The sequence below is a fragment of the Pseudophaeobacter sp. TrK17 genome (assembly GCF_042192375.1).
GTDB lineage: Bacteria > Pseudomonadota > Alphaproteobacteria > Rhodobacterales > Rhodobacteraceae > Pseudophaeobacter.
This window is the reverse complement of sequence record NZ_CP071705.1, coordinates 1-57,671: the sequence shown is the minus strand read 5'-3', so window position 1 is coordinate 57,671 and position 57,671 is coordinate 1. Positions and strand designations below refer to the sequence as shown.

Here is a 57,671-nt window from a genome sequence, read left to right as displayed (position 1 = left end):
GTCTGGTACTGAAGTTTGATCTGGCTAGAGATATTCAAAAGGCGGGCCTCTTGACGGCCCGCCTTTTGCTGTCTTCGGTCGGCGTCAGTGGATCGCACAGCCTTTTGCAGACGGTGACCCCAAAGCACCGCCACCTGGGCTGGCACGCCTGCAGGATCTTGCCTGTCTGGCGCAGATACCAGGCGCTTCTCTGGCGCTGCCCGGCACCTGCTTTATGCTACAGGCAAAGGCTTAGGACCTGGTGACAGTGACACAGGCTGCGGTAACACCAGCCACAATAATGCTGGCCACAATACCGCTGGCCAATGCGAGCAAACATTTATGGGACATATTTAAATGCGCAAATTATTTGGCACGGACGGAGTCCGGGGCACCGCCAACATCCATCCAATGACCGCCGATATGGCGCTGCGCATCGGTGCCGCCGTGGGGCGGTATTTTCGCCGCGAGGCGGGGGGCGTCCACCGGGTGGTGATCGGCAAGGATACCCGCCTGTCAGGCTATATGTTTGAAAACGCGCTGACAGCCGGGCTGACCTCAACAGGGATGAACGTGCTTTTGCTGGGACCGGTGCCAACCCCCGCCGTGGGTCTAATGACCCGCTCCATGCGCGCCGACCTGGGCGTGATGATCTCTGCCAGCCACAACCCAGCCGAAGACAATGGCATCAAGTTCTTCGGCCCTGACGGCTTCAAGCTGTCGGATCAGGCGGAGATGGAAATCGAAGCCCTGCTCGCGGCCGGTGTGGAGCCTGCACAGGCGCAGCACATCGGCCATGCCAAACGCATCGATGATGCCCGGTTCCGCTATGGCGAGCGGGTGAAATCCTCGCTGCCGCGGGACATTCGCCTGGATGGGCTCAAGGTGGTGCTGGACTGTGCCAACGGCGCCGCCCACCGCACCGCGCCCGAGGTACTTTGGGAGCTGGGCGCCGAGGTGGTGCCTCTGGGCGTCTCCCCCAATGGACGAAATATCAATCTCGGCTGCGGCTCGACCCAGCCACAAACCGCCGCCGAAGCGGTGGTGGCCCATGGCGCCGATGTGGGTATCTGTCTAGATGGCGACGCCGACCGGGTGATCATGATCGACGAGACCGGCAGCGTCGCCGATGGGGATCAGCTGATGGCCCTGCTGGCTGGCCGCTGGGCCAAGGCCGGAACCCTGACGGGCAATGCCCTGGTTGCCACGGTGATGTCCAACCTCGGTCTCGAACGTCACCTTGCAGACCAGGGGCTGCGGCTGGAACGCACCGCTGTGGGCGACCGCTATGTGGTGGAACGGATGCGGGCCGGCGGTTTCAACCTGGGTGGTGAACAGTCCGGCCATATCGTGATGAGCGATCACGCCACCACCGGCGACGGGTTGATGGCCGGGCTGCATATGCTCGCCGCCATGGTCGAAACCGGCAAACCCGCCTCAGATCTGCTCACCCAGTTCACCCCGGTGCCACAGCTGCTGCAAAACGTGCGCTTTGCGGCCGGCCAGACCCCGCTGGACAGCCCACCAGTGCAGGCCGCAATCCGCGACGCCGAAGCCGCACTCGAGGGCAAGGGCCGCCTGTTGATCCGCAAATCCGGCACCGAGCCACTGATCAGGGTGATGGCCGAATGCGAAAACGAGCCCCTCCTCAATGCCACCGTAACCGAGGTGGCCGCCGCCGTTGAGGCCGCAACCAGCTGACCCCAGGGCCGCATCAGGGCCGAAGCTGCCAGATTTCATCTTACCCAAAATACCTCGGGGGAGGCCCAAAAGGGCCGGGGGCAGCGCCCCATTTTTACGAAGATCCAAAACGGAAAAACGCCGCTAAGGAGAGCTCCTCAGCGGCGTTTTCTATTTACAAACAGACCATTGCCCTTACGCTTTGGGGCGCCGGGGTTTGGCGCCGCCGCCCTTGGCGGCTTTGGCTTCTGCCGTGCGGGCGCGGTTCTTTTTGCTGCTGGCCTTGCCTTTGGGCGGCGGTGGGCCTTTGGGGCCGCTGCGTTTTGCGCCGGGTTTGCCGCCCTCTTTGCGCCAGCTCTTGCCGGGATCGCCCGCGCCCGCGCGATAGCTCGGCTTGCTCTCTGCCTTTGCCGCTGGTTTGGCTGCCTGTTTGGTCGCCGGTTTTGCAGCGGGCTTGCTGCGTGGGCTGACTTCGCTCACCACCGCATTGGGTTCACGCGGGGCTGCCGCCTTGTGCCGCGGCCGTTCCGACCGTTCTTTACGTTCGGGACGCTCAAACCGATCGCCCCCAGAACGCTCACCGCGCGGCTTGTCGCCGCCCTTGTCACCGCCATAGGGTTTCTTGTCCTTGTAGCCGCCCTCGCGGGGGCCGCCCTCGCGCTTACCTTGGTAGCCACCAGATTTACCGGGACCAGATTTACCGGGGCCAGAGGGACGCCCCCCAGGACGGCCGGCAGGCAAATTGGGCGGACTGGCCAGCTGGGTCACCTTGGTGCCGTCATCCAGCACCATCTCGGACCCCATGGATTTCAGAAAGCCCGCGACCTGGGCCTCACGAATCTCGGCAAAGCTTTCGTCCTGCTGGATCCGAATCGCACCGATATCGCTTTTGGTGATATCCCCAGCGCGGCACAGCATCGGCAGCAGACGGCGCGGATCGGCGCCCTTGTCGCGGCCGGTGTCCAGCGAGAACCAGGTACTGGGGCCAAAGGGCGCCCGCGGTTCGGGCTTGGCATTGGCCGCCGACAGCTCTTCTGGTGCCGAGCGACCGGCATTCCACAGCCGCAGATAGGCCGCGGCCAACTGCTGCGGTGAAAACTCTTCGGCCAGCTTGGCCACCATGGGTTCTTCACTCGCCGCCGGTGCCTCGCTCCAGGCGGGATCTGCCAGCATGCGCTCGCCGTCCCGTTCCTTGATCATCTCCGCCGAGGGCGCAGTGTCCCAGGTGGCGCTGAGCTTGGCCATCTTCAGCAGGCGCTCGGCCTTGCGGGTCGATTTAGGTGGCACCACCAGGGCGCTGACGCCCTTGCGTCCCGCCCGGCCGGTCCGGCCCGAGCGGTGCAACAGGGTTTCGTGGCTGTTGGGCAGCTCGGCGTGTACCACCAGATCCAGGTTCGGCAGGTCAATACCGCGCGCCGCCACATCCGTCGCCACGCAGACCCGGGCACGGCCATCGCGCATCGCCTGCAGCGCATGGCTCCGCTCGGCCTGGGACAGCTCACCGGACAGGGCCACCACCGAAAAGCCACGGTTGGACAGGCGGCTCAGCAGCCGGTTAACCATGGCGCGGGTGTTGCAGAACACAATGGCATTGGGCGATTCAAAATAGCGCAACACATTGATAATGGCGTTTTCATCATCGCGCGCAGCGACAGACATCGCCTGATATTCGATATCGCTGTGCTGGCTTTTCTCTGCCACGGTCGAGATCCGCTGGGCATCGCGCTGATAGCTTTTGGCCAGGCCTGCAATGGCCGGCGGCACGGTGGCCGAGAACAGCAATGTCTGACGCTCATCGGGGCTTTCGCCCAGAATGAATTCCAGATCTTCGCGAAAGCCCAGATCCAGCATCTCATCGGCTTCGTCCAGCACCACGGCGCGCAGATCAGACAGGTCAATGGAGCCGCGCATGATATGGTCGCGCAGACGCCCGGGCGTCGCCACCACGATATGGGCACCGCGGTCCAGCGCACGACGCTCATCGCGCATATCCATGCCGCCCACACAGGAGGCCATCACCGCGCCGGCCTCACCATACAGCCAGGCCAGTTCCCGCTTGACCTGCATCGCCAGCTCGCGGGTTGGGGCAATCACCAGCGCCAGTGGCGTCGCGGCGGGAGAAAATTTATCCTCTGCGCCCAGAATTGTATCGGCAATGGCCAGGCCAAACCCGACGGTCTTACCCGACCCGGTCTGCGCCGAAACCAGAAGGTCGACCCCGGCAAGGGCAGGATCAGAGACCGCCTCCTGTACAGGGGTCAAAGAGGAATATCCACGGCGCTCAAGCGCCAGAGCTAATGTCTGTTTCAAGATGATCTGCTTTTCTATTGGGGCGGGAGGCCAAACCAGGTCTGCCGCTCGAAAGGCCAGGGCCCCGGCAGCAATTGGCCGCGTATAGGCCATTCATGCGCCCATGTATAGTCATCTCTGGGGATCTCTGGCTGCAGCCAATGACCCAGGCCCAGCTTTGCCCGGCAGAGGCCGCAGACTGGGCCGCAAACTGGCGCACAGACTGGAGCGCTGCTGCCAGCTCCGGGGCTGCACTGTAGAGCCCAGAGCGGCGGTTTATGCCTGATCCTTTATGTCAATTTTTACATTTTCAAACGCAAAACCATCCCCCCAAGAGGCGCGTTTCTCCCCCCTTCCATACGCTCATTTAACGATCTGTTGTCACACTCCGCCTGCAGATTATCACACCAAAGCCCCCTTCCATGTGGGGTATTCGCTTTCTGACTGCTGCCCTCACTGGTTCGCCGACGGGGGGAAGTAGTGCCACGCACAAAGGCCAGGCCACCCACAGGGACCAGGTCAAACCAGGGACAGGGCTCCGCAAAGAAATGAATTTTTTTGCCAATACATCTTTCCGCACCCGCCTGTTGCTCAGCATGCTGCTTCCGGTTTTCCTGATTCAATGTTTCAGCATTGTGCATGAGGTGCTGGATCACAAAGAGCTCTTTATGGCCACCCTGGAGCACGAGAGCGATCTGGTGCTGCGGTTTACCGCTGCAGCCCTGGCACAGCCAATGCACTATGACGACCCCGCCCAGATCCAAAATCTGGTCCAGGATATCCTGCGCCAAGGACGGGTGGCGCAGATGCAGGTTTTTGACACCAGCGGCACCCAGATTTTTGCCCAGGCAAACCCCGACTATAGTCCCGCAGCCAATGACCTGCGCGCCAGTCAGAAGATTGTCTATACCGGCTTCGGCAAACCGCAGGATCTGGGACACCTGGAAGTCACCCTCCCCGCGTCTTCCATCGCCGAGCCCCTGCGCAACGCCATTCTCAGCCACCTGGCGCTTTCCAGCTTCGTGCTGGTGATCATTACCATTGTCATCTTCCTGGCCCTGTCGCGCCTGTCGCGGCCGGTGGCGGCGATCATCAAGACGCTGTCAGCCATGCGCACTGATACTTTTGATGGCACCGTCCCCGGATTGGAGCGCCGCGATGAAATCGGCCTGATGGCCCAGGCGCTGCACCAGCTGCACGAAAAAACACATGAGATCGCCGAGCTGCGCGCCCAGGATGGGGTCTGATGCCGGAGAGTGCAGAATCCTACGCTCTCATGAGCGTTTTCAGGTCTCCTGACACTATTAAACTACCCCGCTGACACGGGTTCGTCAAAGATATAGCCTGTGCAAGCGCTGGAGACGGTGGCCGAACCGATGATTGTCATGCTCTCATCCGCGGATTGGTTACCGCCTGACCAAATTCGATACGGGTTACCTCTCTCTAAGAACGGATATGTTTCCCAACGTAGTCCGAGGATTTCCCTATCAATGGCCACCGTCTCCAGCGTACTGCACAGGCAGTATGAGCCGCCGCATTACGCGGGCAACGGCGTCTTGCGTGCGATGTCCCACATAAAGCCCGCGAGTTCGCGCGCGATGGCTGCGAGCACGCGCGGCTGAGGTTTGCCAGTGTTCGACAGATGGCGGAACCGCTTGCAAAGCCGCGTCTGCGCCTTCCAGCCGATGTCCTTGATCTCCTGTGGCAGATGCGCTGAACGCTTCAGGAACGGCTGCCCCTCCTTGGGTGGGTGGCGATAGGACCATCCCGCTTCGACAAGCATCGTACGGGCTAAGGCGTTCCCAGTCTTTGTCAGGCGCCCGCGCCGCGTCGTGTTGCCGCTGGAATGCTCGCTTGGGACCAACCCGAGCCAGGCCATAAGCTGGCGTGGATTTTCAAAGCGGGTGATGTCGCCAATCTCTGCAACCACGGTCGCTGCGATGATCGTGTTCACGCCGCGCAATGCGCGAAGGCCATCGACGACAGGGGCGAAGCGCCACGTCTGAACCGCTTCATCGATCGCTTGATCCAGCGTCGCAACGCGGGTCTCCGCTTGGTCGACAGCCCGCTTCAACTCCTCGAAGGCCAGCTGCTGGTGCGAGAAGCGGAAGCGGCGGAGTTCGGCCAGCCAACGGCGGTGGCGCTTCGTCCAGTAACTGCCATTCTCGTATCGCAACCCATGCCGAAGCAGGAAGCTGAGCAGTTGCTGCTTAGCCACCTTCACGGCATCCATCGCCTGCTTGCGGGTGCGGATCAGGTCGCGCATGGCTTCCTGCTCCTCATCCGGCGTCCAGATCGCCGTCAGCTCACCGGCGCGCCACAGCCGTGCCAGCATTTCAGCGTCCCGACGATCAGTCTTCACCCGATCCCCGGCCTTGCGAGGGATCATCGCAGGCGCGACAACCGCGCATTCAAACCCGAGCTTGGTGAGATGACGATGCAGACCGTAGCCGCAGGGGCCCGCCTCGTAACAAAAGCTCGGCGTACTTCCCGCAGCCGCCAGCTGCTTGGTTAGCCGCAAAACAGAATCTGAAGTATGCGCGATCGTTCCGAAAAACCGGATCTCACCACCGCGACCATCCTCCGCAACCGCAACCACAATCGTGTCTTTGTGGACGTCCAGCCCAACGTAAGTGGTTTTGTTCATTTGCATTCTCCTTTCGAACTACTTCGTGTTCGTCAGGAAACCACACTTGCGGCCCGCGCGCCGCAAAACGCTCATCTGGTCTAAGGCGGTTTGATCATTTTTTTGACCACCTGTATTCACCGGTGAGAAGGATGTGGGCCCATCCGAGTGGCGAGATGTGCGCTAGCAGATCTGGTGAACAACCCAGACGGTCGCGTTGGCGCGCCGTGACAGCTTGGCCAAGGTGCTTGGTGTTCCAGTAAATGATGATAGCGGCGAGCAGGTTCAGCCCGGCCATTCGGAAGTGCTGTCCCTCGGTTGTTCTATCGCGAATTTCACCTTGGCGACCAATGCGCAGGGCGTTTTTCAGCGCATGATGCGCTTCGCCCTTATTCAGGCCGATTTGGGCGCGGCGTTGCATGTCGGCATCCAGCAGCCAATCGATGATGAACAGCGTCCGTTCGATCCGGCCGATTTCGCGCAATGCTACCGCAAGTTCATGCTGTCGGGGATATGCCGCGAATTTTCGCAAGAGTTGGCTTGGCGGCATCGCGCCCGCAACCATGGTGGCCGCTGCGCGTAGGAGGTCGGGCCAGTTCGAGCTGATGACAGGTTCCCTGACCTTGCCGCCTATCAAGCCCGTCAGCTCTTTCGGGCAGGATTTCGGATCGAAGAGGTAAAGGCGCTTGGATGGCAGATCCCGGATGCGCGGGATGAACTGAAAGCCCAGAAGGGCGGTGACGGCGAAGACGTGGTCGGTGAAGCCGCCCGTGTCGGCATACTGTTCGCGGATTTTCTGACCTGCGTCTGTCATCAACAGGCCGTCCAGGATGTAAGGGGCCTCGTTCACCGTGGCCGGGATGGTCTGGGTGGCGAAAGGGCCGAACTGGTCGGAGACATGGGTATAGGCTTTCAGACCGGGTTCATGGCCGTATTTGGCGTTGATCAGGTTCATCGCCTCGCCCTGGCGCGTGGTCGGGAAGAATTGCCCGTCACTCGAAGCGGTCTGCCCTGCGCCCCAGAACCGGGCCATCGGCAAGGCAGATTGACCTTCGATCACCATGGCCAGGGCGCGTGCCATCGCCTCGCTTTCCACATGCCAGCGCGACAGGCGCGAGAGCTGGAAATAATCATGGGTGTTCGTGGCCCCAGCCATTTTGCTGAGGCCAAGGTTCAGCCCTTCAGCCAGCAGCACGTTCAACATGCCGACCCTGTCTTTGCATGGAACGCCGGTGCGCAGATGGGTGAAGGCCTCGGTAAAGCCGATCTCGTCATCCACTTCGAGCAGGAGGTCTGTGATCCTGATCTCCGGCAGGCGGTTGTAAAGATCGAGCACCATGGCATCGGCCTCTTCGGGGACAGCCGCCGTCAGACGGTCGATCTTGAGCACGCCACCTTCGATAGAACCTCCCGGAATGGCACCCGCCCTGGCGGCGCGGGCCAGTCGTTCCAAGCCATCTGCCAGGCGAGATTTTCGATCCGCGAGCCAGAGCTCCGGTTCAAACGGCATGGCCAGTTTTGGCGTGGCCGTGGCAACTTCTGTCGGAAAAAGCGCGTCCTTGAGATCGCCATATCGGCGGGAATGTGTGAGCCAGATGTCGCCGGCACGGAATGCGTCGCGCAGGTGGCACAGGACCGCCACCTCCCAAAGCCGGTTCCCATCGTCGTGATTCAAGTGTCGATGCCATTTCGAAGCCCGGCGCAGAAAGGTCAGTGGCCGGGTAGTCGTCGTTTCCGTACCCGCGACGATGTCGGCGGCGGCAAGCAACGGTTCCGCCACCGGTGCCGCCTGAATATCGAGCGCCCGTAGCATGCGCGGCGCATAGCGTCGGAAGCGATGATACCCGTGAACAACATGTGCCAGTGGATCAGCCGCCAATGTGTCAGTCAGTTGGGCGGCGGTGGAAACAAGCCCCCTCAGCGATGACCAGCCTCCGGCGTTTTGAATGGCCTCGATCAGGGAGGCCTGATCTTCATGTGCTTCCAGCAGAGCTGATCCAAAATTTGAGAAGCCCTGCAAGGTGTCTTTCAAAGCAGCCTTGGCGTCATCTGCCCGAGCATCGCATACGCGTTTCGCCTCGCGCCACGTCTTCCCCACAATCCGGTCATGGCTTTCGACCACGGCATCGGCAATGGCACTGCGCCATTCCAGAGCGCAGACCGCGAGGATGGCAAGGCGGCGGTCGCCGGAGATATCCCGCAGATCTCCGGCGAAGTAACGTTCACCTTGCCGTCGGAGGCGCGCGATACGGTGGGGCGGCACACCCGACAGGACGGTTCGGTCCACGGCCATGGTCTGCAAGAATTCCAACCGGCCGAGCAGCCGGTTCATGTCGGCCGAGTTCTGGCCCACCTCAAACTGGCGCAGCCAGACAAAGCGGGTGACAGAACCGTCCGCCATTTCCGTCAGCAAGGCGTCAAGTCGACTGCACATCTCATCATCCAGCCGGTCGGCAATCCGAGCGTCGATCCGTCGCTCTGCAGCAACGAGTGCATCCGCGCAAAGGCGTTCGATAACCGTGATCCCTGGTAGAATGGTCTGGGTCGCCCGGCATTGTTCCACGAAACGCCGCGCCAAGTCCTCGTTCGACCGGGCAGTTTCGGCTGTTCTCTCCAGCCAGGCCTTCAGGTCGCGCGATCCTCGGCCAGTGAACATCTTGTAGCTATAGAGATCCCGCAGGGCCGCCAGATGTTCATGACGCGTTTCTTCGCGGCTTGCATATCCAGCCAGATCGTCTGATTTCAGCCCAAGCTGCGCAGCCAGGAAGCGCGTGATCTCCATTGGAATGACCTCGCCCGGGGTCAACAACCGACCGGGATAGCGCAATGCGCAAAGCTGGAGAGCAAACCCAAAACGATTGTGGGGGCGGCGGCGGGCGCGGATGATTTCCAGATCGTCGTCCGCAAGGGTGTAGTGGCGCAACATCGCCGTTTCATCGGTCGGAAGATCAAAAAGTACTGAGCGCTGACGCTCGGTGAGGATAGTACGATGCGCCATGTTCCTTTTGCTTTCTACATATGGTTTGCGTATTGATGATTAAGATACTGAATAGGGAATTGTTCGGATGGCTGAAAGCGCGTCGTTTTCCAGATCGTCTCAAACGAACGTTTGTGAAACATGCTGATCGGCTATGCACGGGTCTCGAAAGCCGACGGCAGCCAGTCCCTCGATTTACAGCGAGACGCCTTGATCGGAGCAGGGGTCGAAGAAGGCCAGATCTATTCGGACCTGGCATCTGGAAAGAAGGATGACCGATCCGGTCTTGAGGCCTGCCTCAAGGCATTGCGCAAGGGCGATGTTCTGGTCGTGTGGAAGCTCGACCGCATGGGTCGCAGCCTCCACCACCTTGTCAAAACCGTTAGCATGCTGTCCGAGCGTGGCGTCGGCCTCAAGGTTCTCACTGGGCAAGGCGCGCAGATTGACACAACGACTGCGGCAGGACGACTTTCATTCGGCATCTTTGCCGCTCTCGCCGAATTCGAAAGCGAGCTGATCCGCGAACGCACAATGGCGGGGCTCCAAGCGGCCCGCGCCCGCGGCCGAAAGGGTGGAAGGAAGTTCGCGCTGACGAAAGCGCAGGTCCGCATGGCCCAGGCCGCTATGGCTAGCCGCGACACGTCAGTTCCTGAACTCTGTAAGGAACTGGGGGTCAAACCGGTCACGCTCTACCGATATGTCGACCCAAATGGCAATCTGCGCGATTATGGGAAACGGGTTCTCAGCCCTTAGACCAGATGAGCGTTTTGCGGCGCGCGGGCCGCAAGTGTGGTTTCCTGACGAACACGAAGTAGTTCGAAAGGAGAATGCAAATGAACAAAACCACTTACGTTGGGCTGGACGTCCACAAAGACACGATTGTGGTTGCGGTTGCGGAGGATGGTCGCGGTGGTGAGATCCGGTTTTTCGGAACGATCGCGCATACTTCAGATTCTGTTTTGCGGCTAACCAAGCAGCTGGCGGCTGCGGGAAGTACGCCGAGCTTTTGTTACGAGGCGGGCCCCTGCGGCTACGGTCTGCATCGTCATCTCACCAAGCTCGGGTTTGAATGCGCGGTTGTCGCGCCTGCGATGATCCCTCGCAAGGCCGGGGATCGGGTGAAGACTGATCGTCGGGACGCTGAAATGCTGGCACGGCTGTGGCGCGCCGGTGAGCTGACGGCGATCTGGACGCCGGATGAGGAGCAGGAAGCCATGCGCGACCTGATCCGCACCCGCAAGCAGGCGATGGATGCCGTGAAGGTGGCTAAGCAGCAACTGCTCAGCTTCCTGCTTCGGCATGGGTTGCGATACGAGAATGGCAGTTACTGGACGAAGCGCCACCGCCGTTGGCTGGCCGAACTCCGCCGCTTCCGCTTCTCGCACCAGCAGCTGGCCTTCGAGGAGTTGAAGCGGGCTGTCGACCAAGCGGAGACCCGCGTTGCGACGCTGGATCAAGCGATCGATGAAGCGGTTCAGACGTGGCGCTTCGCCCCTGTCGTCGATGGCCTTCGCGCATTGCGCGGCGTGAACACGATCATCGCAGCGACCGTGGTTGCAGAGATTGGCGACATCACCCGCTTTGAAAATCCACGCCAGCTTATGGCCTGGCTCGGGTTGGTCCCAAGCGAGCATTCCAGCGGCAACACGACGCGGCGCGGGCGCCTGACAAAGACTGGGAACGCCTTAGCCCGTACGATGCTTGTCGAAGCGGGATGGTCCTATCGCCACCCACCCAAGGAGGGGCAGCCGTTCCTGAAGCGTTCAGCGCATCTGCCACAGGAGATCAAGGACATCGGCTGGAAGGCGCAGACGCGGCTTTGCAAGCGGTTCCGCCATCTGTCGAACACTGGCAAACCTCAGCCGCGCGTGCTCGCAGCCATCGCGCGCGAACTCGCGGGCTTTATGTGGGACATCGCACGCAAGACGCCGTTGCCCGCGTAATGCGGCGGCTCATACTGCCTGTGCAGTACGCTGGAGACGGTGGCCATTGATAGGGAAATCCTCGGACTACGTTGGGAAACATATCCGTTCTTAGAGAGAGGTAACCCGTATCGAATTTGGTCAGGCGGTAACCAATCCGCGGATGAGAGCATGACAATCATCGGTTCGGCCACCGTCTCCAGCGCTTGCACAGGCTATATCTTTGACGAACCCGTGTCAGCGGGGTAGTTTAATAGTGTCAGGAGACCTGAAAACGCTCATGAGAGCGTAGGATTCTGCACTCTCCGGCATCAGACCCCTCCCACAACGGAGTACATTACAAGCGCCCACAGAAGTGACGACCCAAGAAAGAGGCTGATCGCAGCAAAAATCATGCCGAGCACCATGCCTAGGATTACATGTCCAAGGACCACTTCATCTCTCCCCATCTTGCCTATCAAATGCCCTATAGGTGCCTTGTTTACGCCAGATTTATACAGCTTTCTAAGCCTCGAACAAGGAAAGCTGATTGCGCATGAAGCATGTAGAGAACTCCGCCGCTTGGACCAATGTTATCGCAAGCCTCATGGCAGCAGGAGTCGACAGAATACTCGCTGTCGGGATTATCGATATTTTGGTAGAGAACGCTCGCCAAAATCTTGATGAACATCATACGCCTCTCATCCTTTCGAAATGCCAAATGCTTGATGCGCCCAGGAAAGAGGCAAAGGTGATGGAAGGTGTCGATCAAATCATGCCCCGCTTATTTTCGATCACGCAGCAGCTTCTCACGGCCCCAAATCTAAAGCGCAAACATGAGGCCCACCAATATTGCAGGCACGCAGCTCTTATAGAAGGCGGTCAGCGCAGGGGTGATCTCAGGAAGACTTCCAAATGAGCCGGAGATGCAGGAAGCGCCAACTGTACATCGCAAAATCGACCATCCATTGTAGTGGCAACCGCAGACAATTTGAACTGCTCTGATGCCCACACAAGCCTGAGGGTGGAATCTGCACGTCTCAGAATACCGCCAACGTCGATAACATCACACTGCTGGCCATCAGACCTATCGCTCATGATGATTGTGGAATATTGCTCCAGCGGGAGTTGGTAGAGTTCCTGTAATTGCGTCAAGAAGCGGAATGACACAGAGGCGCCGAGCGAGGCTAGTTCTTTTGCCAGATCGTGAAGTCCAGTTTCCCGCCCCAGGATAAGAATATTTTCGTTCTCCCAAGAAAATTCCCGGAGGACGTTAGCCCGCAAAACAGGGCGAGCCACATAATTTCTATGAGAGGGGCCTTCAGTAGGACCGAGTTTCCTTCTCATCAACAGCTTTTCTATAAACCCTGAAACCCTGAAACCCATAACCTCCGAACTCTATCTGAAAGCCCGTCTTGATCTGGACAGGTGCGGATAGCAGCTTACTCAGCACCCCTGTTGCGCGCAATATCTCAGATGGCGAATCCTGTGAACGGCGGAGCAATACTGGGTCTATCCCAACAAAGGTACGTAACCCACCACAGGAATTTCTGCGTTGACCTGCATTCATGCGCTTTTCGTTGATTTTGGTCCTCCTGTTTTCACTTCATTTCTACGCTGCTTTTTTCGGGGGCAGGATACCGAGCGTGTCGCGGAGCTTTTCTTCTGAGAAGTCGTACTCGCCGAGCATGTTGATGTGAGCCCATGACATGGGGGAGTGGGCTGCAATCAGGCGCAGCAGATTTTCCCTGGCCCCGGCGTCCGGTGCCTTTTCGACCTGTCTGGTGAGGTAAAGATAATTCCAGCAGATGATGGAGTTCCGGATCAGCCGGTTACAGCCCTCTGCGATCTCCTGTTCTTCCTTTTCGGTCTGGGTGTATTCGCGTGGGTTTCCGACTGCCACAGCGCGGGTGAAACGGTTAGCGAGTTCGACCTTGTTGAGCTGTTTCTCGATGGCCTGTCGGAGCGCCAGCCCATCGACATAGCGCAGAATGAAGAGAGATTTGATGATCTGTCCAAAGGCTTTCAAGGTCTGGTATAAGGCATGCTGGCGCGAGTAGGAGTTCAGCCGCCGGAAAATATCGGAGGCGGTGTTTTCCTTGAGTTTGATGGTGGCCACGAGGCGCAGAAGATCATCCCAGTTGTCGCGAATGGCGTCCTCATTGATGGTCTTATCCGGTCGGATGACCCAGTCGGGATCGGCCTGGTTTTTTGGTTTGAAGATATAGAGGGTCTGTTTGCCGATGCCTTTGATACGTGGGGCAAATGAAAACCCCAGCAGATGGGTCAGCCCGAAGACAGCTTCCGTGTACCCATGGCTGTCGGTGGAATGAATATCGCTTTTCACGACGTCGTTGTGCATGAGCCCGTCGATCACATAGGCGCTTTCGCGATCTGCGGCGCTGATCATCAAGGAATGCCAGAGGAAGTTGCGCTCGTCGACAAAGGTATAGGCGCTGACCCCCTGACCTTGCCCGAAGTACTTGAATGATCGGCTGGCATGCAGGCTGTCGCCGCGCACCTCGAACTTTTGACCGTCACTTGCGGTATGGAGCTGATCCCGTGTTTGGCGATAAAGGTTCGGCAACTCCATTCCATCCATGGCCTTGAGCACGGCATCATTGGCCGCCCGGATGTTTTCCAGTGAGAAGCGCCAATTCACGGTGTGATCCAGTTCGCTTTCTGTGACGCTGGACGATATCCGTGCCATCTTGCGCACGCCGATCCCGCAGCCCAGTCCCATGATCCCAGCCAGCAACGCGGGATGCGATGTAGCCTGTCGTACATGGGTTTGCTGCCAGTGTTCGAATGACCGCAGCATGCTGCAGTGATTATTGACGGTCTCCAGCACCTGCGCGAGTGCCACGTCATGGCGCTGCGGAAAAAGATCGCCCAATGGATCAGTGTCGCGGGCATCAAGCGCCGGGGTGGCAATGTGGAATGTACCGTCTTTGCGCAGTTTGAGATGAGGATTACCCGCCGCGCGACCGTTGGTTGCTTTGTATTGTTCCGTGAGTGCCGCATTCAGCCTCGCCAGAATGGGTTCAGGATCAGCAAACTCCGTCAGACCGGCGCGTTCCAACAGCCGGGCCTTTTCCCGGTACCAGCGGTTCTTGTCGATCAGATAGGCGTCCATGGGCCGGTATTTGTAGGAGCGTTTGACATTCAGATCACCGGACTTGATCGCAGCGGTGACCGCCTGAAACAGAAACACCTTGTAGAGCGATACCCGGAAAGAGCCATCACCTCGCATAACCGCCGCCCGCTGTTCAGCGTCGAGAAAACCCATTGGCGCGTGGTTGGCGGACAAATCCCTATCGTTTCTGAAGTGATCAACCGCCTCCAGCAGCGCTGCCGCCCGACTGGATGGCATGAAGGTGAGTGCCCTCAGCAAGGGACTGAGGCGATTTTGCAGCTTCACGGATCGCGCTTCCAGAATGTCATGCCAACCGGATTCACTGGTAGTTGCGGCCAGATCATCCTTGAGCCGGTTGAAATCGTCTGTCTTGCCTTGATCGAGAAGGGCCTGCGTTGCAGTGATCTTTTCTGCGTCTGACAGGTTGGCAGCGGCCATGACGCTGCGGATATCCCGCAGAACACCGAAGACGGATATCTCCAGACCCTCAATGACAATGCCGATCTGCCGCTGCTGATCCTTGCGTTCTTGCACCAGGGCTTCCTGATAGTCCCGAGCCGCCGCTGACTTGAACGACGCCATCACGCTGAGCCAGAGATCGATCATGTTATCCTGACAGCGATAGAACTGATGGGCGACAAAGGCGGCTGCATGGAGGTGACGGTCGTTTCGCTCCCGGCGCTGCATCTGGAAGATTTCCGATCGCAGGACACTGCCTGCAAAATACCGGATACCGGCTGTGCCAAGGTCAAGTATTGAGAGAACGGCGTCCAGCCGATCATGCAACTCTGACAGGACCTCGAAATCGGCCACGGCCTCTTTGATTCTTGAGGGGCTGGTCGATTGCGACAGTTTCTTCAGAAGGGTCAGGCGATACCGGTTCTGATCGTCTGGAGCCGTGAACAGATCATCGAGCAGGTGCCGCGCTTCGGCGGGTAACTGACTGTCCATCAATGCAATCAGCTCTGCTTTGCGGTCATGCAGACCGGCGCGGATTAGATCATTCAGCCGATAGGCGGATGGCACCTGCACACGGTGCTGGATCAAGAAGTCCACGCAGCGATCAAAGATCAGACGCGGCTTGAGATGCATCCGTGCCATTGTCGCAACCTCGGTAGCGAGGGCATAGCTCGCACTTTGATCAAACGGCGGAAACCCATGGAAATCCAGAATTTGACGTTGGTGACGCAGGCGGGTTGTCTCCGTATATTGGGTCGGTTCAAATGCGCTTTCGGGCAATTTCAACTGGTGTATTGCTGCTGCAATGTCACGGTCGCGAAAATCCTGGGGCTGATAAAACCGCTTTGTGGCTTTGAAATACCCACACATCAGCAGGAAGCCGATCTGACTATCAGGCGTGCGCAGGCCCTTTGCGATATCCATCAGCCCTTTGGGGAGAGTCAGGAACTGCTTGCGTTCCTTGTGATCAAAGACGGGTGGTTGATCAAACGCGTCTTGTTCACTGGCGGTAAGAATCCGCATTCTGGCCATGGTCACTCCAAAAAATTGATGTTCTGAAAACCGTCGTTTTTGGAATGCCAACACGTCAGAATGCAAAACGGGATTAAAGCTAGTTAATCATACACAGTTTCCTTGTTCTGAAACGCGAGTTCCGATACAGTTGCGTAAATAGGTTTTAAGAACAAATATCATGCTCATCGGATACGCTCGTGTCTCAACCATGGATCAGAACCCTGCTTTGCAAATGGATGCATTGCAGGCTGCGGGTTGTGAAAAAATCTATATAGAGAAAGCATCCGGCTCTCACCGGGAACGTCCCCAACTCAAAGCAGCCCTCGAATATCTGCGGGAAGGCGACACTCTGGTTGTGTGGAAATTATCGCGTTTGGCGCGATCCCTGACGCAAGTCATCAAAACCGCCGCAGATATCGCGGAACGTGGCATCGCATTGAAAGTACTTACCCAGAATATCGACACCAGCACACCCGAAGGGCGGTTGTTCTTCCACATGACCGCTGCCTTTGATGAATTTCAACGGGAACTGATTGTCGAAAATACCCGTGCCGGTCTTAAGGCTGCTGCAAAACGTGGGCGACGGGGTGGACGGCCAAGGGCTATGAATGAGCAAACCATCAAACATGCCGAGGCAATGCTCAAAGACACTGAAAACTACCCGTTCATCGGAGATGTAATCGATCAGCTCAAGATCGGACGAACAGCGTTCTACCGATACTTCCCAACAGATCGCATCAAACAGCTACGCGCAGACCATGCCGAAGCCCACCAAACGTAGTTAAATCCTGTGGTGGGTTACGTACCTTTGTTGGGATGGACCCAAGTTTGCGCTGACAAAGACGCAGGTCCGCATGGCCCAAGCTGCCATGGCCAGCCGCGACACATCGGTTTCAGAGCTCTGCAAAGATCTCGGGGTGAAACCAGTCACGCTCTACAGATATGTCGATCCGAACGGCAATCTACGCGATTACGGGAAACGAGTTCTCAGCGCTTAGACCAGATGAGCGTTTTGCGGCGCGCGGGCCGCAAGTGTGGTTTCCTGACGAACACGAAGTAGTTCGAAAGGAGAATGCAAATGAACAAAACCACTTACGTTGGGCTGGACGTCCACAAAGACACGATTGTGGTTGCGGTTGCGGAGGATGGTCGCGGTGGTGAGATCCGGTTTTTCGGAACGATCGCGCATACTTCAGATTCTGTTTTGCGGCTAACCAAGCAGCTGGCGGCTGCGGGAAGTACGCCGAGCTTTTGTTACGAGGCGGGCCCCTGCGGCTACGGTCTGCATCGTCATCTCACCAAGCTCGGGTTTGAATGCGCGGTTGTCGCGCCTGCGATGATCCCTCGCAAGGCCGGGGATCGGGTGAAGACTGATCGTCGGGACGCTGAAATGCTGGCACGGCTGTGGCGCGCCGGTGAGCTGACGGCGATCTGGACGCCGGATGAGGAGCAGGAAGCCATGCGCGACCTGATCCGCACCCGCAAGCAGGCGATGGATGCCGTGAAGGTGGCTAAGCAGCAACTGCTCAGCTTCCTGCTTCGGCATGGGTTGCGATACGAGAATGGCAGTTACTGGACGAAGCGCCACCGCCGTTGGCTGGCCGAACTCCGCCGCTTCCGCTTCTCGCACCAGCAGCTGGCCTTCGAGGAGTTGAAGCGGGCTGTCGACCAAGCGGAGACCCGCGTTGCGACGCTGGATCAAGCGATCGATGAAGCGGTTCAGACGTGGCGCTTCGCCCCTGTCGTCGATGGCCTTCGCGCATTGCGCGGCGTGAACACGATCATCGCAGCGACCGTGGTTGCAGAGATTGGCGACATCACCCGCTTTGAAAATCCACGCCAGCTTATGGCCTGGCTCGGGTTGGTCCCAAGCGAGCATTCCAGCGGCAACACGACGCGGCGCGGGCGCCTGACAAAGACTGGGAACGCCTTAGCCCGTACGATGCTTGTCGAAGCGGGATGGTCCTATCGCCACCCACCCAAGGAGGGGCAGCCGTTCCTGAAGCGTTCAGCGCATCTGCCACAGGAGATCAAGGACATCGGCTGGAAGGCGCAGACGCGGCTTTGCAAGCGGTTCCGCCATCTGTCGAACACTGGCAAACCTCAGCCGCGCGTGCTCGCAGCCATCGCGCGCGAACTCGCGGGCTTTATGTGGGACATCGCACGCAAGACGCCGTTGCCCGCGTAATGCGGCGGCTCATACTGCCTGTGCAGTACGCTGGAGACGGTGGCCATTGATAGGGAAATCCTCGGACTACGTTGGGAAACATATCCGTTCTTAGAGAGAGGTAACCCGTATCGAATTTGGTCAGGCGGTAACCAATCCGCGGATGAGAGCATGACAATCATCGGTTCGGCCACCGTCTCCAGCGCTTGCACAGGCTATATCTTTGACGAACCCGTGTCAGCGGGGTAGTTTAATAGTGTCAGGAGACCTGAAAACGCTCATGAGAGCGTAGGATCCTGCACTCTCCGGCATCAGACCCCAGATCCCGCGCGAGCCGGTCTCCGATGGTCTCGGATTGCCCCCGCAGGACATCCGACTGGCGTTTGCGGCACTGCTCCTCCAGATCGGCGTTGAACGCGTCCCAGGACGCAAACCGCGGGATCGGCACCATGAAGTTGCGGCGGGAGTAGCCAACCAGGCCCTCCGCGTTACCTTTGTCATTACCCTTGCCGGGACGGCCGTAGCGATCACGGAACAGGTAATGTGACAGGAACCCGCTGAAGAGCGTCGCCCGCTTGCGCGTTCCGTCCGGCAGGATCTTCGCAACCAGGCACCTGTCGTTGTCGTAGAGAACCGAGACAGGTGCCTTGCCGAAAAAGGCAAAGGCGTGGACGTGGCCGTCGACCCAGGCCTCGGCGGTGGCCGCCGGATAGGCCCGCACGAAGCAGGCATCACTGTGCGGCAGATCAAAGCTTTCCAGGAGCCGAAGCACCTGAATGAACTCTCGGCGCCCTTGGCGGGCATGTCTCGCTTCCATTAGGCGACGCAGGGTTTGCAGCTCGTCGGGCATCTCCCAATCGACCAAAGGGGCGGCTTGGTCCAAGGCCCCGGGCTTCGTCTCCAGAAGGGCAAAGTAATGCACAGGGTCGAAGATCATTTGTTCGCGCTCGTAGCAGCGGGCGTGACGGGCGATGACCCCACCACCACAGCCGATTTCGACCACATCCACAAACGCACGGATCGTCACCTCCCGTAAGCCATAGGTGCTGGGAACCGAGTAATCATTGGATTTGTAGCGCACCAGAGATTGGGAGCTGACCCGGCCCGTTGCCTTGTGGCAGGCTTGGTAAGGCATTGCAGGGAGTGGCGACATGGCAGCCAGATCCCGCTTCAGCCGTTCCCCGATCGTCTCCCGGTGCCCATGCAAGACAGCCGACTGCCGTGTCAGACATTGTTCTTCGAGCCAGACATTGAAGCTGTCCAGATCAGGGAATTCCGGCAGCGGCACCATCAGGTTGCGCCGGGACCAGCCCACCAGACCTTCGACATTGCCTTTATCGTTCCCCTTGCCCGGGCGGCCGTAGCGATCATCAAAAAGGTAGTGTGACAACATCTCCGTGAACATCTGCGTCCGCCGACGCCGCCCTCCGGCTTCGATCTTCGCAACAAGGCAGCTGTCATTGTCATAGACCACCGAGAGCGGCACGCGCCCGAAGAACTCAAAGGCGTGAACATGCCCGTCCATCCAGGCTTCTGTTGTCGCCGCATGATAGGCCCGCACATAGCATGCATCGCTGTAGGGCAGGTCAAAGGCAAAAAAGTGGATCTTCTGTTCCACGCCCCCCAGGATGACAACGGCCTCACCGAAATCGGCCTGCCCGTGACCCGGAGGATGGGCGAGTGGAATGAACATCTCCCGCGCTTTTTGACGATGCCCCCGAACATAGTCCTTCACGGTCGTATGGTAATCCCCCCTAAAAATAGTGGTGTTCCAAAGTAGAATTTTCTCGGCAAGATATCTGAGGAGATTTATGATGAAGAATGGACGATTTAGCGACGCGCAAATCATGGCAGTGTTGAAGCAGGCGGAGGGCGGTGTGCCGGTCTCTGAGCTTTGCCGCGAGCACGGAATGAGCAGCGCGAGTTTTTACAAATGGCGGGCCAAGTTTGGCGGCATGGACGCGTCCTTGATTTCCGAGATGAAGGATATGGCGGAAGAGAACCGTCGTCTGAAGCGCATGTATGCCGAGATGAGCATGCAAAACGACCTGCTGAAAGAAGCGCTTGGAAAAAAGCGTTAAGGCCGTCTCATCGGCGAGAGATGGCCATGAATGCAGTTGCGCAATATGGGGTCAGCATAGCTCTGGCCTGCCGTGCGTTCGAGATCAGCGAGACCTGCTATAGATACAGCCCTGTGCTGAGCGATGACAACGAAGAGATCGCAGATTGGCTTGAACGCTTGACGGCTAACAAGCGGACCTGGGGCTTCGGCCTGTGCTTTTTGTATCTGCGCAACGTGCAGGGCTATGGCTGGAACCATAAACGTGTCTACCGGGTCTACTGTGAGCTGGCGTTGAACCTGCGTATCAAGCCGAAGAAACGCTTGAAGCGGGACAAGCCGGAACCACTGGCTGTGCCTGAAAGACCAAATGAAACTTGGTCCATGGACTTCATGGCGGATCAGCTGGCGGATGGCCGGTCGATCAGGGCATTAAACGTCTTGGATGACTTCAATCGCGAAGGACTGGCTATTGAGGTCGACTTCTCGCTGCCTGCTGAACGTGTCGTGCGTGCGCTGAACCAGATCATTGAGTGGCGCGGAAAGCCCCAAGCTATTCGTGTGGACAACGGCCCAGAATACGTCAGCGGGAAGCTCATGGAATGGGCTGAGAAACGCAATGTGCGGCTCGAATATATCCAGCCCGGTAAGCCCCAACAGAATGCCTATATCGAGCGCTACAACCGCACCGTTCGTGGCGAATGGCTGGGGCAATACATCTTCGAAACCATCGAGGAGGCACAGGACCAGGCAACACAATGGCTCTGGACTTACAACAACGAGCGACCCAACATGGGCATCGGCGGCATGACACCCGCCATGAAACTGAAAACGGCTGCGTGAATTCTACGGCTGGACCCAATTAAAAATGGGGGGATTACCGTATAACCGCCGGTAAAGCCTTCTTCCTCACGGAGCCGTTCAAAGATCCGCTTCGCCGTATGGCGTTGCTTCTTCGGACGGTTCTGATCCTCCAGAAGCCATTGGTCAATTGTATCGGTGAAGGCTTCCAACTTCGGGCGCCGAACTTTCTGGCTCCGGCGGTAACCAGGGGGAGACGAATACGCGCACATCTTGTCGACCGTTCCACGGGCAAGGCCAAAATCACGGGCGATCGAACGTTTGCTGCGCCCCTCATCGAAATGCGCGCGGCGCACGGCTAAATATACTTCCACGGTGAAAATCCTCCGGCCCTCCCTGCAAAGACAGTGAGAGCAAAAGTGGACGACTTTTGCGCCGCCCGCCCCGGCAAAATACCGGCGCTACCGTGGCCTAATTTGCAACCGCCCTATACAAGGACATCCTGATCGCCGTCGTGGATGGGCTGAAGGGCTTCCCGCAGGCCATCGAAGCGGCCTTTCCCCAGACCCAGGTCCAGACCTGCATCGTTCACCTGCTGCGCCATTCCATGAGCTTTGCCAGCTACAAGGACCGCAAGGCCGTCGCCACGGCGCTAAAGACGATCTACACGGCGGTGGATGCCGACGCGGCCGAGGCCGCTCTGGCAGAGTTCGAGGAGAGCGATCTGGCTAGGCGGTATCCGGCCATCGCACCGAGCTGGCGCCGGGCCTGGAACGAGGTGATCCCGTTCCTCGACTACCCGCCCGAGGTGCGCAGGCTGATCTACACCACGAATTCCATTGAGGCATTGAATTCGAAGATCCGGCGCGCCGTCCGAACCCGCGGTCACTTCCCAAGCGATGAGGCAGCAGCGAAATTGATCTATCTGGCGCTCAATGCTACATCCACCGAATGGAAGCGTTCGGTGCGCGAATGGCACGCTGTCAGAAGTCAGCTTGCCATCATGTTCGAAGACCGCTTCCCAATGGCGTAAAAAAACGCGTCAGGCACAAAATTCGGCACAGTCTCGGGGGTGGTTGGTTGGTTTGCGCCCGTTCGGCGCACGGACTGCCAGAATAAACCGTTCAAAGAACGCCCATTCCTCGTCTAACATCAGGTCTCGTGCCAAGCTGGTCTCCATCACAGATAACAGCTTGAATCACGGTCAGCACCCAATGGGAATCCCTTTTGTCAACACGGCCTAAGTCATTAAGGAATCCGATACGAAACCCAAAACTAGGCCTTTGAAAATATGACTCAGAAAAAGGCCGCATAGGGCCAACAAGAAAATTGTCCAAAAACAGGGTCAATGTCCATTTAAATTTCAGCAGAGATCAAAGGCTGATTAAGCCGCCCGCAAACTATGATTAGCATTTTAGTCGCCAGGAGATTTAGACACGGACAAGCTTTTTTGACTGTTCCAATTGTCCAAACTCTGCAGGTGCGCCATGATAACACCCATCAACCCACTGCGAACCCATGCAGCCAAAGTTACATCGTCAAGAGCCGCAAGTTTTTCGGCATCCACAACTTGAAGGTCTGTGACCGTACCAAGAAGTTTTCCACCTTCTTCAACTTTGTAGACTTTTGGAACCAAAATATCTGCGTCCTGTAATGGTTTAAGGAGCGCTTCTGTATTGATCAGTTCTTTTTGAAAATCTGTTAGGAAGGTGCGTGCTCGATCTACAGCACCACCTGTGGGAATTGACCCATCTTTAAAAAGAACCTCGCCATCCGCATTCGTGGAAATTCGGTCCTTCACAATCATGATAAGATATTCGCCCAATTCTTTCTTTTCACCCATGACAAATGGAAATCGGCGTATATGAGCGGGTATGTAGCGGGCCGACCACTGGTTTTCTTTGTCGAGATAAAGGTTACCATCTTTGCGATAGCCCATTTGAGCAACTGGCAAAAACCTACCTGATGTTGGAAAGAAGATTGGGTACTCACGACTAGCTTTAGTGATTTCACTCATAGCCAAGGGCGCGCCTAAAACATTTTTGGCAAACGCAAAGCTGTTAGAACGTTTCAATCGGTGGTCTGCATGCACTTTACTATCAAGCGCGACTACATTTTCAAACATGTGGATCTCCATTTACCAGCAGGTAGGATGAGTTATACATGTCATATAAGCACTATAAGTATCAATCATACAGCGTTGAGATAAACAGTACAGTTGCGCATTTTTCAAGCAAGAAACGGTGGGAGATTCAGAGCAAGTTTCCTCTTCATCCCCCAGCTATCGTTTAATCTATTGAGTGGCCTGCTTGGCCATCAAAAACAATGTTACCATGTCTGGCAGTCCATTAACCGTTATATCGGCTTCGCCTTGCCAAGCTTCAATGCTCAGTGCTGTCTGGGGCCCAAATTTACCATCATCAGAGCCTGTTGGTAACTTACCATCTGCAATCAATATTTTCTGAACGCGACGTACAGTTTCTTCGTTTACTGAAACAGCTTGTCCATTATGGGACAATTGCACGAGTGGGCTGTTTTCAGTCAACTCTAGCGCAGAAAAACTCTCAACCATTGCAAACACCACGTTTTCAAAAAGCTGATCAGGATTATTGGCGCAAATGTTTTGGGCGAGGCTCACCATTGGAGAGTGAGACTTGACAGGGGTAATATCGTACAAGCCTTCTGCCATCCTGTTTTGAGCCGAAATAAAGCCCGATATCCATTCTGCTAATTGGGCTTTGGCTTGAGCAGCTTGCTCACCATTCAGAAGGGTCATGATCGTGTTGCAATCACGTGCGCCCCATCCGTAAACGGCAAATTCACCATCAGATGTTGCGGCCAAAGCAGGAGTAGCAATGCTTAAAGTGAGAGCTGTCGTAAGGGTTGAAAAGATGTTTCGCATGATCCCTGAGACGTCCTTATGTTTGTGTGATTTGGTTCTGCAGAACAAAAAAGGCCCCCGATAGACGGGGGCCTTTGTCTTTTGACCGTTTTTAGCGGTCTGTGCGTGTGACAGTGCTGGATGCAAAGTTACCGATAGAGCTCGCGGAGATGCTGTTGTTAGACACACCAACCGATGCGCTCACGACGCCGCCAGTCGAGAAGGAACCGATTGTGGCACCCGTCGCCAGCGACGTGATTGCACCACTGTTAGACTGTGCATTAAAGACTGCTGCGCTGGAGTCGTTTGCCGCAGTTGACAGAGATGCGAGCGTTACGCTGTTGGTTGCAACGTTACCGAAGGCTGACGCATTGATCGAATTGCCAGACACGGTTGCTGATGCTCCATTGAGAGCGAGACCCAATGTACCGAGTGTACGTGTACCAGAGGTCGTATTAACCTGGTAGTTTGTACCACTTGATGTCGCGTTGATTGCAGCCGCCTGAGACTGTTCATTGAAGACACCGAAGGAAGCATTAAGCACGCCACCAAGTACGCCAGCGGTGGAGTTCAAGCCTGCTGGGCTTACACCTCCAGTGACATTTGCACCATTCGCAACCACAGTGTTCTGCGCCACGTTACCACGCGCAAGTGCAAGAGTGCTGTTGCCCTCTACCATTGCAGTGCCAGTGTTCAAAGCTGTCGCGTCGGTTGTACCAGACAGGCTCACTGTCGTGTTCGTCGATGCTGAAGCGTCAACTGTGCCTGCAGAACCGTTGGTCTGGGAATTCATGACCAGAGCCGTTGAGTCTAGCGATGCAGTTCCGGCCCCACCGATGGTGATGCTGGAGTTGGTCGCCAGGTTGGCCGAGGCACGGGCTTCGGTCACATTGCCCGTTACACCAAGCGTGCTGCCTGATGCTGCCGCGCCGGAACCCGCTACTGTTCCATCCACTGTAGCGCTAGAGATGGTTACGGTGTTGGCTGTGTTGGTCGAGTCGATGGCGCCAGTGTTATCCTGGCTGTTTAAGACCAGATTACCGCCGCTTGCTGTTGTGAACGCGCCAGAGGAGTCAGCAGCGGCATTTGTACCAGCAGCTCCTGATACGATGTTAGCGCCAGACGTTGTCAGAGAGTTTTGCGCTTGGTTACCTGTAGCGCTGGACGCACTGACGTTGCCGGACAGCATAACGCTGCTGCCATTGATCCCAGTTGGCGTGGCACCACCGGTCACATCGACATCCACGACCACCGCGGATCCACCTGTGGCCGTGACAGCACCACTGTTGTCCTGCTCACTCAACAGCTCTGTCGCTGCATCCACGTTTGATGCATTCGCCCCAACAGACACGGCGTTCACCACAGAGTTGGCGAGAGCCGTTGCAGAAGAGACATTGCCAGCCAAGGACACTGTGGAGTTCAGAACGCCGCCACCTGAGCTCGTTGCGCCAGTATCAGATACATCAACTGCCACTCTGGACTGTGATGTCGTGGCTGCGACTGCAGCATCGTTATCCTGGGTTGATCCAAGCACATAGGCTGCAGTTGTAGTGCCACCATCAGTGAAAGATGCATCCGTGCCTGCACCCGCATCAATGCTGTTCCCATCAACTGTCAGCGTATTGCTCGCCACGTTGCTCCGAGCCAGAGCTGTGGTCTGATTACCATCAAGAGACACACTGCTGGATTGGATCGGGATGGAACCTGTGTTGCTGAGGGTGACATCGACATCTTGATTAACCGTCGACGACACTGTCGCAGCACTCGTGACAGCCTGGTTGTTCACCAGAACACCAGTGCGGTCCATGTTGGCCGTTCCAGCATCACCCAAGGTCAGTGTTTGCGTACCATTGTTGCCAGTTGCCTGTGCAATCGTGGAGTTGCTGCTGAGCGAGACGTCACTACTGATAATCTCGTTTCCACCAGTGCGTGTGACGTCTTGGTTGTAGACATCCGTCGTAGCCGAGGCTGTGACGTTTGCGGAAACCGACTGCAGAGAAGCCAATGCGTTGTTCGCGTCAGCCGTGAGAGTCGTCAGAGCAATCGTTGCATCCACCGCTCCGGTTGCTGTCGCGTTGGTCACATCCACTGTTGTGGCATTCGTCGCCACGTTCCCGTTCGCAACCGACTGGTTTACGTTGCCTTCCATCGCGAGTGAGAAAGTTGTGCCGCCAGCATTTGCAACAACATCCAGATCGGATGTTGTTGATACGGTTGCCGTCGACCGCTGAGCGCTCTCAAGTGCGGTGTCGGCGTCCGTATTGGTTGCCGTCAGGTTGACACTGTTTGTCGCCCGGTTTGCCGTCGCATAGGATTGCTGAAGGTTATCAGACACAGTTTGCGTTGAGTCTGCAACGACATCGATCTCCCCATCGCTGAGGATCGCAAATGTTGCAGCAACATCAGATGACAGGGCCGAGGCACTATCCTGCAAGCTTGCTGTCGCCAAATCGGCATTAGCGGGGGCAACATCAAAATCCGCAGCATTGATGCTGGTTGCCGTTGCCGACAAGCCGGTCACAGTTGTGGCCGTTGCAGAGGTTACGTTGGTCGCAACGTTACCCGTCACTTCGCCCACTGCCGTGTTGCCAGACACAGAAACGGTCGAGTCGGTAATACCGTCTCCGCCGGAGACCGACACAATCACACCAGCGCCGTTGACGACACCAGACGACCCAGAACCTGTAAAGCCTGCTACTGTGAAAGATTCGTCAGTATCGGCACCACCACCAGCGGTGGGGTCAATCAAAGTTAGAGAGGTAAGGATGCCAGTTATGTTGTATGTTCCAACAGGAGCAATAACCGTAGTGCTTCCAGCAGTTGCGGTCCAACCGAGGTTGTTCAGAGATGTAGCTTCCTCTGTTGTCAGGGCTTGATCGAACGTAATTGTTACAGGATTGATGGCAATTGTTACGACACCGGTACCACTATTATAGTTGATATCGGACGCGGTAGACGGAGCAGTCGCAGCATTCAAAGAAGTGAACCCCGCAACTGGATCGGACCCTGTGATGCCGATCTCTGCAGTTACAGATCCTGCAGCAGCGGTGGCCTGATAGTTTGCAACCGTGCCGGAAGCTGCAACGGTTGCAGTATTCGCATCACCCAACTGAACTGCGTTATTGGCGCTGTTCGCTGTTGCAACCGCACTCAACACGTTGTCATCAGATACAACTGTGGAGCTATCTTCAATGTCATTTCCGAAAGTCGTTCTGATGGTGTTTGATGTTGTCCCCCCAGAGTCTCTCTGGCTCGCCAAAATATCAGCTCCGGAAAGCTGTGTGGAGGCCGCAACAAAAGAACCTGTTGTCGTTTGAGCGCCAGTGGCTGCGACAATACTTGGCGCCGCCTCACTGCCCGATGTGATATTTGTTGCATCCACAACAACATTATTGCCGCTGGTCACGTTGCCACTGGCGGATGCAGACACGGTGTTTCCGGATGTGGAAACACTTGAGCGGAATACATCACTATCAAAAGCGGTGAGAATTGGAACACCGCCCGTACCAACAACACGTGCTGTCACGGTTGCATTGTCCGCAAGCGTCTGTTCGTTCGCGGCGGCAGCAATAACACCAGTGCCTGCACCAGAAGCTGTTCCAACCAGATTGTTGAACGAAAGCAAGATGCCGTTGTCAGCTGAGTTGGCCGTAGCAGACGCCGACATCCTGTTGTTATCCGTTATAACAGTGGAATCGTTCGCATCCTGCCCTGCTTGGGTCAGTATCTGATTTGCTGTCGTTTCTGCAGACACAACGGCCGTAGATGCCATCGACTGGTCATTGGTCAGTGCCTGACCTGCAGTAACCGAGTATTGGTCGGCCGCACCCGCAGCAGCACTGTTTTGTACAGTCCCAGCATTCGTTACAACACTTAGATTGTTGGTTGCACTTGTGGTTGAAAGTGAATTGGTTGCACTTGCACCCGTTGCAGCTGACGTAACCGCATTTGCGGTTGTACGCATGCTGCTATCATCAAGATTATCAGTGATATTAATAGCATTGGTGATGCTATTTGAAGTGGTTGCTGCAGTGACGGACCCATCAACTTCCTGCACGGAGCCCACGGCGCCTGCTGCACTCATCGTCGCGCCGGAGGTAAGCGACAGCGCGTTGCTGGTGGAAACACCCGTGGCACTTGCCGCCTGACGGTTGCCTGTTACTTCGAGTGTCGAGGTTGTAACAGTACCATCATCAAGACCAGCAACAACAGAACCGATGTTGTTTCCCGAGACTGTACCGGAAACAGTTACACCCGAATCAATTGTCTGTACGTTCCCGATGATGGAGTCGCCAGCTGCTGACAACTGTGTCTTACCATCTGCGGCGGTATCTGCGTCACTAATGACAGCAGCAGCACCTTCACCCGTGATGCTGCTTGCATCTAATGTGATCGATTGCGTGCTTACACTGCCTGTAGCACCTGCAGTCTGATCGTTGCCTGCAACAGAGATCGTAGTGTTGGTTACGTCTCCAGTTGCATTACCGTTTGAGTCAACACCGCTCTGGATTTCAATGGTCGAGCTTGTTGTCGTCGCAGAAATTGATGAAGTGGCAGTTGGTACGATTGTCTGCAAATTGCTGACGGCTGTTGAAGCCGTTATGCTTGCAGTTGTATCCAGGGAAGAAATGCTGCTTGTGGCCGAATTGCCAATTGTGGTTGATGCTTGATCACTGTTGGATACAGTAACTGTCGCGCCATCGAGGCCTTCAACAAGAGTTGTCGTTGCAGCCCCGCCTACGGTAGCGTCCAACGTCCGGTCACCATCGATTTCTTGCGAAGAGCTGACGATCAGATCACCAGCAACATCATTATCGGCTGCTGCCACCAACGAGGAGTCAATATCCAGGCTGGCTTGTCCAGCTGTTGCTTCCACAAGGTCAAGACCACTTGCCGCGGTGATGGTGGATGTCGCGTTGTTGCCGGTTGCTGCGGCTGTGATATCATTATTATCGGACAGGCTTGTCCCCGTCAGAGTGCGTATCCCAGTGCCTGTATTTTCAATAACAATAGAATGCGTATCAGACGATGAGAGCGCAGTAACATCGGCCTCAACTGACTGAAGCGTTCCAACAGCCGCTGTGTCTCCTGCAGTGCTTGGCGAGAACAACAATTCTGCAGCAGCTGTCGAGGAGTTCCCTGTGGCGGACGCAGTGGTCAGGTTGTTCGTCGCCGGTGCCGCTGCTGTAACGACATCAGCAATGGCGTCACTAACCGTGAGGCTGATATTCACATTGTTGTTGCTTGTTGTCGCAGAGGGCGTTGCGGTCAACTCTTGTACGTTTCCAGCTGTAAAGGTCGCTGATGTTACAATGGTTTCGCTCGCACCCATGTTGGTATCTGAGGTCGCCTGCGCCAAAGCGCCAGAGGCCCCAAAGGCAAGCAACAAGGCCGCTGTCGCCGTACTATTACGTAAATTTTTTGATGTGAATTTCATGCTATTTTTTCCTTGTTGGCGATTTTCATTTATTACTACCTGTCACGTCCCGTAAGCTGGTAAGGAATTTTCTTGAACGGCTCTGGTTTGAGTTTGTACCAGTCTTTCATGGCCTGCAAGGGCGTTTTGCTGCCCAAGACTGATTGTGGTAGCTGTTGGTTGTAAAGCCATACGTAGCGCTCGAGGGTCTGTTCGAGATCTTCGCCTGATTTGAAATGGTGGCCTTGCAAGACATCCTCGATGCGTCCGTTGAACCGTTCGACCATACCATTGGTTTGCGGCGACTTCGGTGGGGTCAGGCGATGCTCGATGCCCAGCTCGGCGCAAAGCTTGTCAAACTCGTGCTTCCCTGTCGCAGAGCGCTTACGCATTCCGAACAAGCGGTCCGTGAACTCCTTACCGTTGTCTGTCAGGATTGTGCGGATCTTGAGAGGACAGGCGCGCTCCAGATCCCGGAGGAAGCGCCTGGCGTTAGCTGCAGATTTTGCTGAGAAAATACGGATGAAGACCCACCGTGTGGCACGGTCGATGGCGACGAAGAGGTAACGACGCTTGGTCTCGTCCTGCATCTGAGGCAGGTATTTGACGTCGATGTGGATATAGCCTGGCTCGTAAGCCTTGAAGGTGCTGTGCTTGGGCTTGGGGGCCTTGCCCTTCAGCTCACGCAGGTTGCTCACCCCGTGCCGACGCAAGCAACGATCCAGCCCCGAGCGAGATACATTTGGGTTCAAAAACTCCCGCACCACCGCCAGAAGATCATCCAGGGGAAGCAGCAGCGTCTGGCGCAGAGATACTGCCACGGCCTCTTGCGCAGGTGTCAGGGTTGTCTGAAGGCGATGTGGCGTGTGGCTTTTGTCCTCCACGCTGTCACGGTGACGCCACTTATACACCGTCTGCTCCGAAATCCCGTGTCGGTCAGCCAGAACCCATGCAGCCTCATTGCTGGCCTGGATCTCGGCGCGGATTTTCGGGGTGGTCGTCGCCTCGCTATGCAGTCGAACAAGCATCTGTGCCTCCGTCTCGGATCTCCCTCAGCAGCGAGCGTGCCATAAAAAGCGCCAATCGGCGAGGATCAATGTGATCATCAGGGACGGAACACATAGTCATCGTTGACGACCAAGGGTACAGCAGGTTGACAATCGTTTGGGGTCACATTCGTGACGCTCGGGAGCAGGTCCAAAATGGCGCTCTCAATTGCCATGCGCACTGCCAATTGCAGTGGCTCTTGGTTCTTAGCTCCAGCATATACGTCCCAGAGATCGTTATTGAAGAAGCGGAAAACCTCGGCCCCAACTTCGTAGCCAGTGATTTGCTTCTGAACGGAGACCGTATCGTACACTTTCAGTGTCTGGCTGCCGACGATCCGCATATCAATGCCTACATTCATCGTGTAGACGCGGCCTTTTCCGCCAATGTTGTTTACATTCAGTTCAGCGCCACCTGATTGGATGTTGAAATTCAACTCAGTGATACCACCCACGATGTAATAATCGGATTGCAAGATACTGCCGCCGTAATACGGCTTCCATGGGACCTCGCTGGTTTCACCCGTCTGCGGATCCGTCGTTTCATGCAGTTTCCCGTCGCCTAGCTGGCGATTGCTGGTGTAAGCAAGCTCTGCATCAGCAATCTTAGTATCAAATCGCTCATATAGAGAAATCCCAGGCACCAGATGCCCCAATGCAGTATATGCCATAAGGGCGCCGCCCTGAGTGACCAGGAAGCCTTCTTGATCGTTCTGCTTACCCGTATAATCCCGGATGTCGCCAACAGTGATTGCGATATGGCCCTTATTGGCTGCCGCAAGGTGTTCCCCATAACAGCTCAACTTTGTCGTAAGCGGCGTGTTGTTTGGGGTGGGTCTGGAACTCAACAAGAGAGGAACGTCCCCTTCATTGAGAACTTCCCGACGCATATCCTCTGGAAGGACTGCGCAACCCGCTGTTGCAGCCGCTAGTGTAAGCGCCGTGATTAATTTTGTATAATGAGACATTTTTATGCGCTTTTCTATTTTCATTAATTCAGGCTCAACTTATGGTGCAGGAGGTGCATTTAGTGCCCCAGTTGCAAAACCACCAACTATACTCCCACCAGAAATATCTCCTGTGGTGGTGTTACAAGCTGTGCTGCCATCTACGCCAGACGCTTGATTGCCGGAGTTGTCTTGGTTGTTCGACAGATCCTGATTGGTTGATCCGTTTAAAACCGCACCGGAGCCGCCGATTGAGCTGCCGTCGACGCCAGAAGCAATGGTACCAGAGTTGTCTTGGGATCCGGTCATACTTGCCAAGTCGGCTCCGACTGTACCGGTCCCTGCTGCATTGCCCGTTGCATTTGATGATGTTGTGTCACTGTTGCCGGTGCTGTCTGATGAGATGTTTGATGCGCTGTTGTCTGACGTGCTTGGCCCAGCCTGACTGTTGTCAGCAAGGTTACCTGTTGATTGGGCGTTGTTGCTACAATTGAACTGCGCTCCAATATAGGTTCTCGCATCGATGTTCTGGACTGTTCCAAAACCATCATAATAACCGCCTTTTTTTCTCTCGATAAGGTCTAGAACAGCTGATTTGTTTGCTTTATCTGTAGTAGTCTGGAACTGCCATGGACGGTTTTCTAGCAGACCATTGGCAAATGTGGGAGAGGTCATCACCGCGACAGCAACGCCTGTTGAAGTTAATATCTTCATAAAATTTCGTTTGCCCATTGTAACCTCATATTTTTGCACCAGATTTATAAAAATCTGATCTTTGAAACTTCGTACCATGATCTCATTCTATGATGTACGAAGGATTTTTCTTCAACATACATCTGTATCTTGCCATAACTGTCACGTCCCGTAAGCTGGTAAGGAATTTTCTTGAACGGCTCTGGTTTGAGTTTGTACCAGTCTTTCATGGCCTGCAAGGGCGTTTTGCTGCCCAAGACTGATTGTGGTAGCTGTTGGTTGTAAAGCCATACGTAGCGCTCGAGGGTCTGTTCGAGATCTTCGCCTGATTTGAAATGGTGGCCTTGCAAGACATCCTCGATGCGTCCGTTGAACCGTTCGACCATACCATTGGTTTGCGGCGACTTCGGTGGGGTCAGGCGATGCTCGATGCCCAGCTCGGCGCAAAGCTTGTCAAACTCGTGCTTCCCTGTCGCAGAGCGCTTACGCATTCCGAACAAGCGGTCCGTGAACTCCTTACCGTTGTCTGTCAGGATTGTGCGGATCTTGAGAGGACAGGCGCGCTCCAGATCCCGGAGGAAGCGCCTGGCGTTAGCTGCAGATTTTGCTGAGAAAATACGGATGAAGACCCACCGTGTGGCACGGTCGATGGCGACGAAGAGGTAACGACGCTTGGTCTCGTCCTGCATCTGAGGCAGGTATTTGACGTCGATGTGGATATAGCCTGGCTCGTAAGCCTTGAAGGTGCTGTGCTTGGGCTTGGGGGCCTTGCCCTTCAGCTCACGCAGGTTGCTCACCCCGTGCCGACGCAAGCAACGATCCAGCCCCGAGCGAGATACATTTGGGTTCAAAAACTCCCGCACCACCGCCAGAAGATCATCCAGGGGAAGCAGCAGCGTCTGGCGCAGAGATACTGCCACGGCCTCTTGCGCAGGTGTCAGGGTTGTCTGAAGGCGATGTGGCGTGTGGCTTTTGTCCTCCACGCTGTCACGGTGACGCCACTTATACACCGTCTGCTCCGAAATCCCGTGTCGGTCAGCCAGAACCCATGCAGCCTCATTGCTGGCCTGGATCTCGGCGCGGATTTTCGGGGTGGTCGTCGCCTCGCTATGCAGTCGAACAAGCATCTGTGCCTCCGTCTCGGATCTCCCTCAGCAGCGAGCGTGCCATAAAAAGCGCCAATCGGCGAGGATCAATGTGATCATCAGGGACGGAACAGTTAGACACAAGCAGGGCAAGGTTTCTCAGGCTTTCGGTTCATGTCGCCCTCGGGTGCTGCGAAAGACAAATTCTGGCTTTGGCTTTGCCTTGGGGGGAGGTGGAGGCGGACTTTCCCCGCAGTTGGGGCAATTGTCAGGGTTGTGGGGGCGCTCGCCCTCACAATACGGGCACATCATCATTTCAGGACCTACTCCTTTCGGCTCCCCACAAATTGGGCGTAAACAGTAAAACGAAATCACAGCACAACGGGCATTGAGTGTGAGGACAACATCGCCCGCCGCAGCGTCGATGATCTTTCGCACGGATGCCATTGCGTCCTCATTGCTGACCGTCCGGCCAGCTTTGATATCTGCAAGCCCGCGCTGGATGCCTTCGATGATAGCTTCCTTTGACTTGAAGTGGGTGCTGTCGGGATGCTTGTTGTCATTTCATCGGCTCCCAAGGGTTGATGATCTGCACACCTGTCGGCTCAAAGTCCGCAACATTGCGTGTGACGATGGGCATGGCGTGGGTGATCCCTGTCGCGGCGATAAGGGCGTCTCGGTCACTGCGGGGGTCAGGAACATGCAAAGCCGCACAGCAAAGCGCTACAGGCCCGTCCACGGGCAAAATGCGCCCCTCGAACACTGGAAGCACCCGATCAGCCATCCAAGACCTCAAAACGGCGCCCTGCGTGCTATCACGCCTCTCCATCTGCCGGACGCCCATCTCAAGTTCCAAGAGGGTGATGGCTGACAAAAACAGCGCTGACGGGTCTTGATCCTCGGCCCACGCAACGACATTGGCATCCGCCTTCCCTGCTTTTGCCTTGCGCAGCTCGGACACCACATTCGTATCGAGGATGAACATCAGGACAAATCAGCGGGACGTGTGAGGCGACCCAAGCGATCCGGTTCAAAAGCTACGTCTGCCGCTTCTGGATCGGCGAGCAAATCAAGGATACTTTCTTGGCGTCCCGTAAGCCGTCTGTAGGCTTCTATGCTGAGCAACACATGCGCAGGTTTGCCCCGGTCCGTGATGAACACAGGTCCTTTCTGCGCAGCCCGCTTTGCGCCACTTGCGTCTTGGTTGAACGTTCGGCTGTTGATCGTTGTCATTCCCATGGCTCACATCCTTCTAAGTACCTTATGTAGAAACGTAAATACAAAAGTTGGAATGTCAACCTGAACCCTTCAATGACGAGATCCAGAAGGCAAATGAAGCGCAAAAACCATTCAAATCTTGTAACTCCCAAGCACCCCAGGGGCCAACGGGTTTTTGTCAGTTTTGATGTGGGTCCCGCTGGCTATTTGGCGCATGAATTTTCTGTTGTGGTCTGAATTTCGTGGCGCTGCGCCGATTTCTCTGAACCAGTGGTGAAATGGACCAAGTTTCTACCCTTGAACACTTCCTCGCCACGGCTCTACGCAGGATCGCCGAGTTGGAAGCCTCATTGGCGCGTATGGCGCAAGAGAATGCGGATTTGCGTAGGCAGTTGGCCAAGAACAGCAGTAATAGTAGCAAGCCGCCTTCGAGTGATGGGTTGAAGAAGCCGGCACCGCGTAGCCTGCGTGGTAAGTCCGGTAAGAAAAGTGGTGGCCAAGCTGGCCACCGGGGCGACACATTACGCCAGACAGCAACGCCCGACTTTGTGGAGCGACATGAAACTGCGCAGTGCGGCGGGTGTCAGCGCGCCCTGACGGCGGGGATGATCAAGGGGTTTGAGAGACGTCAGGTGTTTGACGTGCCGCCACCACGCCTGGAGGTCACAGAGCATGAGGCAGCGATTTATTGTTGTGGCCATTGCCGCACTACGGCGACCGCGGCCTTTCCCGATGGCGTGAATGCACACGTGCAATACGGTCAGCGCATTCGAGCGGCGGCGGTCTACTGCAATGTTCAGCAGCTGATCCCCGAGGATCGGGTCTGCCAACTCCTGCGCGATTTGTTCGGTGCCACCAGCCTGTGCGCGGCCAGCGTGACCAACTGGGTGAACGGCGCAGCGCGCACCTTGGGTGGCGTCGTCGAACACATTCTGGCCCGGCTCACTGAAGGCGGCGTTCGGCATCTGGATGAGACCGGACTTCGTGTCGCTGGTAAGCTGCACTGGCTGCACTCAATCAGCGATCACGCCTTCACGCATTATCGCATAAGCGCCAAGCGCGGTGCTGTTCCAGCCTTTCTGACCGGCGGGACAATTGTTCATGACCACTGGAAATCCTATTACGCCCATATGAGTGGGGTGGATACTCACGCCCTGTGCGGGGCGCATCATTTACGCGAACTCAAGGCTATCGAAGAGATCGAAAAGGAGCCGTGGGCGTGTGCAATGAGCGCGCTGCTCACCAGCGCCAATCAACTCAAGTGTGCTGCTCAAGGCCGAGGTGAGACCGAACTTTCGGCGTCGGTTTATCAGGGCATCATCACCAAATACATGGCAATCCTCACCGAGGGCCTCGCCTTCCATGAGCGACAAGCCCCGCTGGTGAGACTCCCTGGCGCGCGAGGCCGAGAAGCCAAACGGCCAGGCCACAACCTCTTGGTCCGCTTGCGTGACTACCGCGATGACGTTCTGAGGTTCCTTGCGGACTTCACAGTGCCCTTCACCAACAATCAGGCCGAACAGGACCTGCGCATGATGAAGTTGCGCATGAAAATTTCGGGAACCTTCCGCACTCTCGAGGGTGCTCAGGTCTTCGCTGACATCAGATCCGTCATCTCGACGGTCAGAAAACACGGGGGCAATATCCTCGAAACACTCACCCTATCACCACAACAGATCATCGCGCGGCTCTAACGGCGCCAGAGTAACCCAAAACCCGATATCCTCTGGAGTACTTGGGAGTTACGTTTGATTACTTATTAGGTGTCACGTCCCGTAAGCTGGTAAGGAATTTTCTTGAACAGCTCTGGTTTGAGTTTGTACCAGTCTTTCATGGCCTGCAAGGGCGTTTTGCTGCCCAAGACTGATTGTGGTAGCTGTTGGTTGTAAAGCCATACGTAGCGCTCGAGGGTCTGTTCGAGATCTTCGCCTGATTTGAAATGGTGGCCTTGCAAGACATCCTCGATGCGTCCGTTGAACCGTTCGACCATACCATTGGTTTGCGGCGACTTCGGTGGGGTCAGGCGATGCTCGATGCCCAGCTCGGCGCAAAGCTTGTCAAACTCGTGCTTCCCTGTCGCAGAGCGCTTACGCATTCCGAACAAGCGGTCCGTGAACTGTATAGGGCGGTTGCAAATTAGGCCACGGTAGCGCCGGTATTTTGCCGGGGCGGGCGGCGCAAAAGTCGTCCACTTTTGCTCTCACTGTCTTTGCAGGGAGGGCCGGAGGATTTTCACCGTGGAAGTATATTTAGCCGTGCGCCGCGCGCATTTCGATGAGGGGCGCAGCAAACGTTCGATCGCCCGTGATTTTGGCCTTGCCCGTGGAACGGTCGACAAGATGTGCGCGTATTCGTCTCCCCCTGGTTACCGCCGGAGCCAGAAAGTTCGGCGCCCGAAGTTGGAAGCCTTCACCGATACAATTGACCAATGGCTTCTGGAGGATCAGAACCGTCCGAAGAAGCAACGCCATACGGCGAAGCGGATCTTTGAACGGCTCCGTGAGGAAGAAGGCTTTACCGGCGGTTATACGACCGTGAAGGACTATGTTCGGGGGCATCGTCAAAAAGCGCGGGAGATGTTCATTCCACTCGCCCATCCTCCGGGTCACGGGCAGGCCGATTTCGGTGAGGCCGTTGTCATCCTGGGGGGCGTGGAACAGAAGATCCACTTTTTTGCCTTTGACCTGCCCTACAGCGATGCATGCTATGTGCGGGCCTATCATGCGGCGACAACAGAAGCCTGGATGGACGGGCATGTTCACGCCTTTGAGTTCTTCGGGCGCGTGCCGCTCTCGGTGGTCTATGACAATGACAGCTGCCTTGTTGCGAAGATCGAAGCCGGAGGGCGGCGTCGGCGGACGCAGATGTTCACGGAGATGTTGTCACACTACCTTTTTGATGATCGCTACGGCCGCCCGGGCAAGGGGAACGATAAAGGCAATGTCGAAGGTCTGGTGGGCTGGTCCCGGCGCAACCTGATGGTGCCGCTGCCGGAATTCCCTGATCTGGACAGCTTCAATGTCTGGCTCGAAGAACAATGTCTGACACGGCAGTCGGCTGTCTTGCATGGGCACCGGGAGACGATCGGGGAACGGCTGAAGCGGGATCTGGCTGCCATGTCGCCACTCCCTGCAATGCCTTACCAAGCCTGCCACAAGGCAACGGGCCGGGTCAGCTCCCAATCTCTGGTGCGCTACAAATCCAATGATTACTCGGTTCCCAGCACCTATGGCTTACGGGAGGTGACGATCCGTGCGTTTGTGGATGTGGTCGAAATCGGCTGTGGTGGTGGGGTCATCGCCCGTCACGCCCGCTGCTACGAGCGCGAACAAATGATCTTCGACCCTGTGCATTACTTTGCCCTTCTGGAGACGAAGCCCGGGGCCTTGGACCAAGCCGCCCCTTTGGTCGATTGGGAGATGCCCGACGAGCTGCAAACCCTGCGTCGCCTAATGGAAGCGAGACATGCCCGCCAAGGGCGCCGAGAGTTCATTCAGGTGCTTCGGCTCCTGGAAAGCTTTGATCTGCCGACTTTGTGCGCGGCGGTGCGGGTGGCGTTGCAAAAGCGGGCGATCGCCTTTGATGCGATCAAGCATCTGGTCCTGTGCCAAGTGGAGCGCCGCCCCGCTCGGCTCGATCTGTCCCTCTACCCCTATCTTCCCCGGACTGCGGTTCAGACGACAAAAGCCGCGAGTTACATGGCGCTCCTGTCGGAGGGAGCCGCATGACGGAAGTCCCGGACCTTCTGCTGGCCCATCACCTCAAGAAGCTCAAACTGCCCACCGTATTGCGCGAATACGAGAAGCAGGCGCGACAGTGCGCCGCCGAGGGGAAGGATCACATCCAGTTCCTCCACAGATTGATCGAATTGGAACTCATCGATCGGGAGCGGCGTATGGTGGAGCGACGGGTCAAGGCGGCGAAGTTCCCGGCGCCCAAAAGTCTGGACAGTTTCGACTTCCAGGCAATCCCCGCCCTGAACAAAGCCAGGGTGTTGGACCTCGCCCGTTGCGGATGGATCGAGCGGCGCGAGAACGTGATCGCTCTGGGGCCAAGTGGCACGGGCAAAACGCATGTCGCTCTTGGGGTCGACTCCGGCTCGGTGCAGAATAGGGCGTTAAGGCCGGATTGGGGCTCTGGAGTTGAGCTCAGGTCTCTTTTTCGCTGAGATAGCGGTAGATGGTGGCCTTTGAGAGGCTGTAATGGGCCATCAGATCTTTGATCAGCATTCCGGCTGCGCGCCGTTGGCGAAGCTCAGCGATCTGATCTTCTGAAAGAGCGGGGCGTTTTCCGAACTGAACGCCTCGATCCTTGGCCTTCTTGATCCCGTCCATCTGACGCTCGGCGCGGATTTCGGTTTCGAACTGACCGATGGCCCCGAGCATGTTGAACAGCAGCCGCCCGGTCGCGTCTGACGTGTCGATGTTCTGATCGAGTACGACCAGATCGACGCCCTTCTGTTTCAGCGTCTCGGCGATCTGACACAGGTGTAGCGTTGAACGCGCCAGCCGGTCGATGCGCGTGACAATGAGCTGATCACCGTCGCGAACGTAATTCAGACATTCTTTCAGCTGAGGGCGAGCATCAGTTGTGCCACTGCGCTTTTCTTCGAAGAGCTTGTCGCAACCAGTGAGCTTTTCACGTTGGACATCCAGTGATTGCCCGACTGAACTGACACGCGCGTATCCGACTTTAGCCATGGGGTCTCGAATAAATTAAGAGGTCTTGCGACTGTCATATTGAGACATTGAAAAAGACATGACAAGCGGATGGTCTCACTATGCCTACTTCATAAGACTCCATCCCATATAGAAAGAACAATCCGATGGCACACCGAGCGGTTCTGACCGCGCGACAGCGCGCGGCGCTTTTTGATCTTCCCACCGATGAAGCTTCGCTGTTGAAGCACTACACCTTGGATGATGAAGATATCGAGCACATCCGCACTCGACGGCGATCTGACAACCAGATCGGCTTTGCGCTTCAGCTTTGTGCCTTTCGGTATCCGGGTCGCTTGCTGAAAGCTGGTGAAGTCATCCCTGAACCTGTTTCCCGCTTTGTGGCCGCACAACTCGGATTAAAACCAGATGACCTCTTGCCATATGCCGCGCGGGAAAAGACTCGCCGGGAACATTTGGATGCTCTGCGAAAGATATACGGCTACAAGATGTTTTCGGGCAAGCGCGCCAAGAAAATGCGGCGCTGGCTGGACGGAAATGCTGAAGCGGCGCAATCCAGTCAGGCTCTGTTGCGTGGCTTCGTAGAAGAATGCCGCAGACAGCAGATCATTCTGCCGGGAACTTCGGTCATCGAACGCCACTGCGCTGATGCGTTGGTCGCCGCTGAACGTAGAATTGAGGCCAGCATTGCCGCTCGTCTCGATGCGAAAATGCGTACCCAACTCGACAATCTGTTGACCGAAGAGGTGGATGGGCGGGTCAGCCGGTTCATCTGGTTGCGACAGTTCGAGGTGGGTAAAAACTCTGCCGATCTCAACCGCCAGCTCGACCGTTTGGAATTTTTGCAACGGATCGCGTTACCGCCAGCAATCTTGGACGGTATTCCGGCGCACCGGGTCATGCAGTTACGCCGCCAAGGCGAACGATATTTCACGGATGGGCTGCGGGACATCACGAGTGATCGTCGTCTGGCCATCCTTGCCACCTGCATCGTGGAGTGGTCTGCTGCCATCGCAGACACTGTGGTCGAGACGCATGACCGGATCGTGGGGTCGATCTGGCGAGAGGCAAAGAGGATTTGCGGTGCCCGTGTTGCAGAGGCGCAATCAGAGATCGCAGCGACTTTAGCGGGGTTCGAGACCTTGGGCACGACATTGCTGCTGGCAAAAGGCGATGACGCGGCTATCGCCAGTGCAGTGGATGCGTCCTGTGGGTGGGGCATGCTGGAAAACCTCGTCGCGAATGCCGGAACGCTTGGGAAAACCGTTAAGGCGGATGCGCTGGCCTATGTCGAGAAGGGCTATCATCGCTTCAAGCTCTATGCCCCGCGAATGCTGGCAGCATTGGATATCGCCGGCGCCAGCGTGGCCGAACCCTTGCTCGCAGCGGCAGATGTGATCCGCGACAAGCATGATATTCCAAGCCGGTCTGCGCCATTTCTCAAACCGCAGTCAAAATGGCGAGGCCACTTGCGGAATCCGGAAAACAACAGGGACCGGCTATGGGTCGTCGCAGTTCTGTTCCATCTGCGCGAGGCCTTCAGATCCAGGGATATCTGGCTTGCTCACTCACGCCGCTACAGCGACCTGAAACAGGCCCTGGTTCCGGTCGAGGCCGCTCAGACTATGGGGCTGTCGATGCCATTGGAGCCGGAAGTCTGGATCGCTGATCGAAAACAACGGTTGGAAGACGGGCTGCACAGGCTTGTCATGGCGGTCAAAAATGGAACTCTGCCTGGCAGTGTCATCGAGGATGGCCGATTACGTGTCGACCGGCTCGAAGCTGATGTACCCGCGGAGGCCGACAGCCTCATCCTTGATCTTTATCGCCGCCTGCCAGAGGTGCGGATCACGGACATCCTTATGGATGTGGACAACGATACCGGGTTCACCGACGCCTTTACCCATCTGCGCACCGGGGCACCGTGCAAAGACAGGCTCGGATTGCTGAACGTCGTTCTGGCAGAAGGCCTGAATCTCGGGTTGAGCAAGATGGCTGGGGCTAGCAGCACACATAGTTTCACCCAACTGGCGCGACTTTCGAACTGGCATGTAGAAAGCGAGGCCATCAATCGGGCGTTGGCCACCGTGCTCGAAGCGCAAGCACAGTTACCAATGGCAAAGCACTGGGGTGCCGGTGAAACTGCTTCCAGTGACGGGCAATTCTTTCCCACCACGCGCCAGGGCGAGGCGATGAACCTGATCAATGCGAAATACGGCAATGAACCCGGCCTGAAAGCCTATACCCATGTGTCCGATCAATACGCACCCTTTGCCACGCAGGTCATCCCAGCAACGGTGAACGAGGCACCATATATACTCGATGGGTTGCTGATGAACCCGACCGGCAAGCGGATCAAAGAACAATATGCTGATACCGGGGGCTTCACCGATCTTGTGTTCGCGGCCACATCACTGCTTGGATACCGGTTCATTCCGCGCATCAGGGATTTGCCGTCAAAACGGCTGCATGTCTTTGATCGCCGAAGTGTTCCGGCTGAACTGAGGGACTTGGTGGGCGACAAAATCCGGGAAAACACCATCATCGCTAACTGGCCAGATGTGCTCCGCTGCATTGCGACAATGCTTTCCGGCAGGATGCAGCCCAGTCAGCTCCTGAAGACACTGGCGGCCCGGCCGAGGCAACATGACCTAGCCGTTGCCCTTCGCGAAATCGGACGTGTCGAGCGAACACTCTTCATCATCGAATGGGCGCTCGACACGGATATGCAGCGCCGTGCCAACATTGGACTAAATAAAGGTGAAGCGCACCATGCTCTGAAAAGTGCCCTACGGATTGGGCGGCAGGGTGAAATCAGAGACCGCAACACGGAAGGCCAGCACTTCCGCATTGCAGGGCTGAACCTGCTCACCGCCATCATTATCTTTTGGAATACAAAACGGCTTGGTGTCGCCGTCGCGCAGCGGAGAAAAGCAGGGTTGGATACGCCAGCATATCTTCTCGCACACATCTCACCCCTCGGCTGGGCACATATTATCCTCACCGGCGAGTATCGGTGGCGACGAATGAACGCTTAAAGCCTTACCGCCCTATTCTGCACCGAGCCGGAGTCGACCCCAATTACGTCCTCCTCTGGGGTGAAATCGGTAATCACGTCGCGCCCGTGTTTGCGGCCAAAGATAAAACTGTCAGCGCCGGCGCCACCGGTGAGCCAGTCGCCGCCGATATCCCCCGACAGGCTGTCATTGCCATTGCCGCCAAACAGGTGGTCGCGGCCGCGGCCGCCCCGGAATGTATCATCCCCGTCATAGCCCCAGGCCCAATCCGCATCGGCGCCGCCCTTCAGGGTATCATTGGCAGCGCCGCCAAACAGGCTGTCGGCGCCGGCCTGACCAATCAGCAGATTGGCCCCTGCCTCGCCCCAGAGCCGGTCATCGCCGGTGCCGCCGCGCAGGTCATCATTACCCGCGCCGCCATACAGCAGATCCACCCCGGCATTGCCTTTGAGCTTATCATTGCCGGCGCCGCCCCAGAGGATATCATCGCCCTTGTGGCCCTGCACATCATCGCGCCCAGGCCCGCCCCACAGGCGGTCATTGCCACCGCCACCCAGCACCATGTCATCGCCCAGCTCGCCCTCCAGGGTATCGGCGCCCCAGCCGCCGCGCAGGGTGTCATTGCCATCGCCGCCCAACAGTTCATCATTGCCGCCCCGGCCCAGCAGCACATCATTGCCGCCCAGCCCCTGCATCCGGTCAGCCCCGGTGCCACCGCCCAGCTGATCTGCTGTGCCGCCGCCATATTGGATGTCTTGCTCCGGGGTCTCGGTCGGGGTGATCCGGTCCGGCGTCGCAAAGCGCCCATCGGGCCAGAGATCCGTCAGGCTCAGCACCCCGCCGCCGGCCCGCAGGATCACGATCTGGCTGTCGCCAAAGGTCAGGCGCATCCCCCCGGAGAGGCTGTCGACCTGCAACTGCGCCGGGCTGTACAGGCCAGCGAACAGCGACAGGTCCAGCTGATCGGTGCCGGGACGGAAATCTGTCACCGTCACCACCCCCGCTGTCGGGCCCACCACAAAGCAATCAGCCCCGGCACCGCCGCTCAGCCGGCTGCCAGCGCCACTGGCCACCAGAATGTCATCGCCGGCGCCACCATTCAGGGTCACCGCCCCGTTGCCGCCCCCGGCTGGCCTGTGCCGCCCTGCAACAGATCATCCCCGGCGCTGCCCCAGAGCGTGCCCTGATCAAGACTGCGCACCACCCCAAGGGTCGAAAGATCGAGACTAAACCGGGAAATACCGCCCGCGGTGTCGGAGGTGACATAGATCTCCAGCTGGTCGCCTAACACGGCCGTTTCCAGCGCGGTGACATTTTCCAGCCCCAGCCCCTGGGCATGGGCCAGGCTGGTCACATGCAACAGCTGCCCCGAAGGCAGCAGCCGCAGCAGGCTGATGCCATCATCCGCTCCCGCCGCCAGCACCAGCACATGGTCGCCCACCTGCACCACCTCCAGCACCGCAGCGCCGCCAAACCGCGTGGCCAGCGTATCATTGAGCTGATCCCTGAGGTCGAGACTGCCATCTGCCGCCACCCGCAACAGGCTGAGCGATCCAGTCCCGGAGGCGGCCAGCAGCAGCCAGCTGGCGCCATAGGCCTGAAAGCTGTGCAGCGCGCTGGGAGCCGACACCGGCAGGCCTTCTGCCATGCCAAAGCTATCCGCCGCCTGCAGCGCCCCGGTCTGGGTGGTGATCCGATAGCTGCGCACCCCCTGCCCCATGGCATCCAGCGCAAACAACAGATCGCCATCGGCGCTGATCTCCAGCGCGCTGTGTCCGGGCAGGTGATAGGCGGCGGAGGCACCGCTGCTGGCCACCGCGCCCAGGTTTTGTCCCGATGCATCCAGCTGCCAGCCCTTGAGCTCGCCTGCGGCATTGATGCCATAGACCAGGCTGTGCCCCCCATTCTGGCCCGCCTCTACCGGCACCGTTACCAGCGCCTCCAGCCCACCAGTAGATCCACTCTCCAGCCCCTGTTGCTGCTGCCGGGCCAGGTTTCCATTGCTACCGATCTCATATGACAACAAGGCCCCCGAGCTGCTGGCCTGCTGGATCAGCCGCAGGCTGCCACCGATTTCGCTATAGCTGATCCCGCCAGTGCCAAGGCTGGCGTTTTCATGCCAGTAGCGCTGCACCAGCTGCGGTGCCGCGGCGCTGCCATCCAGACGATAAAGGCTCAGCCCGCCATTCATCCCATTGCTGGCATAGAGCCAGCTGCCGCTTTCGGTCTGCACCACCGCAAGATCGCGCAGATCCGCATCAAAGCGATCGCTGCCTGTCTGAAAACGCTGCTGAAACTTAAATTCCATGTCCCACACTCCCGGCCTGTCTGGAAAACCCAGGCCAAGCTCCCATGCGGTCGCGGCAGGGATCGGGATCAGAATGCGGCAGAACGGCGGAGATTGTTTACAGATTGAAGACAATCCCTAAGACCGGGTCCTGCGGGGAAAATTCCGTCACTCTTTGTTCATTTGGGCAACGATCGCGGCAAAATGGGCGCTTTGTTTCCGCCGCTGTCCCCCGGATTTTCCCCGATCTGCCGGGATCTGACAGGTTTGCGGGGGGCTGTTGCCGCCCCTGCGGACGCGCCCTTAGCGCGGCTTTGATCCGCAGGACCGATGCTGGCGCGCAGTTTTCTTGCCGCCTGCCGCAGCCCCACAGGAGCCCAAGCCCCCATGTCCGAGACCTCGCCCATCCTCGCCCTGCCCTATCTGCTGGCCGCGCAGGCGCAAAAACATGTGACCCATAATGAAGCCCTGCAGCTGCTGGACGCGCTGGTGCAGCTGCGGGTCAGCGCCTTTGATGCTGAAACCCCGCCGCTCACCCCCAGCCCAGGCGATGCCTATGCCCTGGGGGCGCTGCCCACCGGGGCCTGGGCCGGACAGGCCGCACAGCTGGCAATCTGGCAGGGCGAAGGCTGGTTGTTCATCGCACCGCAAATCGGCTGGCGCGCCTGGGGGGTTGATGTCGCTGAGCTGCGGATCTGGCAGGGCAGCGCCTGGCAGCAATTCACCGCCGAGACCCAGAACCTGGCCCAGGTGGGGGTCAATACCAGCGCCGATAGCAGCAACCGGCTGGCGGTGGCCGCTGAGGCCAGCCTGTTCAGCCATGCCGGCGCCGGCCATCAGATGAAGCTGAATAAATCCGCCCCGGCTGAGACCGCCGCAGCGCTGTTTCAATCCAACTGGTCCGGCCGCGCCGAGATCGGCCTGTTGGGCAATGACGACCTCAGCGTCAAGCTCTCCAGCGATGGCAGCAGCTGGGCCACCGCCCTGGCGCTAACCGCCAGCGGAAATGCCGGCTTTGGCACGGCCAGCCCCACGGCCCATGTGGAGATTGCCGGCAGCGGCGCCGACTATCTGCTGGCCGGCGATGGCAGTGGCGCGGCCTTTCGGCTGGGGTCAGATGGCAATGGCGCCTGTGACGGCGCCTGGTCGGGGGGCGGCGCTGACTATGCCGAATGGTTTGAATGGGGCGATGGCAACCCGGAAGGCGAAGATCGGCGCGGGCTGGCCGTGGTGCTGCAGGGGGCGTGCATCCGCCCCGCCCAGGCCGGAGAAGAGCCCATCGGCGTGATCAGCGCCGCCCCGGCGCTGATTGGCGACGATGATATGGGCGGCTGGAAAGGACGTTGGCAGCGCGATGGCTTTGGCGCCCTGCTGCTGGACGCGGATGGCCAGCGCCAGGAAGACCCCAGCTATGACCCCACCCGCCCCTATCAGCGCCGCAGCAGCCGCCCGGAGTGGGCGCTGGTGGGGCTGATGGGCAAACTGCGCCTGCGCCGGGGTCAGCCCTGCGCCGCCCGCTGGCAGCGCATGCGGCAGCTGTCACAGCAGGTGGAGGAATGGCTGCTGCGCTAGATCTCGGCCAGGGCCGCAACGGCCTCGGGGATGGGATAGTGGTGGTTGCCCACAAACAGCCCATTGGCGTCGATGTAATCGGCATTGGTCAGGCTGCCGTGGATCTCATAGTCGAAATACTGCATCACCTGGTTCTTGGCAAAATTGCCCGCCACGATGGGGCGGCACTCAAAGCCCTTGGCCAGGAGCTGTTTCACCAGATCGGCGCGGGCAAGCCCGCAGCCTTCGCGAATGACCAATGAGAAACCAAACCAGCTGGAACAGCCAATTTCCTGCTGGATGGCAAATTTGGCGTGGTTGCCCAGCTGCGCCTGCACCAAGGCGCCATTGGCGCGCCGGCCTTTGATAAGATCCGGCAGTTTCTTCAGCTGTTCGCGCCCCAGCGCCCCGGACATCTCCAGCGGGCGCAGATTGTAGCCCGGCAGCACAAAGCGAAAGCTCTCCTCAAAGGGATCCTCAGATTTCTCGCCGGTGACATGGTTGAACTTTGGCAGGTTGCGGGTCCAGCCATGGGCGCGCAGGGACAGCATCACATGATAAAGCTCTTCGTCGTCGCAGGTCACCATGCCGCCTTCCATGGTGGAGATATGGTGCGAGAAGAACGACGAAAAACTGCCCATGACCCCAAAGGTGCCGGCCTGTTTGCCGTCAAAACTGGCGCCCATGGATTCGCAATTGTCCTCGATCATCACAATGCCGCGCGGCGCACAAAGCGCCTGCAGCACCGCAAAATCATTGGGGTTGCCCAGCAGGTTCACCACCATCAAGGCGCGGGTCTTATCGCTGATCGCCGCTTCCAGGGCGTTCAGGTCATAGTTCAGGGTGGCGCGGTCGATATCGACAAATTTCAGCCGCAGGCCGTACTGCTGCAGCGGATAGTAGGTCGTCGACCAGCTGACGGCGGGGACGATGATCTCATCGCCGGGCATCAGCCGCAGATCGTCATTTTTGGTATAGCGCAGCGCCGCCAGCATCAGCAGGTTGGCCGAGGAGCCGGAATTGACCATCACCGCATGTTTGCTGCCAAAATGCGCGGCAAATTCTTCCTCAAAGGCGCGCACCTCGGGGCCCATGGAATACATGTCGCTGTCGATGACGCGCTGCAGCGCATCCTGTTCCGCCTGATCCCAGGAAGACGTGGCGAGGGGGTAAATGGGGCTCATGCGTATCCGCTTTCCAAATAGTGACGATAGGTCTGTGCAATGCCGTCGCGCAGCGGGGTCGGGGCCTGCCAGCCCCAGTCCTGCTGGCGCGCGGGATCGCAGAGTTTCTGCTTCATCCCCACCGGCTTGCTCAGATCATGGCTGAAATCACCGGTCCAGCCAATCACCTCGGCCACGGTGGCGTAATAGTCATTGATGCTATGATCCTGGCCCAGACCGATGTTCATGCTGCCCGGCAGGCTGTCCATATCGGCGGCGGCGCGCAGCACCGCATCGGCCAGATCCGCGGCAAACATGAACTCGCGCCGGGCCGTGCCATCGCCCCAGATCTCGACGCTGGTCTCGCCCGTTTTTTGCGCCTGATGCACCTTGTGGATGATGGCCGGCAGCAGATGCGACTGTTTGGGGTCAAATGTGTCATGCGCCCCGTAAAGATTACAGGGGATCAGGGTTTTGTACTGGGCGCCCGCATCCTCGCGGCGGATATAGTCGCACAGGCGCAGCGCCATGATCTTGGCCAGGGCATAGCCCTCGTTGGTGGGTTCCAGCGGGCCGGTCAGCACCATGTCTTCGCGCAGGGGGTTTTCGGCGGCGCGGGGGTAGATGCAGGTCGAGGCCAGGTTGAGAAACCCGCGCACCCCGGCCCGGTAAGCGCCCATGATGATATTGCGCCCCATGGCGGTGTTTTCATCCAGGAAGGCCACCGGATTGGCCATATTGGCCTGGATGCCCCCCACCCGGCCTGCGGCATGCACCACCAGATCGGGCTGGTGTTTGGCAAGATAGGCGTCCACCGCGGCGGCATCGGTCAGATCCAGCTCGGCGCTGCGCGGCGCCAGAATGGTCCAGTCGGCCGCCCGGGCGTGTTCTTGGATATTGCGCCCCACCAGGCCACCACCGCCGGTCAAAAGCATCGTCGCCTTGCGGCCCTGTTCTGCGCTCATGGGATCAATCCTCACGCGCGACGGGTTCACTGTAGCCGTGATCCTTCAGCACCCTTGCGCGCTGCGCCGCCTTTAGATCATGAGCCGCCATTTCGGCACACATTTCCTGCACGGTGATTTCTGGCACCCAGCCCAGTTTGGCCTTGGCCTTGGCAGGATCGCCCAGCAGGGTTTCCACCTCGGCGGGGCGAAAGTAGCGCGGATCAATGCGCAGCACCACATCGCCGACCCGCAGCGCCGGAGCCTTGTCACCGGTGATCGCCGCCACGGTGGCGATCTCATCCAGACCGGTGCCACTGAACGCCAGGGTGATCCCCAGTTCCGCCGCTGACCATTCGATAAACTGGCGCACCGAATACTGCACACCGGTGGCAATGACAAAATCCTCGGGCGCGTCTTGCTGCAGCATCATCCACTGCATCCGCACATAGTCCTTGGCATGGCCCCAGTCGCGCAGCGCGTCGATATTGCCCATATACAGGCAGGGCTCCAGCCCCTGGGCGATATTGGCCAAGCCGCGGGTGATCTTGCGGGTGACAAATGTCTCGCCGCGCCGGGGGCTCTCGTGGTTGAACAGGATGCCGTTGCAGGCATACATGCCGTAGGCCTCGCGGTAGTTCACCGCAATCCAGTAGGCATACATCTTGGCCACCGCATAGGGGCTGCGCGGGTGAAACGGCGTGGTCTCGGTCTGCGGCGTCTCCTGCACCAGACCATAGAGTTCCGAGGTGGAGGCCTGATAAAACCGGGTCTTGCCTTCCAGCTTCAAAAAGCGGATCGCCTCGAGCAGGCGCAATGTGCCCATGGCATCCACATCGGCGGTATATTCCGGGCTCTCAAACGAGACCGCCACATGGGACTGGGCGCCAAGGTTGTAGACCTCATCGGGCTGCACCTCCGACAGGATCCGCGTCAGGTTCGAACTGTCGGTCAGATCGCCGTAATGCAGCTTGAAGCGGGCATTGTCGGTATGGGGATCTTCATAGATGTGATCCACCCGCTGGGTATTGAACGACGAGGCACGACGTTTGATACCGTGGACCTCATAGCCTTTTTCCAGCAGGAACTCCGCCAGATAAGATCCGTCCTGGCCGGTTACACCGGTAATAAGCGCTCGTTTCATCCGCATTCCTTTTCTACCTGCCCCCCCGGGACTCGCCCCCCCTGGCGCGGGGAAACTGGGGTCTGTTTACCGGGGTACGATCCGGGTCGCCAGAGTGCAAGCCTTGCGCCACCCGACGGCGGGATCCCGGCGCCCGTTTTTGCCCCAGCTTTCCCTGCGACCTTTACTCTGCCCTTGCCCTTCCCTTGCGCTTCCCTTGCGCAGGCGCTGGCCCCTGACCCGCCGTGCTTTCACGGCCCCCTTGCAGCGTCCCGGCCAGAGAGCTGAGGCAGAGGCTTGGGATGGGGTTTGATACTTTGAAGATGTGTTGCCATACTCAAAAACATGCAAAGGTTGCTTTTATCAGGATTTTCCGCAGGCCACCCATGATATGAAAAAGACACTGCATTTCCATATCGGGTCCCACAAGACCGCCACCACCACGCTGCAAAACGCGGTGGCCGCCAATGAAGATCTGCTGGCGCGCGCCGGGCTGCTCTATCCTAAATCCGGGCGCTATTTCACCGGCCACCACCCGCTGGCGCTGCAGCTGCGCGACCCGGCACTGCGGCATCAGCCGCTGGACTCGTTAGGCGACTGGCCTGCGCTCCTGCGCGAAATTCAGGCCAGCCCCGCCGACCATATTCTGCTGAGTTCCGAAAACTTTGAATGGCTGCAGGATCTTTCGCGGCTGCAGGGGCTGAGCCAGCACTACCGGGTGCGGGTACTGTTTTACATGCGCAGCCCCCCCGACTATCTCGAAAGTTTCTACAACCAGCTGGTCAAGGATCTGAAAACCCGCGAGAGCCGCAGCATAGAGAGCTATATCTGCGAACACGGGCTGTTCTTTCTCGACAATGACAGGCTGCTGCGCCGCTGGAGCGAGGCCTTTGGCGCCCAGGCCCTGCAGGTGCGGCTCTATGACAGATCCGGCAGCTCCCAGACCCTGCTCAGCCAGTTTCTCAGCGCCCTGGGATGTCACAGCCAGCCGCAGCTGGTGCTGCCACAGCAGGCGGCGCTGCAGAAGGTCTCTCTGCCCCCCGATGCGCTGGAATATCTGCGGCTGCGCAATCTCTATCGCGCCCCCAGCAAGGGGCAGCACCGGATCACCATGACCCTGGCGCAGATCGCCCAGGCCGGAACTGGGGCCGGGGCGCTGCAACGCACCCGCGCCGGGCTGCTGTCCCTGGCGGCGCAGCAAAACCTGATCCGGCGCTTTGCCGCGGGCAATCGGCGGGTGGCGCGGGCCTATCTTGGCGCCGACCGCGCGCCGTTTGACCCCGATCAGGCCCAGCCGCACGCGCATTTTGACCAGCGGTTGCCGGTGGGGGATGATGTGATGATCTCCCGGGTCGAAGCCCTGCTCAACCGCTTTGCCAAGACAGCGCCTGCCGCGGCAGATGCGGCCAGTTCAGACCAGGCCAAATCAGACCAGGCCAGTTCAAACACAGCCGCGTCCCCCCCCGATCCCACCGCGCGCCACCCGTCGGCGGCCCCCGGCGCCCCTCTTCAATCTCCAACAGGCTAGGGTACAACATGCATGTCGTGGTCCATATCGGCCCCTATAAAACCGGCTCCACCTCGATCCAGGCCTCCCTGCGCGCCAACCCAGAGGAGCTGTGGCGGCAGGGCTGCTACTATTTTGACGAACCCCATATGCCCGAGTTCGCGCTGCAGACCCTGGCGCTGACCGACGCCGCGCAAATGACCCCGGACCTGCGCCACCGCTTTCCCAGTCTGGCTGCGGCCAAGGCCTGGAGCGAGGGTTGCTGGCAGCGCTTTGAGGCGCAGATCCAGGCCCGCCGCTCACCCTGATCTCCAGCGAACATTTCTCCGGGCTGAGTGATCCCACCCTGCTGATCCAGCGGCTGCGGCGCAGTTTCTCGCGCATCACCCTGCTGGCCTACCTGCGCGAGCCGGCGGATCTGTATTGTTCCACCCTGCAACAGCGCATTCGCGGCAATGGTGACCGGCTCTCTGCCCTGCCCAGCCCGCTGAGCTTTTTCTACCCGGCGCGCAAACAGCTGGAACCGTTTCTCAATCTGGTGGGGCCCGAAAATATGCTGGTGCGCCGCTTTGGCAGCTCTGCCGCCACAGCCGCCGAGGCTGCCGCCACCGCCGCCGTCATCGCCTGGGTGCTGAGCCTCAATGAGACCCTGGATGAACAGGGGCCCGGCGCCGCGCGCCATCTGTTGCTGGAACGGCTGGAAATCACCCCCGAGGTGCAGGCGCTGCCCAAGCTGGGGTTTTCGGACCCCAGCCTGCCCGCCCTGATCGATGCCAATGCCCGCCCGGCCTGTGCCTGGCTCAATCAGACCTTTCTGCAGGGCCAGGAGCCGCTGCCCCTCGTCCCGCCCGACCTGGCCGACCTGGCCGACCTGGCCGCTGGCGATCTGCCGCGCCCGGACAGATCGCCCCCGGCCCTTGCCGAGGCCCGCGCCCATCTGCGCGACTGGCTGCTGAGCCTGCTGAACCACTGCGGTGGTGTCTGCATCCGCGGTGAAAACCGGGCGACGCTCTATCATCTTTACCGCGCCATCGAAGGCCTGCGCGACACCTTCCGGCGGGGGCAAAGCGGCAGGCAGGAGGCAAGGGACAGCTCCGCCCATGCGGTGCGCCCAGCCCCAGCGCTACGCCGCGCTGTTTGCCTTTCTCCAACTGCCCTATGCCCCCGACCAGATCGACCAGGTGCTGCGCAAACCCCTGGATCACCAGCCACAAAAATAACCCCGCCTCTCGCCAGCAGGGGGCGACTGCTTTAGAAATAGACCCAGGTTAGGATCAGACCCAGACCAGATACAGACCGGATACTGGCCAGATACAGCGCCGACAGGACCTTTTTGATGATGCAGACCGATCCCGCCCAACAGGGGCTCGAACCACCGCAGGAGCACACACAAGAGCCACAGACCGTCTTGGTGCATATTGGAAAATGCGGCGGCGCAACCCTGCGCGACGCCCTGATGAAGAGCGACACCCGGATCGATAGCATCACCCATGTGCAGCAGCCGCCCCTGGGGGCGCGGCTGATCAGCCGCAGAAAGGCGCGCCGCTCCCCCGGATGCAGCCGCAGCTTTGACAGCCATTTGGGCACAATCACCAACAGCACTGGCCAAAACAGCCAGCCCGCCGCCAGCCGATACAGCATCAACAGATTGAGGTGATAATAATAGACCTTCCACAGCGGAATAAACCGGCCCCGTTGGGCCCCCTCAGCGCCATCCTTGGCCACAAAGGTGCTGAGATCATGTTCAAAGCGCACCGCAGGTTCAAAGCCGATGCGCCCCCCCGCCTTGGTCAGCTCCAGTGTATAGAGACCATCATCACCGTAGATAAACAGATCCGGGTCCGGGTAGCCCTGGCGGCGCACTGCAGCGGCTGAGATAAAAAACCCAACAAAAGAGGTGACATCGATCTGCATGCCGGCGCCCTGGTAATCCGAGGGCTGCACATGAAAGCCCGAGCGCCCACCGCCAAACAGCGTGCGCAGGAATTCGCGGCGATGCCAAAAGGGATTGCGCGAGGGGCGGTTCATCTCGCAGATGCCACCGGTCGGAAAATAGACCGCCGCCGCCACCGCATCCCAGCCCTGCTGCGCGGGATCCTGTGCACCCTGGTGCATGTCCAGCCGATGAAAGCTGGCCAACCCATCCGGGGCCGGCCGGCCATCGTCATCCATCAGCACCAGCCAGTCGGGCTGATGGTGTTCCATGGCGCGGCGCATGCCCATTTCAAAGCCGCCGGCGCCGCCGCGATTTGTGGCACTGCTGAGGATATCCAACCGGGGATCGCGCTGCGCCGCCTGCCAGCTCTGCAACCAGGTGCCAGTGTCGTCGGTTGAGGCATTGTCGACCACCACCACCGCAGCCAGCTCCTGGGCCGGGCTTTGCAGCAGCCGCGCCAGCGTCGCCTGCAATTTGTCCAGCCGATTATAGGTCACCACCACAGCCACCAGGCGCAGAGAGGCTTGGGCCGGTGACGGTGCCACAGGCGAGGGCACTGACGAAGCGGCTGGCGAGGCGGCTGGGGAGGGGACAGTCTGCGAGGTCATTGTGATCTTTCCTAAAGGACACAGCTGGTACAGAGACCCACAGCCCTATCCCTGCGACAGACCCCGCTCCGTTTCATCCGCCCAAAACTCATACTTGGCGCGCCATGTCAAATCCCAGAACCCACCCCCGGCACCTCATTTTGGGATAAATCCCCAGCCGAACACCCGGTTCAAAAACCGCAGAAACACCCCAAATGTTTCGCGCGCGAAACATTTGGAGGTACAACCAAAGACCCAAATCGCTGCATTAGACATGAAAAAGGCACGCCACGGCGTGCCTTTTGAGAGATCTGATACTGGCCGAATGCTGGCTTGAGACTGGCCTGAGCGGATCCTAGCGCTGTTTGAGCCAGGCCTTCAGCGCCTCTAACAGATCAGCATCCACAGCCTCGCCGCTCAGCTCAATCCGTTTTGCACTGGGTTGAAAACCAATGCGCAGCCCGGCCGTGACCTGGGTGCTGACACGTTCCTGCGCGCCGATAGACTCTGAGGCCTGGCGCACTCTTGGCGCCGCATCAGGCTGACTGCCCCCCGCAGCCCCCCCAGTGCTTCGAGATTCTACAGTAGGGGTTAGAGCCACATCCTGATCCGCTTTGCCGCCGGCAAGCGCGGCGTTCAAAACCACCAGCTCCTCTGCCGCAGTGGGGCGCTCTGCCGCCTGCAACGCCGTCTTGAGCCGCGCCGCAAAGCCGGGATCCTCGCCAATCTGGCGGACCAGGGCCAGCCCTAGTTTTTCACTGATGGCGGTGGGGAAATACAGCACCGCATCCAGCGCCTCCACCAGGGTGACAAAACTGCCAATCTTGGAGCGTTTGGCGCGCGGCGCATTGGCAAACAGCCCCTGCAGCGCTTTTTTCTGACTGGGAAAGACCCCTTCCTTCAGGGCCCGCACCGCAATGCGGGCGCGCTCATAATGGGACAGGTTGACCCGGATTTCATTCTCTTCCACCATCGCCACATAGGCGGCCTCGGCGCTGTCGGGGCGGATCACCAGGGCTTTGATTGTGGCAAATTCAGGCTCTGAAGTCTCCGCGTAGAGCCTGCGCAGAGCAGAAAGCCGCCGCCAGCCGGAGATCAGCCCCCAGGAGGTTCCATCGATACGTCCCTGCAGCGGCACCACCTCGATGGGGGTCTGCTGACCACGCGCCCGCAAAGACCCCATCAGGGCTTCCATCTCGTCTTCGTCCTGGGCGATGCGGTCGCGCACCAGATGGGTCTCGTCGATCTGATCCAGGGCAATCTCTTCGACCATCAACCCGCGCGCGCGGGCCTGCTGCAGCACCTGCGTGACCTCCTGCAGCGCCGCCTCGGTCGAGGCTGCACCTGCCACCTGGGCGATGGGGGCAATGGGAGCGGCGCTGGGGCTTGGCGTCGGCAGCGGGCCAGCCAGGGCGGATTTACTCTCTGGCGCGCCAGAGAGATAGCTGTTTTGTGCCGGGGAAAGCCGTTTGCGTTTTGCCATCTGCTGATCTCCTCATCGCGCCAACCCTGCGCGTTTTATCTTGTTAGAGCCTTAGGCCGGCGTGCGCTGCTGTTGCATCTCGCCCGATATCTCATCTGCCATCTCCGCGGCGCGCTCCAGCTCAGCCCGGCGCCAAACCCCCAGCAGCAGGCGTTTGAAGGCGGCATAGGTGGCGTCAAATGTTTCGCGCCCGCGGGCATAGGTCTCGCGGTTGAAATCGCGGTAATCGGCCTCGTAGATCCCCGAGACCTGTTCGCCGGCCTGCCCAATCAGGGCGGTGTAATCCTGTTTATGCGGGCTGAGCACCGGCCCCATATAGGCCTGCATCACCCCGGCCAGCTCGCCCTGCTGGGCGCTGTCATAGCGGGTGATCACCGCGCGCACCGCATCCCATTCAAACCCCATCTCGGGGCGCCCCAGGGCGCGGGCGGCCAGGTTCTCGCCGTCCTCAATGGAGGCAAAGGTGGAATGCAGCATGTCAAAAAACCGCCCCGTGCTGTCGAACTCCAGAAAGGAGGCCCCCACCGGCACCAGCAGGATATCCGAGGCCGCCAGCCCGTTGATGGTCAGATAGCCAAGGGCGGGAGGCGTGTCGATAAAGACCACGTCATAGTCATCCAGCACCCCGTCCGCCTCGAGCCGGTCGGTGAGCGCGTCCCAGAGCTTCCAGGAGCGCGCCGCCATGCGCCAGACCGGGATCTGGAACTCGGCCCAGTACAGATTGAGCTGGGCGCCAATGAGGTCGATATTGGGCCAGTGGGTGCTTTGAATCACATCGCTTGCGGTCATCTCCAGGGCGGCCGAGAGGGTTTCGTCCAGCGGCTGCGGCGCCTCACCGCGATCCAGACGCCGCTGGTTGTCGGCGCGCAGATGTTCGCCGTAGTGGCGGGCCAAAAGCGGAAAGGCGGTTTGCCATTCATCCTCGACCTGGCCGCCAAAGATCGAGGTCATCGAGCCCTGGCTGTCCAGATCAATCACCAGCACCTTGTAGCCATCCAGGGCCGCCGACATCGCCAGATGCGCCGCAGTCGAGGTCTTGCCAACGCCGCCTTTGAAATTCGCCACCGAGACCAGTTTGGCCGGCAGGCCCTTGGGCCGGTAGGGGGTGTAGTCTTTGGATTTTGACCCCTGGGCGGCAAAATGCGCCCTCAGCAGCAACACCTCGTCCAGGGTGAACCATTTGGCGCCGCCTTCGGTTTCGGACTGGCCCTGGGGCAGCGAGGGGTTGGCCTTGAGCACCCGACGGAAATGCGCCTGGGCGACGGGGATCAGGTAGCGGGTGATTTCCCAGGTGGAGAACAGGCGCAGCTCTTTGCGTCCCTGCTCGTTCATGCCGCGACTGGACAGATCGGCGCGGCCCCGGGCGCAGCCCTCGGCAATAGCGGCAAAACCGGATGTGCCGGTGGGCGCGTCGAGCTCTGCCAGGGCGGCATCTGGATCAATGTTGAAATAGGGCGGCTGCCCGGAGCCTGCCTTGTGGATATCTCGTGCCATGCTGCTGTGCCGCCTCTGCCCGTTGCTGTCCGTTTGCTGCCTGTCCTGCTCTGCGCTTTGGCCTTTCAGCAGGGTCATGTATCGTCTTTATGGACTGATAGCACGAAAGGCGGCACATGGGAAGAATATGCGCAGACCTTTTTCTTTTTCTAAGCAAATCAAGCCTGTGCACGAGGGGAAAGCGGCGGCTTTTGGGGGGCGAAAATTTTTCTACCCTGTTATTTATGAGTTATATTATAGTTATAGGACATGGGAGACTGGCGCAAAGCCCTTTTTTTACTGATCATTTGGCCACATTTTTTGCCAGCAGTGACTCTGAAACCCCGTTGAACTGACTCCAAACCCCCGAAGCAGCGATTCCGGAACCCCGTTGAGAAACCATGTGGATAACTCTAGGGTGGGCGTAATCAAAACCACGAAAACGAGTCACCCGGGAGTCTGACAACTCAGACGCAAAACCCAAGGGGGCAGCAGGCAGAACGGGCGGGGCAGTTATGGCGGCGGCAGGCGGAGCATATCCAGCTGAAGCGCAGGGGGGCGCAGAGGGGCGTTTTTTCCTCTGCGATATCTTTGATGCGATTCCCAAAAACGATCTGGCCTCGATGGAGCATCCGCTGTTTTCCCTGGCGACGCGGCCGGACCGGCGCATCCTGAACTACGAACATAATGGCGCCGAGATCACCGTGGTGCCATCGGTCAAAGGTCTGGCGACGATCCATGACAAGGATATCCTGATCTTCTGTATCAGCCAGCTGATGGCGGCGCAGAATGCCGGGCGGCAACTGTCGCGCACCCTGCATCTGAAGGCCCATGATCTGCTGATCGCCACCAACCGCGAGACCTCGGGCGATGCCTACCGGCGCCTGCGCGAGAGCTTTGAGCGTCTGGCCGGCACCCGCATCACCACCAATATCGTGACGGGTGGCGAAGAGGTGACCTCTGGCTTTGGCCTGATCGAGAGCTGGGAGATTGTACGCAAAGCCCCCAGTACAAAGAAGGGCGCAGGGCGTATGGTCAATGTGGCGGTGACACTGTCGGACTGGCTGTTTCGCGCGGTGCTGTCAAAATCGGTGCTGACGCTGAGCCGGGATTACTTTCGCCTGCGCAAACCGCTGGAGCGGCGCATCTATGAGCTGACACGCAAACACTGTGGCCGCCAAAGCGCCTGGACCATTTCGGTGGAAACCCTGCTGAAAAAATCCGGCTCCGCCAGTCCGCGCCGGGTGTTTCGCAAGATGGTCCGCGACATGATAGAGGCGCAGCCGCTGCCGGACTATGCCATGGAAGAGCTGCCGGGGGATTTGATCCGGTTCAGTCAGAAACACGCGGTGACCGAGCCGGGGGCTCTGGATGCGCCGGTTCTGAAAGCCATCACGCTGGAGCGCGCCCGTGATCTGATGCCGGGGGCAGATGTCTACGGGCTGGAGGCCGAGTGGCGCGCCATGTGGGCCAGATCCGGGCGGCCACGCCTGCGCCAGGCCGATGCGGCCTTTCTGGGCTGGGTGAAAAAACGCGGCTCGGAATAA

The 57,671-nt window shown here is 58.4% G+C and carries 38 protein-coding genes and 8 pseudogenes; 19 read left to right on the top strand and 27 right to left on the bottom strand.

The genetic code is table 11. The features are described 5' to 3' along the window. Positions 1-336 precede the first annotated feature (336 nt). A complete protein-coding gene (gene glmM, locus JZI28_RS24075; RefSeq protein ID WP_295455246.1) occupies positions 337-1,680 on the top strand; it encodes a phosphoglucosamine mutase in 1,344 nt (447 codons plus the stop codon). Between the two features lie 174 nt (positions 1,681-1,854). Here glmM and JZI28_RS24070 read toward each other — a convergent pair whose 3' ends face one another. After that, on the bottom strand, positions 1,855-3,969 hold the full coding sequence (locus tag JZI28_RS24070; protein ID WP_375700456.1) for a DEAD/DEAH box helicase: 2,115 nt from the start codon (positions 3,967-3,969) through the stop codon (positions 1,855-1,857). A 527-nt stretch (positions 3,970-4,496) separates the two neighbouring features. Here JZI28_RS24070 and JZI28_RS24065 point away from each other — a divergent pair. Continuing rightward, positions 4,497-5,195, top strand: a complete 699-nt coding sequence (locus tag JZI28_RS24065) for a HAMP domain-containing protein (protein WP_375700455.1) — start codon at positions 4,497-4,499, stop codon at positions 5,193-5,195. 290 nt (positions 5,196-5,485) lie between these two features. Here JZI28_RS24065 and JZI28_RS24060 read toward each other — a convergent pair whose 3' ends face one another. After that, a complete protein-coding gene (locus tag JZI28_RS24060; RefSeq protein ID WP_375699392.1) occupies positions 5,486-6,595 on the bottom strand; it encodes an IS110 family transposase in 1,110 nt (369 codons plus the stop codon). A gap of 94 nt (positions 6,596-6,689) precedes the next feature. Beyond that, positions 6,690-9,572: a Tn3 family transposase gene (locus JZI28_RS24055; protein WP_375700454.1), complete on the bottom strand. Its 2,883-nt coding sequence runs from the start codon at positions 9,570-9,572 to the stop codon at positions 6,690-6,692. 120 nt (positions 9,573-9,692) lie between these two features. On the opposite strand from JZI28_RS24055, the gene JZI28_RS24050 reads away from it, so the two are divergent. The 3 genes from JZI28_RS24050 (at position 9,693) to JZI28_RS24040 (ending at position 12,371) form a co-directional block, all read left to right on the top strand. Beyond that, on the top strand, positions 9,693-10,304 hold the full coding sequence (locus JZI28_RS24050) for a recombinase family protein (protein ID WP_172320907.1): 612 nt from the start codon (positions 9,693-9,695) through the stop codon (positions 10,302-10,304). A gap of 80 nt (positions 10,305-10,384) precedes the next feature. Continuing rightward, the gene (locus JZI28_RS24045) at positions 10,385-11,494 is read left to right on the top strand and encodes an IS110 family transposase (protein ID WP_375699392.1); all 1,110 of its coding nucleotides are present in this window, start codon (positions 10,385-10,387) and stop codon (positions 11,492-11,494) included. A 514-nt stretch (positions 11,495-12,008) separates the two neighbouring features. After that, a complete protein-coding gene (locus JZI28_RS24040; RefSeq protein ID WP_375700369.1) occupies positions 12,009-12,371 on the top strand; it encodes a hypothetical protein in 363 nt (120 codons plus the stop codon). Between the two features lie 693 nt (positions 12,372-13,064). Here the strand turns inward: JZI28_RS24040 and JZI28_RS24035 are convergent. After that, positions 13,065-16,079, bottom strand: coding sequence for a Tn3 family transposase (locus JZI28_RS24035; RefSeq protein ID WP_375700370.1), 3,015 nt, complete (start codon positions 16,077-16,079; stop codon positions 13,065-13,067). 160 nt (positions 16,080-16,239) lie between these two features. Here JZI28_RS24035 and JZI28_RS24030 point away from each other — a divergent pair, with 160 nt between their 5' ends. The 3 genes and pseudogenes from JZI28_RS24030 to JZI28_RS24020 all read left to right on the top strand — a co-directional run bounded on the left by JZI28_RS24030 (position 16,240) and on the right by JZI28_RS24020 (position 18,249). Next, positions 16,240-16,842: a recombinase family protein gene (locus tag JZI28_RS24030; protein ID WP_375700371.1), complete on the top strand. Its 603-nt coding sequence runs from the start codon at positions 16,240-16,242 to the stop codon at positions 16,840-16,842. Between the two features lie 43 nt (positions 16,843-16,885). Then, positions 16,886-17,059, top strand: a pseudogene (locus JZI28_RS24025) (transposon DNA-invertase); the annotation flags it as partial. 80 nt (positions 17,060-17,139) lie between these two features. Further along, positions 17,140-18,249, top strand: a complete 1,110-nt coding sequence (locus JZI28_RS24020) for an IS110 family transposase (protein ID WP_375699392.1) — start codon at positions 17,140-17,142, stop codon at positions 18,247-18,249. Between the two features lie 292 nt (positions 18,250-18,541). Here JZI28_RS24020 and JZI28_RS24015 read toward each other — a convergent pair. Both JZI28_RS24015 and istA (JZI28_RS24010) read right to left on the bottom strand, forming a co-directional pair. Further along, positions 18,542-18,976: pseudogene (locus JZI28_RS24015) on the bottom strand (IS21 family transposase); the annotation flags it as partial. Further along, positions 18,971-19,987 (bottom strand): annotated as a pseudogene (gene istA / locus JZI28_RS24010) (IS21 family transposase); the annotation flags it as partial. The pseudogenes JZI28_RS24015 and istA (JZI28_RS24010), both read right to left, overlap by 6 nt. A 55-nt stretch (positions 19,988-20,042) precedes the next feature. Between istA (JZI28_RS24010) and JZI28_RS24005 the strand changes: the two are divergent. Next, a protein-coding gene (locus JZI28_RS24005) for an IS3 family transposase (protein ID WP_375697739.1) occupies positions 20,043-21,130 on the top strand; the annotation gives its coding sequence in 2 pieces (ribosomal slippage) (positions 20,043-20,304 and positions 20,304-21,130; 1,089 coding nt in all). On the opposite strand, the gene JZI28_RS24000 is transcribed toward JZI28_RS24005, so the two are convergent. Further along, positions 21,058-21,462, bottom strand: coding sequence for a hypothetical protein (locus JZI28_RS24000; RefSeq protein WP_375697740.1), 405 nt, complete (start codon positions 21,460-21,462; stop codon positions 21,058-21,060). The two genes, JZI28_RS24005 and JZI28_RS24000, sit on opposite strands and share 73 nt — an antisense overlap. Before the next feature lie 119 nt (positions 21,463-21,581). Between JZI28_RS24000 and JZI28_RS23995 the strand changes: the two are divergent. Beyond that, positions 21,582-22,121: pseudogene (locus JZI28_RS23995) on the top strand (transposase); the annotation flags it as partial. Positions 22,122-22,160: 39 nt separating this feature from the next. Here the strand turns inward: JZI28_RS23995 and JZI28_RS23990 are convergent. From JZI28_RS23990 to JZI28_RS23945, 10 genes and pseudogenes are all read right to left on the bottom strand, one after another. Continuing rightward, a pseudogene (locus tag JZI28_RS23990) lies at positions 22,161-22,268 on the bottom strand (IS5/IS1182 family transposase); the annotation flags it as partial. A 234-nt stretch (positions 22,269-22,502) separates the two neighbouring features. Beyond that, entirely contained in the window at positions 22,503-23,213 is a 711-nt protein-coding gene (locus JZI28_RS23985; RefSeq protein ID WP_375700307.1) for a SapC family protein, read from the bottom strand. Positions 23,214-23,381: 168 nt separating this feature from the next. After that, entirely contained in the window at positions 23,382-23,990 is a 609-nt protein-coding gene (locus JZI28_RS23980) for a peptidoglycan-binding protein (protein WP_375700308.1), read from the bottom strand. Between the two features lie 91 nt (positions 23,991-24,081). After that, entirely contained in the window at positions 24,082-29,406 is a 5,325-nt protein-coding gene (locus tag JZI28_RS23975; protein WP_375700309.1) for a beta strand repeat-containing protein, read from the bottom strand. A 35-nt stretch (positions 29,407-29,441) separates the two neighbouring features. After that, positions 29,442-30,413 carry an IS481 family transposase gene (locus JZI28_RS23970; RefSeq protein ID WP_375700310.1) on the bottom strand — a complete coding sequence of 324 codons (972 nt, stop codon included), beginning with the start codon at positions 30,411-30,413 and terminating at the stop codon, positions 29,442-29,444. A gap of 77 nt (positions 30,414-30,490) precedes the next feature. Further along, positions 30,491-31,423, bottom strand: a complete 933-nt coding sequence (locus JZI28_RS23965) for a CsgG/HfaB family protein (protein WP_375700311.1) — start codon at positions 31,421-31,423, stop codon at positions 30,491-30,493. 15 nt (positions 31,424-31,438) lie between these two features. Then, positions 31,439-32,170, bottom strand: coding sequence for a hypothetical protein (locus JZI28_RS23960; RefSeq protein ID WP_375700312.1), 732 nt, complete (start codon positions 32,168-32,170; stop codon positions 31,439-31,441). A gap of 62 nt (positions 32,171-32,232) precedes the next feature. Next, positions 32,233-33,198: pseudogene (locus JZI28_RS23955) on the bottom strand (IS481 family transposase); the annotation flags it as partial. A 517-nt stretch (positions 33,199-33,715) separates the two neighbouring features. Beyond that, on the bottom strand, positions 33,716-34,141 hold the full coding sequence (locus JZI28_RS23950; protein WP_375700313.1) for a type II toxin-antitoxin system VapC family toxin: 426 nt from the start codon (positions 34,139-34,141) through the stop codon (positions 33,716-33,718). Beyond that, positions 34,141-34,395, bottom strand: a complete 255-nt coding sequence (locus JZI28_RS23945; RefSeq protein WP_375700314.1) for a type II toxin-antitoxin system Phd/YefM family antitoxin — start codon at positions 34,393-34,395, stop codon at positions 34,141-34,143. Before JZI28_RS23945 ends, JZI28_RS23950 begins: the two co-directional genes overlap by 1 nt. A 257-nt stretch (positions 34,396-34,652) precedes the next feature. On the opposite strand from JZI28_RS23945, the gene JZI28_RS23940 reads away from it, so the two are divergent. Continuing rightward, on the top strand, positions 34,653-36,068 hold the full coding sequence (locus tag JZI28_RS23940) for an IS66 family transposase (RefSeq protein ID WP_375698074.1): 1,416 nt from the start codon (positions 34,653-34,655) through the stop codon (positions 36,066-36,068). Between the two features lie 65 nt (positions 36,069-36,133). Here the strand turns inward: JZI28_RS23940 and JZI28_RS23935 are convergent. After that, positions 36,134-36,526, bottom strand: a pseudogene (locus JZI28_RS23935) (integrase core domain-containing protein); the annotation flags it as partial. A 76-nt stretch (positions 36,527-36,602) separates the two neighbouring features. On the opposite strand from JZI28_RS23935, the gene istA (JZI28_RS23930) reads away from it, so the two are divergent. Then, positions 36,603-38,102 carry an IS21 family transposase gene (gene istA / locus JZI28_RS23930; protein WP_375700067.1) on the top strand — a complete coding sequence of 500 codons (1,500 nt, stop codon included), beginning with the start codon at positions 36,603-36,605 and terminating at the stop codon, positions 38,100-38,102. Next, positions 38,099-38,482, top strand: a pseudogene (locus JZI28_RS23925) (ATP-binding protein); the annotation flags it as partial. The gene istA (JZI28_RS23930) and the pseudogene JZI28_RS23925, both read left to right, overlap by 4 nt. 40 nt (positions 38,483-38,522) lie before the next feature. On the opposite strand, the gene JZI28_RS23920 reads toward JZI28_RS23925, so the two are convergent. Next, complete coding sequence (locus JZI28_RS23920; protein WP_349387466.1) at positions 38,523-39,074, bottom strand: recombinase family protein; 552 nt, start codon at positions 39,072-39,074, stop codon at positions 38,523-38,525. Between the two features lie 125 nt (positions 39,075-39,199). Between JZI28_RS23920 and JZI28_RS23915 the strand changes: the two genes are divergently transcribed. After that, the gene (locus tag JZI28_RS23915) at positions 39,200-42,091 is read left to right on the top strand and encodes a Tn3 family transposase (protein ID WP_349387465.1); all 2,892 of its coding nucleotides are present in this window, start codon (positions 39,200-39,202) and stop codon (positions 42,089-42,091) included. Here JZI28_RS23915 and JZI28_RS23910 read toward each other — a convergent pair. After that, on the bottom strand, positions 42,088-43,179 hold the full coding sequence (locus JZI28_RS23910; RefSeq protein WP_375700480.1) for a calcium-binding protein: 1,092 nt from the start codon (positions 43,177-43,179) through the stop codon (positions 42,088-42,090). The genes JZI28_RS23915 and JZI28_RS23910 overlap by 4 nt on opposite strands. Beyond that, positions 43,176-44,378, bottom strand: a complete 1,203-nt coding sequence (locus JZI28_RS23905; protein WP_375700479.1) for a hypothetical protein — start codon at positions 44,376-44,378, stop codon at positions 43,176-43,178. Before JZI28_RS23905 ends, JZI28_RS23910 begins: the two co-directional genes overlap by 4 nt. A gap of 366 nt (positions 44,379-44,744) precedes the next feature. On the opposite strand from JZI28_RS23905, the gene JZI28_RS23900 reads away from it, so the two are divergent. Then, positions 44,745-45,929 (top strand): DUF2793 domain-containing protein, encoded by a 1,185-nt coding sequence (locus tag JZI28_RS23900; RefSeq protein WP_375700478.1) that lies wholly within the window; start codon positions 44,745-44,747, stop codon positions 45,927-45,929. On the opposite strand, the gene JZI28_RS23895 is transcribed toward JZI28_RS23900, so the two are convergent. From JZI28_RS23895 to gmd, 3 genes are read right to left on the bottom strand one after another with little or no spacing between them, the layout of a single operon-like run. Next, positions 45,926-47,092 (bottom strand): DegT/DnrJ/EryC1/StrS aminotransferase family protein, encoded by a 1,167-nt coding sequence (locus tag JZI28_RS23895; RefSeq protein WP_295454116.1) that lies wholly within the window; start codon positions 47,090-47,092, stop codon positions 45,926-45,928. The genes JZI28_RS23900 and JZI28_RS23895 overlap by 4 nt on opposite strands. Beyond that, entirely contained in the window at positions 47,089-48,036 is a 948-nt protein-coding gene (locus JZI28_RS23890; RefSeq protein ID WP_375700477.1) for a GDP-L-fucose synthase family protein, read from the bottom strand. The genes JZI28_RS23895 and JZI28_RS23890 overlap by 4 nt, the downstream gene beginning before the upstream one ends. Positions 48,037-48,040: 4 nt before the next feature. Continuing rightward, entirely contained in the window at positions 48,041-49,159 is a 1,119-nt protein-coding gene (gene gmd, locus JZI28_RS23885) for a GDP-mannose 4,6-dehydratase (protein ID WP_375700476.1), read from the bottom strand. 370 nt (positions 49,160-49,529) lie between these two features. On the opposite strand from gmd, the gene JZI28_RS23880 reads away from it, so the two are divergent. The 3 genes from JZI28_RS23880 to JZI28_RS23870 all read left to right on the top strand — a co-directional run bounded on the left by JZI28_RS23880 (position 49,530) and on the right by JZI28_RS23870 (position 51,900). Beyond that, positions 49,530-50,666: a hypothetical protein gene (locus JZI28_RS23880; RefSeq protein WP_375700475.1), complete on the top strand. Its 1,137-nt coding sequence runs from the start codon at positions 49,530-49,532 to the stop codon at positions 50,664-50,666. Positions 50,667-50,674: 8 nt separating this feature from the next. Further along, a complete protein-coding gene (locus JZI28_RS23875; RefSeq protein ID WP_375700474.1) occupies positions 50,675-50,953 on the top strand; it encodes a hypothetical protein in 279 nt (92 codons plus the stop codon). 245 nt (positions 50,954-51,198) lie between these two features. Further along, positions 51,199-51,900, top strand: coding sequence for a hypothetical protein (locus JZI28_RS23870; protein WP_375700473.1), 702 nt, complete (start codon positions 51,199-51,201; stop codon positions 51,898-51,900). Here the strand turns inward: JZI28_RS23870 and JZI28_RS23865 are convergent. From JZI28_RS23865 to JZI28_RS23855, 3 genes are all read right to left on the bottom strand, one after another. Next, a complete protein-coding gene (locus tag JZI28_RS23865; protein ID WP_375700472.1) occupies positions 51,897-53,189 on the bottom strand; it encodes a glycosyltransferase in 1,293 nt (430 codons plus the stop codon). The genes JZI28_RS23870 and JZI28_RS23865 overlap by 4 nt on opposite strands. A gap of 334 nt (positions 53,190-53,523) precedes the next feature. After that, positions 53,524-54,651: a ParB/RepB/Spo0J family partition protein gene (locus tag JZI28_RS23860; protein WP_375700471.1), complete on the bottom strand. Its 1,128-nt coding sequence runs from the start codon at positions 54,649-54,651 to the stop codon at positions 53,524-53,526. Between the two features lie 51 nt (positions 54,652-54,702). Next, entirely contained in the window at positions 54,703-56,145 is a 1,443-nt protein-coding gene (locus JZI28_RS23855) for an AAA family ATPase (protein WP_375700470.1), read from the bottom strand. A 494-nt stretch (positions 56,146-56,639) separates the two neighbouring features. On the opposite strand from JZI28_RS23855, the gene JZI28_RS23850 reads away from it, so the two are divergent. Then, positions 56,640-57,671, top strand: coding sequence for a replication initiator protein A (locus JZI28_RS23850; protein WP_375700469.1), 1,032 nt, complete (start codon positions 56,640-56,642; stop codon positions 57,669-57,671).

Coding starts and splice junctions, on each gene's coding strand:
- JZI28_RS23980 (WP_375700308.1), bottom strand. CDS start 23,990: ATGCGAAACATCTTTTCAACCCTTACGACAGCTCTCACTTTAAGCATT.
- JZI28_RS24020 (WP_375699392.1), top strand. CDS start 17,140: ATGAACAAAACCACTTACGTTGGGCTGGACGTCCACAAAGACACGATT.
- JZI28_RS23940 (WP_375698074.1), top strand. CDS start 34,653: ATGGACCAAGTTTCTACCCTTGAACACTTCCTCGCCACGGCTCTACGC.
- JZI28_RS23945 (WP_375700314.1), bottom strand. CDS start 34,395: ATGGGAATGACAACGATCAACAGCCGAACGTTCAACCAAGACGCAAGT.
- JZI28_RS23975 (WP_375700309.1), bottom strand. CDS start 29,406: ATGAAATTCACATCAAAAAATTTACGTAATAGTACGGCGACAGCGGCC.
- JZI28_RS24060 (WP_375699392.1), bottom strand. CDS start 6,595: ATGAACAAAACCACTTACGTTGGGCTGGACGTCCACAAAGACACGATT.
- JZI28_RS24045 (WP_375699392.1), top strand. CDS start 10,385: ATGAACAAAACCACTTACGTTGGGCTGGACGTCCACAAAGACACGATT.
- JZI28_RS24030 (WP_375700371.1), top strand. CDS start 16,240: ATGCTCATCGGATACGCTCGTGTCTCAACCATGGATCAGAACCCTGCT.
- JZI28_RS24065 (WP_375700455.1), top strand. CDS start 4,497: ATGAATTTTTTTGCCAATACATCTTTCCGCACCCGCCTGTTGCTCAGC.
- JZI28_RS23950 (WP_375700313.1), bottom strand. CDS start 34,141: ATGTTCATCCTCGATACGAATGTGGTGTCCGAGCTGCGCAAGGCAAAA.
- glmM (WP_295455246.1), top strand. CDS start 337: ATGCGCAAATTATTTGGCACGGACGGAGTCCGGGGCACCGCCAACATC.
- JZI28_RS23965 (WP_375700311.1), bottom strand. CDS start 31,423: ATGAAAATAGAAAAGCGCATAAAAATGTCTCATTATACAAAATTAATC.
- JZI28_RS24055 (WP_375700454.1), bottom strand. CDS start 9,572: ATGGCGCATCGTACTATCCTCACCGAGCGTCAGCGCTCAGTACTTTTT.
- JZI28_RS23920 (WP_349387466.1), bottom strand. CDS start 39,074: ATGGCTAAAGTCGGATACGCGCGTGTCAGTTCAGTCGGGCAATCACTG.
- JZI28_RS23855 (WP_375700470.1), bottom strand. CDS start 56,145: ATGGCACGAGATATCCACAAGGCAGGCTCCGGGCAGCCGCCCTATTTC.
- JZI28_RS23985 (WP_375700307.1), bottom strand. CDS start 23,213: ATGTTTGAAAATGTAGTCGCGCTTGATAGTAAAGTGCATGCAGACCAC.
- JZI28_RS24035 (WP_375700370.1), bottom strand. CDS start 16,079: ATGGCCAGAATGCGGATTCTTACCGCCAGTGAACAAGACGCGTTTGAT.
- JZI28_RS24050 (WP_172320907.1), top strand. CDS start 9,693: ATGCTGATCGGCTATGCACGGGTCTCGAAAGCCGACGGCAGCCAGTCC.
- JZI28_RS23895 (WP_295454116.1), bottom strand. CDS start 47,092: ATGAGCCCCATTTACCCCCTCGCCACGTCTTCCTGGGATCAGGCGGAA.
- JZI28_RS23970 (WP_375700310.1), bottom strand. CDS start 30,413: ATGCTTGTTCGACTGCATAGCGAGGCGACGACCACCCCGAAAATCCGC.
- JZI28_RS23960 (WP_375700312.1), bottom strand. CDS start 32,170: ATGGTACGAAGTTTCAAAGATCAGATTTTTATAAATCTGGTGCAAAAA.
- JZI28_RS23915 (WP_349387465.1), top strand. CDS start 39,200: ATGGCACACCGAGCGGTTCTGACCGCGCGACAGCGCGCGGCGCTTTTT.
- JZI28_RS23875 (WP_375700474.1), top strand. CDS start 50,675: ATGCATGTCGTGGTCCATATCGGCCCCTATAAAACCGGCTCCACCTCG.
- JZI28_RS23880 (WP_375700475.1), top strand. CDS start 49,530: ATGAAAAAGACACTGCATTTCCATATCGGGTCCCACAAGACCGCCACC.
- JZI28_RS23900 (WP_375700478.1), top strand. CDS start 44,745: ATGTCCGAGACCTCGCCCATCCTCGCCCTGCCCTATCTGCTGGCCGCG.
- JZI28_RS23870 (WP_375700473.1), top strand. CDS start 51,199: ATGCTGGTGCGCCGCTTTGGCAGCTCTGCCGCCACAGCCGCCGAGGCT.
- JZI28_RS23890 (WP_375700477.1), bottom strand. CDS start 48,036: ATGAGCGCAGAACAGGGCCGCAAGGCGACGATGCTTTTGACCGGCGGT.
- JZI28_RS24040 (WP_375700369.1), top strand. CDS start 12,009: ATGAAGCATGTAGAGAACTCCGCCGCTTGGACCAATGTTATCGCAAGC.
- JZI28_RS23860 (WP_375700471.1), bottom strand. CDS start 54,651: ATGGCAAAACGCAAACGGCTTTCCCCGGCACAAAACAGCTATCTCTCT.
- JZI28_RS23850 (WP_375700469.1), top strand. CDS start 56,640: ATGGCGGCGGCAGGCGGAGCATATCCAGCTGAAGCGCAGGGGGGCGCA.
- JZI28_RS23905 (WP_375700479.1), bottom strand. CDS start 44,378: ATGGAATTTAAGTTTCAGCAGCGTTTTCAGACAGGCAGCGATCGCTTT.
- JZI28_RS23865 (WP_375700472.1), bottom strand. CDS start 53,189: ATGACCTCGCAGACTGTCCCCTCCCCAGCCGCCTCGCCAGCCGCTTCG.
- gmd (WP_375700476.1), bottom strand. CDS start 49,159: ATGAAACGAGCGCTTATTACCGGTGTAACCGGCCAGGACGGATCTTAT.